General features: G+C 75.7%; 47 protein-coding genes, 3 tRNA genes and 1 pseudogene (2 of these 51 running past the window's edge). 29 read left to right on the top strand and 22 right to left on the bottom strand.

Features of this window, described 5'->3' with window-relative positions; all coding sequences use genetic code 11:
- The 6 genes from cobA to ACRYM0_RS01635 form a co-directional block, all read right to left on the bottom strand.
- Positions 1-249, bottom strand: partial view of a uroporphyrinogen-III C-methyltransferase gene (gene cobA, locus ACRYM0_RS01660; RefSeq protein WP_432501452.1) — the 5' portion only. The gene continues 1,071 nt to the left of window position 1, outside the view; only the first 249 of its 1,320 coding nucleotides appear in the window; the start codon lies at positions 247-249; its stop codon lies off the left edge, out of view.
- Positions 246-584: a Rieske (2Fe-2S) protein gene (locus tag ACRYM0_RS01655; protein ID WP_432501450.1), complete on the bottom strand. Its 339-nt coding sequence runs from the start codon at positions 582-584 to the stop codon at positions 246-248. Before ACRYM0_RS01655 ends, cobA begins: the two co-directional genes overlap by 4 nt.
- Positions 581-3,181, bottom strand: coding sequence for a nitrite reductase large subunit NirB (gene nirB, locus ACRYM0_RS01650; protein WP_432501448.1), 2,601 nt, complete (start codon positions 3,179-3,181; stop codon positions 581-583). Before nirB ends, ACRYM0_RS01655 begins: the two co-directional genes overlap by 4 nt.
- A gap of 5 nt (positions 3,182-3,186) precedes the next feature.
- Positions 3,187-3,534 carry a molybdopterin oxidoreductase gene (locus ACRYM0_RS01645; protein ID WP_432501445.1) on the bottom strand — a complete coding sequence of 116 codons (348 nt, stop codon included), beginning with the start codon at positions 3,532-3,534 and terminating at the stop codon, positions 3,187-3,189.
- 71 nt (positions 3,535-3,605) lie between these two features.
- Complete coding sequence (locus ACRYM0_RS01640) at positions 3,606-4,997, bottom strand: MFS transporter (RefSeq protein ID WP_432501443.1); 1,392 nt, start codon at positions 4,995-4,997, stop codon at positions 3,606-3,608.
- Between the two features lie 180 nt (positions 4,998-5,177).
- Positions 5,178-9,260: a molybdopterin-dependent oxidoreductase gene (locus ACRYM0_RS01635; RefSeq protein ID WP_432501441.1), complete on the bottom strand. Its 4,083-nt coding sequence runs from the start codon at positions 9,258-9,260 to the stop codon at positions 5,178-5,180.
- A gap of 266 nt (positions 9,261-9,526) precedes the next feature.
- On the opposite strand from ACRYM0_RS01635, the gene ACRYM0_RS01630 reads away from it, so the two are divergent.
- A complete protein-coding gene (locus ACRYM0_RS01630) occupies positions 9,527-9,703 on the top strand; it encodes a hypothetical protein (protein WP_432501440.1) in 177 nt (58 codons plus the stop codon).
- A 34-nt stretch (positions 9,704-9,737) separates the two neighbouring features.
- On the opposite strand, the gene ACRYM0_RS01625 is transcribed toward ACRYM0_RS01630, so the two are convergent.
- A complete protein-coding gene (locus ACRYM0_RS01625; RefSeq protein WP_432501438.1) occupies positions 9,738-11,765 on the bottom strand; it encodes an aldo/keto reductase in 2,028 nt (675 codons plus the stop codon).
- Between the two features lie 148 nt (positions 11,766-11,913).
- Between ACRYM0_RS01625 and ilvD the strand changes: the two genes are divergently transcribed.
- The 5 genes from ilvD to ACRYM0_RS01600 all read left to right on the top strand — a co-directional run bounded on the left by ilvD (position 11,914) and on the right by ACRYM0_RS01600 (position 20,500).
- Complete coding sequence (ilvD, locus tag ACRYM0_RS01620; RefSeq protein ID WP_432501435.1) at positions 11,914-13,665, top strand: dihydroxy-acid dehydratase; 1,752 nt, start codon at positions 11,914-11,916, stop codon at positions 13,663-13,665.
- Positions 13,666-13,958: 293 nt separating this feature from the next.
- The gene (locus ACRYM0_RS01615) at positions 13,959-15,863 is read left to right on the top strand and encodes an acetolactate synthase large subunit (RefSeq protein ID WP_432501433.1); all 1,905 of its coding nucleotides are present in this window, start codon (positions 13,959-13,961) and stop codon (positions 15,861-15,863) included.
- Positions 15,863-16,375, top strand: a complete 513-nt coding sequence (gene ilvN, locus ACRYM0_RS01610; protein ID WP_432501431.1) for an acetolactate synthase small subunit — start codon at positions 15,863-15,865, stop codon at positions 16,373-16,375. Before ACRYM0_RS01615 ends, ilvN begins: the two co-directional genes overlap by 1 nt.
- Before the next feature lie 44 nt (positions 16,376-16,419).
- Positions 16,420-17,448: a ketol-acid reductoisomerase gene (ilvC, locus tag ACRYM0_RS01605; protein WP_432501428.1), complete on the top strand. Its 1,029-nt coding sequence runs from the start codon at positions 16,420-16,422 to the stop codon at positions 17,446-17,448.
- Positions 17,449-17,662: 214 nt separating this feature from the next.
- A complete protein-coding gene (locus tag ACRYM0_RS01600) occupies positions 17,663-20,500 on the top strand; it encodes a bifunctional diguanylate cyclase/phosphodiesterase (protein ID WP_432501426.1) in 2,838 nt (945 codons plus the stop codon).
- Between the two features lie 13 nt (positions 20,501-20,513).
- Here ACRYM0_RS01600 and ACRYM0_RS01595 read toward each other — a convergent pair whose 3' ends face one another.
- Positions 20,514-21,473 carry a glycoside hydrolase family 43 protein gene (locus tag ACRYM0_RS01595; RefSeq protein ID WP_432501424.1) on the bottom strand — a complete coding sequence of 320 codons (960 nt, stop codon included), beginning with the start codon at positions 21,471-21,473 and terminating at the stop codon, positions 20,514-20,516.
- A gap of 30 nt (positions 21,474-21,503) precedes the next feature.
- The gene (locus ACRYM0_RS01590; protein ID WP_432501422.1) at positions 21,504-22,469 is read right to left on the bottom strand and encodes an asparaginase; all 966 of its coding nucleotides are present in this window, start codon (positions 22,467-22,469) and stop codon (positions 21,504-21,506) included.
- Between the two features lie 71 nt (positions 22,470-22,540).
- Here ACRYM0_RS01590 and ACRYM0_RS01585 point away from each other — a divergent pair, with 71 nt between their 5' ends.
- The 3 genes from ACRYM0_RS01585 to ACRYM0_RS01575 are packed head-to-tail and all read left to right on the top strand — an operon-like array spanning position 22,541 to position 24,964.
- Positions 22,541-22,774, top strand: coding sequence for a hypothetical protein (locus ACRYM0_RS01585; RefSeq protein WP_337061532.1), 234 nt, complete (start codon positions 22,541-22,543; stop codon positions 22,772-22,774).
- Between the two features lies 1 nt (position 22,775).
- Positions 22,776-24,050 (top strand): cupin domain-containing protein, encoded by a 1,275-nt coding sequence (locus tag ACRYM0_RS01580; RefSeq protein WP_432501420.1) that lies wholly within the window; start codon positions 22,776-22,778, stop codon positions 24,048-24,050.
- 38 nt (positions 24,051-24,088) lie between these two features.
- Positions 24,089-24,964: a sucrase ferredoxin gene (locus tag ACRYM0_RS01575; protein ID WP_432501419.1), complete on the top strand. Its 876-nt coding sequence runs from the start codon at positions 24,089-24,091 to the stop codon at positions 24,962-24,964.
- A gap of 33 nt (positions 24,965-24,997) precedes the next feature.
- Here ACRYM0_RS01575 and ACRYM0_RS01570 read toward each other — a convergent pair whose 3' ends face one another.
- The 6 genes from ACRYM0_RS01570 to ACRYM0_RS01545 form a co-directional block, all read right to left on the bottom strand.
- Entirely contained in the window at positions 24,998-25,546 is a 549-nt protein-coding gene (locus ACRYM0_RS01570; protein WP_432501489.1) for a flavodoxin family protein, read from the bottom strand.
- Between the two features lie 174 nt (positions 25,547-25,720).
- Positions 25,721-26,026, bottom strand: coding sequence for an antibiotic biosynthesis monooxygenase family protein (locus ACRYM0_RS01565; protein ID WP_337060838.1), 306 nt, complete (start codon positions 26,024-26,026; stop codon positions 25,721-25,723).
- 82 nt (positions 26,027-26,108) lie between these two features.
- Complete coding sequence (locus ACRYM0_RS01560; RefSeq protein WP_432501417.1) at positions 26,109-28,622, bottom strand: ABC transporter permease; 2,514 nt, start codon at positions 28,620-28,622, stop codon at positions 26,109-26,111.
- Between the two features lie 3 nt (positions 28,623-28,625).
- Positions 28,626-29,396 carry an ABC transporter ATP-binding protein gene (locus tag ACRYM0_RS01555; RefSeq protein WP_432501415.1) on the bottom strand — a complete coding sequence of 257 codons (771 nt, stop codon included), beginning with the start codon at positions 29,394-29,396 and terminating at the stop codon, positions 28,626-28,628.
- A 197-nt stretch (positions 29,397-29,593) separates the two neighbouring features.
- Positions 29,594-30,301: a response regulator transcription factor gene (locus tag ACRYM0_RS01550; protein ID WP_432501413.1), complete on the bottom strand. Its 708-nt coding sequence runs from the start codon at positions 30,299-30,301 to the stop codon at positions 29,594-29,596.
- 123 nt (positions 30,302-30,424) lie between these two features.
- Positions 30,425-31,594, bottom strand: a complete 1,170-nt coding sequence (locus tag ACRYM0_RS01545) for a sensor histidine kinase (RefSeq protein WP_432501412.1) — start codon at positions 31,592-31,594, stop codon at positions 30,425-30,427.
- Positions 31,595-31,746: 152 nt separating this feature from the next.
- Here ACRYM0_RS01545 and ACRYM0_RS01540 point away from each other — a divergent pair, with 152 nt between their 5' ends.
- From ACRYM0_RS01540 to ACRYM0_RS01505, 8 genes are all read left to right on the top strand, one after another.
- Complete coding sequence (locus tag ACRYM0_RS01540; RefSeq protein ID WP_432501410.1) at positions 31,747-32,802, top strand: 3-isopropylmalate dehydrogenase; 1,056 nt, start codon at positions 31,747-31,749, stop codon at positions 32,800-32,802.
- A 105-nt stretch (positions 32,803-32,907) separates the two neighbouring features.
- Positions 32,908-33,987, top strand: coding sequence for a branched-chain amino acid aminotransferase (locus tag ACRYM0_RS01535; protein ID WP_432501487.1), 1,080 nt, complete (start codon positions 32,908-32,910; stop codon positions 33,985-33,987).
- Positions 33,988-34,051: 64 nt separating this feature from the next.
- A complete protein-coding gene (locus ACRYM0_RS01530; protein ID WP_432501409.1) occupies positions 34,052-35,647 on the top strand; it encodes a methyl-accepting chemotaxis protein in 1,596 nt (531 codons plus the stop codon).
- 88 nt (positions 35,648-35,735) lie between these two features.
- On the top strand, positions 35,736-36,542 hold the full coding sequence (locus tag ACRYM0_RS01525) for a fumarylacetoacetate hydrolase family protein (protein WP_432501407.1): 807 nt from the start codon (positions 35,736-35,738) through the stop codon (positions 36,540-36,542).
- A 71-nt stretch (positions 36,543-36,613) separates the two neighbouring features.
- On the top strand, positions 36,614-38,131 hold the full coding sequence (gene gltX / locus ACRYM0_RS01520; RefSeq protein WP_432501405.1) for a glutamate--tRNA ligase: 1,518 nt from the start codon (positions 36,614-36,616) through the stop codon (positions 38,129-38,131).
- Positions 38,132-38,276: 145 nt separating this feature from the next.
- Positions 38,277-38,348, top strand: a tRNA-Gln gene (locus ACRYM0_RS01515).
- Positions 38,349-38,380: 32 nt separating this feature from the next.
- A tRNA-Glu gene (locus tag ACRYM0_RS01510) sits at positions 38,381-38,453 on the top strand.
- Between the two features lie 69 nt (positions 38,454-38,522).
- Positions 38,523-38,595: transfer RNA gene (locus tag ACRYM0_RS01505), tRNA-Glu, on the top strand.
- Between the two features lie 58 nt (positions 38,596-38,653).
- Here ACRYM0_RS01505 and ACRYM0_RS01500 read toward each other — a convergent pair.
- The gene (locus tag ACRYM0_RS01500; RefSeq protein ID WP_432501403.1) at positions 38,654-39,265 is read right to left on the bottom strand and encodes a MerR family transcriptional regulator; all 612 of its coding nucleotides are present in this window, start codon (positions 39,263-39,265) and stop codon (positions 38,654-38,656) included.
- A gap of 83 nt (positions 39,266-39,348) precedes the next feature.
- Between ACRYM0_RS01500 and ACRYM0_RS01495 the strand changes: the two genes are divergently transcribed.
- Positions 39,349-39,840, top strand: a complete 492-nt coding sequence (locus ACRYM0_RS01495; protein WP_432501400.1) for a DUF4188 domain-containing protein — start codon at positions 39,349-39,351, stop codon at positions 39,838-39,840.
- A 10-nt stretch (positions 39,841-39,850) separates the two neighbouring features.
- Positions 39,851-40,441 (top strand): CG0192-related protein, encoded by a 591-nt coding sequence (locus ACRYM0_RS01490; protein WP_432501397.1) that lies wholly within the window; start codon positions 39,851-39,853, stop codon positions 40,439-40,441.
- Positions 40,442-40,451: 10 nt separating this feature from the next.
- Here the strand turns inward: ACRYM0_RS01490 and ACRYM0_RS01485 are convergent, their stop codons facing one another.
- Positions 40,452-41,198, bottom strand: coding sequence for an IclR family transcriptional regulator (locus ACRYM0_RS01485; protein ID WP_432501395.1), 747 nt, complete (start codon positions 41,196-41,198; stop codon positions 40,452-40,454).
- A gap of 90 nt (positions 41,199-41,288) precedes the next feature.
- Between ACRYM0_RS01485 and leuC the strand changes: the two genes are divergently transcribed.
- The 3 genes from leuC to ACRYM0_RS01470 all read left to right on the top strand — a co-directional run bounded on the left by leuC (position 41,289) and on the right by ACRYM0_RS01470 (position 44,255).
- Positions 41,289-42,710: a 3-isopropylmalate dehydratase large subunit gene (gene leuC / locus ACRYM0_RS01480; RefSeq protein ID WP_432501393.1), complete on the top strand. Its 1,422-nt coding sequence runs from the start codon at positions 41,289-41,291 to the stop codon at positions 42,708-42,710.
- 30 nt (positions 42,711-42,740) lie between these two features.
- Positions 42,741-43,346, top strand: a complete 606-nt coding sequence (gene leuD / locus ACRYM0_RS01475; protein WP_432501391.1) for a 3-isopropylmalate dehydratase small subunit — start codon at positions 42,741-42,743, stop codon at positions 43,344-43,346.
- 348 nt (positions 43,347-43,694) lie between these two features.
- Positions 43,695-44,255, top strand: coding sequence for an HU family DNA-binding protein (locus tag ACRYM0_RS01470; protein WP_432501388.1), 561 nt, complete (start codon positions 43,695-43,697; stop codon positions 44,253-44,255).
- 126 nt (positions 44,256-44,381) lie between these two features.
- Here the strand turns inward: ACRYM0_RS01470 and ACRYM0_RS01465 are convergent, their stop codons facing one another.
- The gene (locus ACRYM0_RS01465; RefSeq protein ID WP_432501485.1) at positions 44,382-45,914 is read right to left on the bottom strand and encodes a helix-turn-helix domain-containing protein; all 1,533 of its coding nucleotides are present in this window, start codon (positions 45,912-45,914) and stop codon (positions 44,382-44,384) included.
- A gap of 146 nt (positions 45,915-46,060) precedes the next feature.
- Between ACRYM0_RS01465 and ACRYM0_RS01460 the strand changes: the two genes are divergently transcribed.
- Entirely contained in the window at positions 46,061-47,020 is a 960-nt protein-coding gene (locus ACRYM0_RS01460; RefSeq protein WP_432501484.1) for an NAD(P)H-dependent glycerol-3-phosphate dehydrogenase, read from the top strand.
- Positions 47,021-47,037: 17 nt separating this feature from the next.
- Here ACRYM0_RS01460 and ACRYM0_RS01455 read toward each other — a convergent pair whose 3' ends face one another.
- Complete coding sequence (locus tag ACRYM0_RS01455; RefSeq protein ID WP_432501386.1) at positions 47,038-47,532, bottom strand: SRPBCC family protein; 495 nt, start codon at positions 47,530-47,532, stop codon at positions 47,038-47,040.
- 88 nt (positions 47,533-47,620) lie between these two features.
- Complete coding sequence (locus ACRYM0_RS01450; RefSeq protein WP_432501383.1) at positions 47,621-48,790, bottom strand: trans-sulfuration enzyme family protein; 1,170 nt, start codon at positions 48,788-48,790, stop codon at positions 47,621-47,623.
- A gap of 38 nt (positions 48,791-48,828) precedes the next feature.
- Here ACRYM0_RS01450 and ACRYM0_RS01445 point away from each other — a divergent pair, with 38 nt between their 5' ends.
- On the top strand, positions 48,829-49,962 hold the full coding sequence (locus ACRYM0_RS01445; RefSeq protein ID WP_432501382.1) for a D-alanine--D-alanine ligase family protein: 1,134 nt from the start codon (positions 48,829-48,831) through the stop codon (positions 49,960-49,962).
- Positions 49,963-49,987: 25 nt separating this feature from the next.
- Here the strand turns inward: ACRYM0_RS01445 and ACRYM0_RS01440 are convergent, their stop codons facing one another.
- Positions 49,988-50,527, bottom strand: a complete 540-nt coding sequence (locus ACRYM0_RS01440; protein WP_432501379.1) for a DUF3515 family protein — start codon at positions 50,525-50,527, stop codon at positions 49,988-49,990.
- 81 nt (positions 50,528-50,608) lie between these two features.
- Between ACRYM0_RS01440 and ACRYM0_RS01435 the strand changes: the two genes are divergently transcribed.
- Positions 50,609-51,577, top strand: coding sequence for a thiamine-phosphate kinase (locus ACRYM0_RS01435; RefSeq protein WP_432501378.1), 969 nt, complete (start codon positions 50,609-50,611; stop codon positions 51,575-51,577).
- Positions 51,578-51,686: 109 nt separating this feature from the next.
- Here ACRYM0_RS01435 and rpmB read toward each other — a convergent pair whose 3' ends face one another.
- Positions 51,687-51,872 carry a 50S ribosomal protein L28 gene (rpmB, locus tag ACRYM0_RS01430; protein ID WP_380137333.1) on the bottom strand — a complete coding sequence of 62 codons (186 nt, stop codon included), beginning with the start codon at positions 51,870-51,872 and terminating at the stop codon, positions 51,687-51,689.
- A 220-nt stretch (positions 51,873-52,092) separates the two neighbouring features.
- Here rpmB and ACRYM0_RS01425 point away from each other — a divergent pair.
- The 4 genes and pseudogenes from ACRYM0_RS01425 to ACRYM0_RS01410 form a co-directional block, all read left to right on the top strand.
- Positions 52,093-53,166, top strand: a pseudogene (locus ACRYM0_RS01425) (GGDEF domain-containing protein); the annotation flags it as partial.
- Between the two features lie 87 nt (positions 53,167-53,253).
- Entirely contained in the window at positions 53,254-55,455 is a 2,202-nt protein-coding gene (locus tag ACRYM0_RS01420; protein ID WP_432501376.1) for an ATP-dependent DNA helicase RecG, read from the top strand.
- Positions 55,452-56,192 carry an ABC transporter ATP-binding protein gene (locus ACRYM0_RS01415; RefSeq protein ID WP_432501374.1) on the top strand — a complete coding sequence of 247 codons (741 nt, stop codon included), beginning with the start codon at positions 55,452-55,454 and terminating at the stop codon, positions 56,190-56,192. Before ACRYM0_RS01420 ends, ACRYM0_RS01415 begins: the two co-directional genes overlap by 4 nt.
- Positions 56,189-57,671: the 5' portion of a DUF6297 family protein gene (locus ACRYM0_RS01410; protein ID WP_432501372.1), read on the top strand. 167 nt of this gene lie beyond the right edge of the window; 1,483 of the gene's 1,650 nt are visible here — the first part of the coding sequence; it begins with the start codon at positions 56,189-56,191; its stop codon lies off the right edge, out of view. The genes ACRYM0_RS01415 and ACRYM0_RS01410 overlap by 4 nt, the downstream gene beginning before the upstream one ends.

Raw genomic sequence — 57,671 nt, 5'->3', positions numbered from 1 at the left:
GGTGTGCACGAGCCACGCGCCCTCGACGTCCCCGGCGACGGCCTCGCGCTCGTGCCACGTCAGCCGCGGCAGCAGGTCGCGCAGGTCCTCGCACACGGCCGGGGCGACGAGGTGGACGTCCGCACCGGCTCCCAGCAGGTCCGCGGTGCGCCTGGCGGCGACGGGGCCGCCGCCGGCGACCAGCACCCGGCGGCCGGTCAGGTCCAGGTGCAGCGGGTAGTGCACCGCCGGGTCGTGCCCGGTGCTCACAGCTCCACCGACACGCGGCCGTCGGGACCCACCGAGCAGGGGTGCACGGCGAGGGGGGGCTGGCCGGTCGTGGACTCGCCGGTGTCCAGGTCGAAGGTGTTCAGGTGCAGCGGGCACACGACGACGCGCTCGTCGATCTGCCCGTCGGCCAGCGGTCCGCCGGCGTGCGGGCAGGCGGCCTGCACGGCGGTGACCTTCCCGCTGCGCCGGCGGAACACCGCGATCTGCTCCCCGCCGACGGCGAAGGCGCGGCCCTCACCGGGCGGGATGTCCTCCAGCGGGCACAGGTCGTGACGGGTCCGGGTGGGTTCAGCGGGGCGGGTGGGAACGCTCACCGGGAGACCTCCGCGGTCGAGGGGACGGCGCCGGCGTTGGAGTGGACCTCGGGCAGGAGACCACCGGGGGCGCCGGCCGGCCGGTGCGGCACCAGCGGCAGCGCGACCAGCGGCAGGGACGGGCGGAACTGGCCGGGGGTGACGGGCTGCTCGCCCTCCTGCCAGGGGTCGCGGTAGTTGTCCACCGTGGCCTGCATGCGCTCGTCCAGCCCCTCCGCCATGCCGTCGCTGTCCTCGACGAGGACGGCGCGCACGCGCTCGATGCCCAACCGTGGCACGAACTCGTAGGTGCGCTCCAGCCAGTTGCCCCACTCGCGGTAGAACTGGATGAAGCGGCCCGTGAGGGTGAGCACCTCCTGGGGCGAGTCCACGGTGGCCAGCAGGTCCGCCTTGCGCACCGAGGCCCCCGCGGCGCCGCCGACGTACACCTCCCACTTGCCGGCCCCGATCGCCACCACGCCGATGTCCTTCACGTAGGCCTCGGCGCAGTTGCGCGGGCACCCCACCACGCCCAGCTTCAGCTTGGCCGGGGTCTCGATGCCCTGGAAGCGGGTCTCCATGTCGATGCCGAGCTGGGTGGAGTCGCCCAGCCCGAAGCGGCAGTAGTCGGTGCCCACGCACGTCTTCACGGTGCGCACGCTCTTGCCGTACGCGTACCCCGACGGCATGCCCAGGTCCTTCCAGACCTCGGGCAGGTCCTCCTTCTTCAGCCCCAGCAGGTCGATGCGCTGCCCACCGGTGACCTTCACCAGGCCGACGTCGTACTTGCGGGCCACCGCCGCGATCTTCTCCAGCTGCTCGGGGGTGGTGACCCCGCCCTTCATCTGCGGCACCACCGAGAACGTGCCGTCGCGCTGGATGTTGGCGTGCACGCGATCGTTGATGAACCGCCCGTCGCGCTCCTCCTCGATGCCCTCGGGCCACATCATGCGCAGCAGGGAGGTCAGGCCCATCTTGGACTTGGCGTCCTCGGCGCCGCCGGGGGCCAGTTCCCGGAAGACCGCCGAGACGGACTTCAGGCCCCGCTCGCGGATGGCGGCCATGAGTTCCGGCTTGGCCATGGGGATGCCGGGCACGTACCAGTTCGCCGACTCGTCGACGGTGAGGGCACCGCCGGCGGCCCACTGGGTGATCTGCTCCACCACGGACTTGCAGGAACCGCAGCCCTTGGCGGCCTTCGTGGCGCCCATGACGGCGTTCAGCGAGGTCGCCCCGCCCTCCACCGCCTGCACGATCGCGCCCTTGGTGACGCCGTTGCAGTTGCAGACCTGCGCGTGGTCGTCGAGCTCGGCGACGCCGACCTCCTCGGCGGGGGTGCCCAGGTCGAACAGCAGCGACATCCGCTCCTCCGGCAGCGGCAGGCCCTGGTCGAACGCCTGCTGCAGGAACGCGGTCTTGCGCACGTCGCCCAGCAGGGTGGCACCCACCAGCCGGTCCTCGCGGATCACGACGTTGAGGTACACGCCGCGGTGCGGCTCGGAGAACACCACGAACTCGTCGTCGTCGCACTCCGGGCCGGGCAGGCCCATCTGCACCACGTCGACCCCGGCGACCTTCAGCTTCGTGGCGGTGCGCGAGCCGTGGTACTCGGCGCCCGGGTCCGCACCGGTGAGGTGGTCGGCCAGGACACCGGCCTGCTCCCACAGCGGCGCCACCAGGCCGTAGGTCTCGCCGCGGTGCTGCACGCACTCGCCGACGGCGTACACCTCGCCGACCTCGCCCTCGCAGCGCATCCGGTCGTCCACCACCACGCCGCGCTCGACCTCCAGGCCCGAGCGCAGCGCGACCTCCGTGTTCGGGCGGATGCCGGCCGCGACGACGACCAGGTCGGCCTCGAGCACCTCGCCGTCGGGCAGCTCCACGCCGGTGACCCGGTCCGTGCCGTGGACCCCCTTCGTCCGGACCCCGGTGTGGACGCGGATGCCCAGCGCCTCGATGGAGCGGCGCAGCACCCGCCCCGCCTCCGGGCCCAGCTGCTGGTTCATCAGGTGCTTCGGGGAGTGCACCAGGTCGACCTGCACGCCCTGGGTCGCCAGGCCGTGGGCGGCCTCCAGCCCGAGCAGCCCGCCGCCGATGACGACGGCGCGGCGGTGCGTCCGGGCGGCTGCCAGCAGCGCCCGGGTGTCGTCCAGGGTGCGGAACGCGAAGACCCCGTCCAGCAGGGAACCGTCCTCGCGGTGCAACCCGTCCATGGACGGGAAGAACGGCGTCGCGCCGGTCGCCAGGACCAGCACGTCGTACGGCGTGGTGGCCCCGGTCGCGTCGTGGACCACCTTGGCGAAGGTGTCGACGCGCTCGACGGCGACACCGGCGCGCAGGTCGATGCCGTTCTCGGTGTACCACGGCAGGGAGTTCAGGAAGATCGAGTCCTCCTGCTCCTGCCCGGTCAGCACGTGGGAGAGCATGATGCGGTTGTAGTTGCCGTACGGCTCGGCCCCGAAGACCGTCACGTCGAACTGCTCGGCGCCGCCGCGCTCCAGGATCTCCTCCACGGCGCGGGCGCCGGCCATGCCGTTGCCGACGACGACGAGCCGGCGCTTGCGGTTGCGCTGGTGCGGCAGTTCGGCGGTGCGGGTGCTGGGAGTGGTCGTGGTCACGGTGCTCACACCTCCACCAGGCCGAGGTCGACGACGATCGTGCCGGTCAGCCCGTCCGGCGCGGCCACGTGCAGCTCGAGCGTCGAGGGCGCCTCCACGTCCTCCACGATCCGCAGCGGGACGTGGGTGGCACCGGCCGCCCCGATGGGGAACCAGCGCATGGGCACCCCGTCGCGCAGCAGGACGACGGACACCATCTCGGGGGCCGAGTTGCCGCCGCGGAAGTACACGGGCTGGGCGCGCGAACCGTCGGGGACGGTGTACGACTCCAAGCCCTCGACGGCGACGGGCTTCTCCAGCCCGGTGCCGGTGAACCGGTAGGCGCCTTGCAGGAAGCGGGGGGTCGAGCTCACGGGGTCCTCCTCGAGGTCCGGTACGTGGTGGTCGGGACGCTCGGTCAGGTGTCGATCGGGTGGGACGGGGGTCAGATGGCGGTGCCGGCGAAGCGGGTGGCGCGGCCGCGGACGTAGACGGCCGCGGTGACGGCGGCGCAGACGGCGTAGAACCCGATGAAGCCGATCAGGGCCGGCGCCAGGGAACCGGTGGCCGTGATGGAGGTGGCGAACACCCGCGGGATGATGAACCCGCCGTACGCGCCGATGCCGGCGGCGATCCCGATGCAGGCCGCGGCCTCGCGCTTGGCGAGCGTCAGCGCAGCGGTGTCACCGGGGGCGATCCCGGCGCGGAAGATCGCGGGGATCATGCGGTAGATCGAGCCGTTGCCCATGCCGCTGGCGACGAACAGGACGAGGAAGCAGCCGAAGAACAGCGGGAAGCTGCCCATCCCCAGGGCCGCGATGACCCCGAGCGCACCCAGGGCCATGACCGCGTAGGCCCAGAGGCTCACGCTCGCACCGGAGAGCCGGTCCGACAGGCGGCCGCCGTAGGGGCGGGCCAGCGATCCGACCAGTGCGCCGATGAAGGCCAGGGTGAGCGGGACCGTCGGCAGGCCGATGAAGCCCCAGTCGAAGGACACCTCGGGGAACTGGTTCTTGATGAGCGTGGGGAACACCCCGGCGTAGCCGATGAAGGAACCGAACGTGCCGATGTAGAGGAAGGAGATGACCCAGGTGTGCTTGTTGCGCACCGCCGCGGCGTAGCCGCTCAGGTCCGCCTTCGCGGTCGAGAGGTTGTCCATGTACCGCCACGCCAGCACCGCGGCGAGCACCGCGAGCGGGACGACCATCAGCCCGGCCCGCTCCAGCGCCAGCCCGCCACCGATGATGACGACCACCGGGACGATCAGCTGCACCACCGCCACGCCCAGGTTGCCGCCGGCCGCGTTCAGGCCCAGGGCGGCGCCCTTCTCCCGCTCGGGGAAGAAGAAGGAGATGTTCGCCATGCTGCTGGCGAAGTTGCCGCCGCCGACGCCGGCGGTCGCGGCCACGAGCACCATGAGCCAGAACGGGGTGTCCGGGTTCTGCACCACGACCGCCAGGCCCGCGCACGGCACGATCAGCAGCAGCGCCGACACGATGGTCCAGTTGCGCCCGCCGAAGCGGGGCACCGCGAACGTGTAGGGGAAGCGCAGCGTCGCTCCCACCAGGTTGGGGATCGCGATGAGCCAGAACTGCTGGTTCGCGCTGAGCGCGAAGCCGGCCGCGTTGAGGGAGGGGGTCACGATCGTCCACAGCTGCCACACGGAGAAGCCGAGGAACTCCGCGAAGATCGACAGCCACAGGTTGCGCCGCGCGGCCGGGCGGCCGGTGGACTCCCACTGGTCGCGGTCCTCGGGGTCGTAGTGGTCGACCCAGCGGCCGGGGCGGGGGCGCGGGATCGTGCCGAGCGCGTTGTCGTGCTCCTCGGTGACGGCCATCGTGCTGACTCCTCGGGGGGTGCGGGGTCGTGGCCCGGTGGGGGAGTGGTGCCGGCGGCGTCGCTGGTGCGCCGCCGTGCCCACGACGCTAGGGACGGAGTGTTACCGCTCGCGCTCGCCCGTGTTTCACCGACGACACGTTGTCCTCACCCCCCGGAGTCGCCGCTGTGAGGGCGGCGGTCAGTAGACGTCCCGCAGGTACCGCTTGTCGGTGGCCAGCTCCTTGACGTGGTTCGCGGCCTCCTGCTCGTCCATCCGGCCGTGGACCTCCACGACCCGCCGCAGGGCGGCGTCGACGTCCTTGGCCATCCGGCTCGCGTCGCCGCACACGTACAGCGAGGCCCCGTCGCGCAGCCACGCCCACAGCTGCTCGCCGTGCTGGAGCATGCGGTCCTGCACGTAGACCTTCTCGTCCTGGTCGCGCGAGAAGGCCAGGGTCAGCCGGGTGAGGAAGCCGTCGTCGCGCATGCCCTCCAGCTCCTCGCGGTAGTAGTAGTCCGTCGTGGAGCGGCGCTCGCCGAAGAAGAGCCAGTTGCGCCCGGTGTGCCCCAGGGCCCGCCGCTCGTGCAGGAACGCGCGGAACGGCGCCACCCCGGTGCCCGGGCCGATCATGATCATCGGGGCGTCCGGGTCGGTGGGCGGCAGGAAGGACGTCGTGGGCTGCACGAACACCGGCACCCGCTCACCCTCGGGGCAGCGCTCCGCCAGGAAGCCCGAGCACAACCCGCCGCGGGTGCGGCCGTCGACCTCGTAGCGCACGACCCCCACCGTGAGCTGGACCTCGCGCGGGTCCACCAGCGGCGAGGAGGAGATCGAGTACTGCCGCGGCTGCACCCGCTTCAGGGCGGCCACCCACTCCTCGTCGTCGGCGCGGGCGGGGAAGCGGGCCAGCACGTCGGCGACCGAGCGTCCGCGCAGCCAGTCGCGCAGCTCCCCGGAGCGCTCCGGGGCGAGCAGGCCGCCGAGCTCGCCGCCGCGGGTGCGTGCGGCGACCAGGCGCAGCAGGTCCGGGCCGACCCGCTGCAGGTCCAGGTGCCGGGTGGCGGCCTCGCGCCAGCTCGTCGCCCCGACGCCGTCCAGGACCACCGTGCCGTCCGCGGGCACGCCGGTGGCGCGCAGGAACCGCTGCACCTCCGCCTCGTCGTTGACGGGCCAGACCCCCAGCGCGTCACCGGCCCGGTAGGTCACGTCCTCGGGCAGCGCGAAGCCGAAGCGGCGCACCTCCTTGTCGGAGGACGGGGCGGTCAGGCGCTCGTTGCGCACCAGCGGGGCGGGCACCGGCGCGCTGCGGCTGCCGCCGCGCGCGCGCCGGGGCGCCGGCACCGGGTCGGAGCCGGCCGCGTCGTCCCCCTCCGTGCTCCCCCGCGGGGCGGGGACGGCGGTGCGCGCCGGCGCCGCGGGCGGCCCCAGGCGCTCCAGGACCGTGCGGAACCACCGCTCGGCCTTGTCCTCCTCACCCGGTTCGCAGTCGGCGCGCTCGGCCAGGCGGGCCCCGCCCAGCTCCTCCAGGCGCGCGTCCATCCGGCGCCCGTGGCCGCAGAAGTCGGCGTAGCTGGAGTCGCCCATCGCCAGCACGGCGAAGCGGGTCGACTCCAGGCGGGGGGCGTCCGGGGCGCTCAGCGCCGACCACAGGGCCGCGCCGTTGTCGGGGGAGTCCCCGTCGCCGAAGGTGCTCGTGACCACCAGGACGGTGCCCGCCCCGGCCACGGCCGCCGGGTCGGCGGTGTCCATCGCCCGCAGCTCCACCGCGTACCCGTCCGCGCGCAGCTGCTCGGCGAAGGCGGCGGCGCGCTCGGCGGCACCGCCGGTCTGCGAGGCCCACAGCACCGTCACGCGCTGCGCGGCGTCCTCCGCGGCCGCGGGCTCCGGTGCGCGCGAGAACATCCCCGCGAGCACCCCGTCGACCCAGGCGCGGGTGCGGGTGTCGAAGGGCGCCGACGGGGGCAGCACCGGCACGCCCGTGACCCCCTCCTGCCGGCGCCCCCACAGCAGGCCGTCGAGGTACGTGCGCTGCACCTCGTCCAGCGGCGGGGGTGCGCAGGCCGCGCCCACGGGGGCGGGCTCGCGCTCGCCCCCGCCGGCCGCGGCACCGCCGGGACCGCCGGGGCGCGGACCCACCCGGGTCAGGCGCACCGCGCTCACCTTGAACTCCGGCTGGAACGAGACCGGGTCCACCGCGTCGTTCGTGACGGCGTTGACCGCCAGGTACTCGCCGTGGGAGTCGTTCCAGTGGAACGGCGCGAAGCAGCCGCCCGGCTGGACGCGGTCGCTGACGCGCGCGGGAAGCACGGCCCGCCCGCGACGGGACGCGATCTCCACCTCCTCGCCCTCGGCGACCCCCAGGGCGCGCGCGTCGTCGGGGTGCAGCTCGACGAACGGCCCGGGGTTCAGCGCCGTGAGCTTGGCGACCTTGCCGGTCTTGGTCATGGTGTGCCACTGGTGCTGCAGGCGCCCCGTCGACAGCAGGAACGGGTAGTCGTCGTCGGGCAGCTCGGCGGGGTCCACGTGCGGGCGGGCGAGGAACTGCGCACGGCCGTTCGGCGTGGCGAAGCGGAACCCGTCGCCGTCCCGGTAGCGCACCGGGTTGCGGCGTCCCTCGTCGCCGGGGGGGCTGGGCCACTGCGCCGGCCCGCCGCGCAGCTTGGCGTAGTCGATGCCGCGCAGGTCGTACCCCGTGCGCGGGTTGGCGAACCGGCGGATCTCCTCGAACACCTCCTCCGAGGAGGAGAACGCGAACGCCTCGCCGTGCCCCAGCTCGGTGGCGACCATCGCGATGAGGCGCCAGTCCGGGACCGCGTCCCCCGGCGCGTCCACGGCCTGGGGCAGCAGGGTCAGGGTCCGCTCGGAGTTGACCGTCACGTAGGTGGACTCCGCCCACAGCGCCGCCGGCAGCAGCACGTCGGCGTAGGCGGTGGTCTCGGTGTCCGCGAAGGCGTCCTGGCAGATCACCAGTTCCGCCGCCTCCAGGCCCTCGATGACGGTGCGGCGGTTGGCCACCGAGGCGACGGGGTTCGTGCAGACGATCCAGCACGCCTTCACCTCGCCCGCGGCCATCCGCTCGAACACGTCGACGGTGCCCGTCCCGGTGTCCGGGCGGATCGTGCCGCGCGGCAGCTCCCACACGTCCTCGGTGAAGGCCCGGTCCTCCTCCACCAGCACCGAGCGCTGCCCGGGCAGGCCCGGGCCCATGTAGCCCATCTCCCGCCCACCCATCGCGTTGGGCTGGCCGGTCAGGGAGAACGGCCCGCTGCCGCGGCGCCCGATGGCGCCGGTGGCCAGGTGCAGGTTGCACAGGGCGTTGGTGTTCCACGTGCCGTGGGTGCTCTGGTTCAGCCCCATCGTCCAGCACGACATCCAGTCCCCGGCCTCGCCGATCCAGCGCGCGGCGGTGCGCAGGTCCTCCTCGGCCACCCCGGTGATCCCGCTGACGGTGGCGGGGGAGTAGTCCGCCAGCACCGCCTCCAGGGCGTCCCAGCCGTCGGTGTGCCGCCGGACGAACTCCTCGTCCACGTGGCCGGCCTCGACGACCAGGTGCAGCAGGCCGTTGAGCAGGGCCAGGTCGGTGCCGGGGCGGATCTGCAGGAACAGGTCGGCCCGCTCCGCCGTCGCCGTGCGGCGCGGGTCCACGACGATGAGCTTCGCGCCCGCCTTCAGCCGGTCCGCCATCCGCAGGAACAGGATCGGGTGGCAGTCGGCCATGTTGGCGCCGGTGACGAGGAACACGTCGGCGTGGTCGAAGTCGTCGTAGGAGCCGGGCGGCCCGTCGGCCCCCAGGGAGGACTTGTAGCCGGCGCCGGCGCTGGCCATGCACAGGCGCGAGTTGGACTCCAGGTGGCGCGTGCGCAGGTAGCCCTTGGCGAGCTTGGTCGCCAGGTACTGCGCCTCCAGCGACATCTGCCCCGACACGTACAGGGCGACGGCGTCGGGACCGTGCTCCTCGACGATCGCCCGCAACCGCTCGGCGGTGCGCGCGACCACCTCCGCCAGGCCGGCGTCGACCGGCTGCGCACCCCGCTCGGGGCGCACCCCGGCGCGTTCCAGCCGGCCGCCGGCCAGCATGAACTCCGCGCTCGTGGCGCCCTTGGTGCACAGGCGCCCCGCGTTGGCCGGGTGCTGCCGGTCGCCGGTGACCCCCTGGGCGGTGCGCCGGCCGGTGACCGGGTCGGTCCGGACCTGCAGGACGATCCCGCAGCCCACGCCGCAGTACGAGCAGGACGTGCGCACCGTCCGCGGAGAGGCGTCGGTGGAGGTCTCGGGCGCCATGGGCCCAGCACAGCCGATCCGTGTTTCCAGGGCGTTTCCCCGCCGTGACACCGGGGCTGCCTCGCCCTCACCGCCGGTGGCGGGGGGTGAGATCGCCCGTTCGCGGGGCGCCCGTCCGGGGGTCCGCACCGGCCCGGGGGACCGGCGCGGCGGTAGGCTGCGCCCCGCCTGAGCCCGTCGATCGCGCCAGGCCACCCACCCCGCCGGCCGCCCGGTCCGAGCGGACGCACGCCCGGCCGGCGACGCCGGGGCGAGGAGAGGCACCGATGGACGAGCTCACGCTGCTGCAGGTCAGCCACCGCTACGACGTGGACGTGGCCACCCTGCACCAGCTCGTCGGCCGCCGGCTGCTGCCGGCGCCGACGTGGACCGACGGCCGGCTCGGGTGGCGCGCCGAGGACGTCAGGCAGCCGCTGCGCGAGCTCGGCCTGAGCCGCCGCTGACCGCGCCGGGGCCCCGGCGCGGTCGGGCGGCGGCTCAGCCCTCGCGCAGGTCCAGCCGGGCCACCTGCGCCTCGTCCAGCTGCACGCCGAGCCCGGCCGTCGAGGAGCGCAGCTCGTCGACGCTGCGCGGGCCCACGACGGGGAACGTGGGGAACGGCTGGGCCAGCACGAACGCCAGCGCCACCGCGGTCGCCGGCACGCCCAGCTGCGCCGCCAGCTCCTCCGCGCGCCGCTTGCGCTCGAAGTTGGCGTCGCTGTAGTAGCAGCGCACCAGGTCGGCGTCGCGGCGCTCGGCGGGGTCGGCGCGGGCGAAGAACCCGCGGGCCTGCGAGGACCACGGCAGCAGCGGCACCTGCCGCTCGGTCAGCCAGCGCTTGGAGGCCGCGTCGGTGACGTGCCGGCACCCGGCCCAGGGGACGTCCAGCGCCTCGGCCAGGCCGAAGTGGTTGCTGAGCACCGACAGGCCCCGCTTGCCGTTCGCGGCGGCCCACGCGTTCGCCTCGTCGAAGCGCTCCGTCGTCCAGTTGGAGACGCCGAACACCCCGATGCGCCCGGCGTCGGCGTGCTCGTTGAGCACGTCGACGAACTCGCCCACCGGCACGTCGGGGTTGTCGCGGTGCAGCAGGTACAGCTCGGCGCGCTCGCGCTGCTGGTTCTCCAGCGACTCCAGCAGCTGCCACGTCATGCCCTGCGGGGTGCACTCGGGGGTGTGCCCGCCCTTGGCGACGACGACGGCCTCGGAGTGCAGCCCGCGGTTGGTCAGCCACTGCCCCAGCAGCTTCTCGTGGCGGCCCTGCCCGTACCACCAGGACGTGTCGAACGTCGTCCCGCCGGCCTCCCAGAACGCGTCGAACAGCGCGGAGGCGTGCGCCAGGTCGGGCTGGTTGTCCACGCCCATGACGATGCGGGACAGGGGTTTCTCGAGCCCGTCGATGCTCCCGTAGCGCATCGGGTTCGGGGAGGCGACGCGCAGCGGCAGGCCGGAGACGGGCGGGATCGCGGCGGTGTCGCGCTCGAACGGGTAGCGCACCCCGACCGCCGCGCGCCAGCGGTCCAGCACCGCGGCGCTGGCCAGGGAGTCGTCCAGGGAGTGCTCCGCCGCGCCGGCCGAGACGTCCTCGCCGCGCCCGGCCGCCTCGGCCAGGCGCGCCAGCGCCGCCGCCTCGGCGGCGTAGGGCAGGTGCCCCTCGGTCTCGGGGCCGAACGTCAGGACCTGCTCGGGCTCGCCCGCCCGGCGCAGCACGATGCCCGTGCCGGCGCCGATCGCCCACGGGTCGGCCAGGTGGATCGAGCCGGCCGTGCCGTGCACCGCCACCGCCGGCGGCTCGGCCAGCCGCACGCCGGTGCGCACCGTCGCGGTGACACCGCCGTCGGCGCCGCCGTCGAACTCCAGCGCGGCCACGGCCCACTCGTCCACGCCGGTGCTCCCGACGGTGCCCCCGCCGCGCAGCGAGGTCAGCACCGCCGCTCGCCCCAGCGCGGCGCCGGCCACGGCGCGGGCCATCGTCACGGGGTAGCCGCCCACGTCGAGGATCCCGCCGCCGGCCAGGTCGGCGTCGAACAGGCGCCCGGTGGGGGAGGCGGCGAAGGAGAAGCTCGCGTCGACGTGCAGCACCCGCCCGACGGCGCCGGAGCGCACCAGGTCCAGCAGGGCGCGCTGCTGGGGGTGGAAGGCGTACATGTACGCCTCCAGCAGCACCCGGCCGCTGGTGCGCGCGGCGTCCACCACGGCCATGGCGCTGCCGTGGTTCGGGGCCAGCGGCTTCTCGCACAGCACGTGCTTGCCGGCGCGCAGCGCGGCGATCGCCAGGGGCGCGTGGGCGGTGTGCACGGTCGCGACGTAGACGGCGTCGACGCCCGGGTCGGCCAGGACCTCGGCGTGGGTGCCGGTGCGCGCGCCGGGGGCGACCTCGTCGGCGAACGCGCGCGCCCGCTCGGCGGCGGAACTGCCCACGGCCACGATCTCCCCGGCCCCGGCGGAGGGCAGCTGGGAGGCGAAGCGGCGGGCGATGGAGCCGGGGCCGAGCACGGCCCAGCGCAGGGGAGCAGCAGGGGGCGTCACGGGACGCTCCTTCGCGGTCGTGGGGGAGCGCCGTGGTCGGCCACGGCGGCCCCGGGAGCCTAGGGACGCGGCGCTCGGGCGGTCAACGCCCCACCCGCCGACGCGCCGCGCCCGCGCCCGGGCCGGTCGCGGCACCTAGGATCCCCGTGTGAGCCCCGAGCGCCCCTCGAACGCCCCCGCAGCGCAGCCGGACGGTCCCGTCGCCGCCCCCGGCGTCGACGTCAAGCCCCGCAGCCGCCAGGTGACCGACGGGCTGCAGGCCACGGCCTCGCGCGGGATGCTCCGCGCGGTCGGCATGGGCGACGAGGACTGGGTCAAGCCGCAGATCGGCGTGGCCTCCAGCTGGAACGAGATCACCCCCTGCAACCTGCCGCTGGACCGCCTGGCCAAGGCCGTCAAGGACGGGGTGCACGCCGCGAAGGGGTACCCGCTGGAGTTCGGCACGATCTCCGTCTCCGACGGCATCTCCATGGGCCACGAGGGGATGCACTACTCCCTGGTCAGCCGCGAGGTCATCGCCGACTCGGTGGAGACGGTCATCAGCGCCGAGCGCCTGGACGGCTCGGTCCTGCTGGCCGGGTGCGACAAGTCCCTGCCCGGCATGCTCATGGCCGCCGCCCGCCTGGACCTGGCCAGCGTGTTCCTCTACGCCGGCACGATCCTGCCCGGCCGGGCGAGGCTGTCCGACGGCAGCGAGCACGAGGTCACCCTCATCGACGCCTTCGAGGCCGTGGGGGCCTGCGCGCGCGGGCTGATGTCCCGTGAGGACGTGGACACCATCGAGCGCGCCATCTGCCCGGGCGAGGGCGCCTGCGGCGGCATGTACACCGCGAACACCATGGCGGCCGCCGCGGAGGCGCTGGGCATGTCGCTGCCCGGCAGCGCGGCCCCGCCGGCCACGGACCGCCGCCGCGACGGGTTCGCCCGCCGCTCCGGGCAGGCCGTGGTGAACCTCCTCGCGAACGGGATCACCGCCCGGCAGGTCATGACCAAGGAGGCGTTCGAGAACGCCATCGCCGTGGTCATGGCGCTGGGCGGCTCCACCAACGCGGTGCTGCACCTGCTGGCCATCGCCTACGAGGCCGAGGTGGACCTGACGCTGGCGGACTTCGACCGCATCGCGGGCAGGGTGCCGCACCTGGGCGACCTCAAGCCCTTCGGCAGGCACGTCATGGTCGACGTGGACCGCATCGGCGGCATCCCGGTGGTCATGCGCGCGCTGCTGGACGCGGGCCTGCTGCACGGGGACACCCTGACGGTGACGGGCCGGACGATGGCGGAGAACCTCGCGGAGATCGCCCCGCCGGACGTCGACGGCGTGGTGCTGCGGGCGCTGGACGACCCGATCCACCGCACCGGCGGCATCACGGTCCTCTCGGGGAACCTGGCCCCGGGCGGTGCGGTCGTCAAGAGCGCCGGGTTCGACTCGGAGGTCTTCGAGGGCACCGCGCGGGTCTTCGAGCGCGAGCGCGCGGCGCTGGACGCGCTGGAGGACGGCACGATCGGCGCGGGCGACGTGGTCGTCATCCGCTACGAGGGCCCCAAGGGCGGCCCCGGCATGCGCGAGATGCTCGCCATCACCGGGGCGATCAAGGGCGCCGGGCTGGGCAAGGACGTGCTGCTGCTGACCGACGGGCGCTTCTCCGGCGGCACCACGGGCCTGTGCGTGGGGCACGTGGCGCCGGAGGCCGTGGACGGCGGGCCGATCGCCCTGGTGCGCGACGGCGACCCGATCCGCCTGGACGTGGCGGCCAAGACGCTCGAGGTGCTCGTCGACGACGCGGAGCTGGAGCGCCGGCGCGAGGGCTGGGAGCCGCTGCCGCCGGTGTTCACGCGCGGCGTGCTGGCGAAGTACGCCAAGCAGGTGCAGTCCGCCTCCGTGGGGGCCGTCTGCACCTGAGCGACCGCGAGCCGCCGGGGCGCGCTGTCCAGAACGTGGACCTTGTGTCCATGATGTGAGACGAGGCGCCCCGGCGGCTGACACCGCCCGGAGGGGCGACTACCGTGCTGGGCATGCGGTTCCTCGTAGCCATCGGACAGCGCGCCCGCTGAGGTCGACGACGATCGACCCGCCGAGCGCGCGACCCCTCACCCACCTGTCGGCGGAGGGGTCTTTTCGCGTCCGGCGCACCGAGCGGCCGGTCGCGTCCGACGACTGCAGGACCCGAGCCGCACCGCCGAGGAGGACTCCAGATGGCCCACGAGCCGATCAGCGCCACGCCGATCAGCACCCAGCCGGCCGGCGAGCAGGGCCCCAGCGGCCTGCCGCTGGACCCCACGCTCCCCGTCGCGTCGCTCACCGGCGCGCAGAGCCTGGTCCGCTCCCTGGAGGCGGTAGGGGTCGAGGTCGTCTTCGGCATCCCGGGCGGCGCGATCCTGCCGGCGTACGACCCGCTGATGGACTCCCCGCACGTGCGGCACATCCTCGTGCGCCACGAGCAGGGCGCCGGGCACGCGGCCGAGGGGTACGCCGTGGCCACCGGCAAGGTGGGCGTGTGCATGGCCACCTCCGGCCCGGGCGCCACGAACCTCGTCACGCCCATCGCCGACGCCAACATGGACTCCGTGCCCATGGTGGCCATCACCGGCCAGGTGGGCGCCGCGGCGATCGGCACCGACGCCTTCCAGGAAGCCGACATCGCCGGCATCACCACGCCGATCACCAAGCACAACTACCTGGTGACCGACCCCGCCGACATCCCGCGCGTGATCGCCGAGGCGTTCCACCTGGCCGCCACCGGCCGTCCCGGCCCGGTGCTCGTGGACGTCGCGAAGTCCGCGCTGCAGGCGCGCACCTCCTTCGAGTGGCCCACCTCGGTGGACCTGCCCGGGTACCGCCCGGTGGTCCGCCCGCACGGCAAGCAGGTCAAGGAGGCCGCGCGGCTCATCGCGGCCGCGCAGCGCCCGGTGCTCTACGTCGGCGGCGGCGTGGTCAAGGCCGACGCCGCCCCGGAGCTGCGCGCCCTGGCCGACCTGACGGGCATCCCCGCCGTCACCACGCTCATGGCCCGCGGGGCCCTGCCCGACTCGCACCCGTCCAACCTGGGCATGCCGGGCATGCACGGCACCGTCGCGGCGGTGGCGGCCTTGCAGAAGTCCGACCTGCTCATCACCCTGGGCGCGCGCTTCGACGACCGCGTCACCGGTGAGCTGTCCAGCTTCGCCCCCGGCGCCAAGGTCATCCACGCCGACATCGACCCCGCCGAGATCGGCAAGAACCGCGCGGTGGACGTGCCCATCGTCGGCGACGCCAAGCTCGTCCTGGCGGAGCTGACCACCGCGGTGGCCGCGGAGTTCGAGGCGAACGGCCGCGCCGACATCGGCTCCTGGACCGCGCAGACCGACGCGTGGCGCTCGACGTACCCCCTGGGCTACACCGCGCCGGACGACGGCACCCTCTCGCCGCAGCACGTCATCGAGCGCATCGGCGCCATCGCCGGGCCGGAGGCGGTCTACGTCTCCGGTGTGGGCCAGCACCAGATGTGGTCGGCCCAGTTCGTGAAGTACGAGAACCCGCGCACCTGGCTGAACTCCGGCGGCCTGGGGACCATGGGTTACGCCGTGCCGGCGGCCATGGGCGCCAAGGTGGGCCGGCCCGACACCGTCGTGTGGGCCATCGACGGCGACGGCTGCTTCCAGATGACCAACCAGGAGCTGGCCACCTGCACCCTGAACGGGATCCCCGTGAAGGTGGCGATCATCAACAACTCCAGCCTCGGCATGGTCCGCCAGTGGCAGACCCTGTTCTACTCCGAGCGCTACTCCAACACCGACCTGCACTCCGGCGACCACTCGACGCACTCCGCGCCGGTCCCGGACTTCGTCAAGCTGGCCGACGCCTACGGCTGCGTGGGGCTGCGCTGCGAGCGCCCCGAGGACGTCGACGCCACCATCGAGAAGGCGATGGCGATCAACGACGTGCCCGTCGTCGTGGACTTCCGCGTCCACCGCGACGCGATGGTCTGGCCGATGGTCGCCGCCGGCGTGAGCAACGACCAGATCCAGTACGCCCGCGGGCTGTCCCCGGAGTGGGACCGCGAGGCCGACAGCGACGGCGTGTCCAGCGACGACCCCGCCGCGCAGAAGGTGATCTCCTGATGAGCCGCCACACCCTCTCCGTCCTGGTCGAGAACCGGCCGGGTGTCCTGATGCGCATCACCTCGCTGTTCGCGCGCAGGAACTTCAACATCCACTCCCTCACGGTCGGACCGACCGAGCGCAGCGAGATCTCCCGGATGACCATCGTCGTCGACGTGGCCTCGCAGCCCCTGGAGCAGGTGACGAAGCAGCTCAACAAGCTGATCAACGTCTTGAAGATCGTCGAGCTCGAGGACGACGCCTCGGTTCAGCGCGAGCTGCTGCTCGTGAAGGTCCGCGCCGACGCCTCCGCGCGCGGCGAGGTCGTCGACACCGTGGCGCTGTTCCGCGCCCACGTCGTCGACGTCTCCCCGGACGCGGTCACCGTCGAGGCGACCGGCAGCCCCGAGAAGCTGGCCGCGCTGCTGCGCGTGCTGGAGCCGTTCGGCATCCGCGAGCTCGTCCAGTCCGGTGCCGTCGCGCTCGCGCGCGGCGGCCGGGCCATCTCCGACCGCGCCCTGCGCTCGGCCTGAACCACCCACCCGCAACGCACGAACCGACGAGGAGAGAACCCCACGTGGCCGAGATGTTCTACGACGACGACGCCGACCTGTCCAAGATCACCGGCAAGAAGGTGGCGGTCCTGGGCTTCGGCAGCCAGGGCCACGCCCACGCCCTGTCGCTGCGCGACTCCGGCGTCGACGTCGTCGTCGGCCTGAAGGAGGGCTCCAAGAGCCGCGCCAAGGCCGAGGAGCAGGGCCTGCAGGTCCTCACCCCGTTCGAGGCGTCCAAGGCCGCCGACGTCATCATGGTCCTGGTGCCGGACCACCTCCAGCGCGGCCTGTACGCCGAGTCGATCGAGCCGAACCTGACCGCCGGCAAGGCGCTGTTCTTCAGCCACGGCTTCAACATCCGCTTCGGCTACATCAAGCCCCCGGCCGACGTCGACGTCGTCATGGTCGCCCCCAAGGGCCCGGGCCACCTGGTGCGCCGCGAGTACGTCGACGGCCGCGGCGTGCCGGTCATCGTCGCGGTGGAGCAGGACGCCACCGGCGGCGCCTGGGACCTGGCGCTGGCCTACGCCAAGGCCATCGGCGGCCTGCGCGCCGGCGGCATCAAGACCACCTTCACCGAGGAGACCGAGACCGACCTGTTCGGCGAGCAGGCCGTGCTGTGCGGCGGCGCCTCGGCGCTGGTGCAGACCGGTTTCGAGGTCCTCACCGAGGCCGGTTACCAGCCGGAGGTCGCCTACTTCGAGTGCCTGCACGAGCTGAAGCTCATCGTCGACCTCATGTACGAGGGCGGCATCGCCAAGCAGCGCTGGAGCGTGTCGGACACCGCCGAGTGGGGCGACTACGTCTCCGGCCCGCGCGTCATCGACGCCTCGGTCAAGGAGCGCATGAAGGAGGTCCTGAAGGACATCCAGGACGGCACCTTCGCCCAGCGCTTCATCGAGGACCAGGACGCCGGCGCGCCGGAGTTCAAGCGCCTGCGCGCCGAGGCCGAGCAGCACCCCATCGAGGCCACCGGCCGCGAGCTGCGCAAGCTCATGGCGTGGGTGAAGTCGGACGACTCCGACTACGTCGAGGGTTCCGCCGCCCGCTGACCCGGCGCGTCCCGTGCCCCCGCGTCCCTCCCGGGACGCGGGGGCACGGTCGTCGACGGAGCTCGTCGCCCAGCGCCGGGTGCCGACGAGGTCGACAGCCCCGCCTCACCGAGGCACGGCTGCGCCACGTTCAGTAGTGTCGCTGGACGACGGTCGAGGACCGGGTGCGGACGGGGGTGGACGTGGTGGCGACGGGCCCCCTGGCGTGCACGACGTGACGGGCGCCGAGGACCTGCTGCCCGCGGACGAGCAGGCACGACTGTCCGAGTGCGCCCGCGAGCCGATCCACGTCCCCGGAGCGGTCCAACCGCACGGCGTCCTGCTGGCCGCCGACCCGGCCACCTTCGAGGTGGTCCAGGTCAGCGCCAACTGCAGGCAGCTGCTCGGTGCGGAGGTGCACGCGGTCCTGGGGCGCCCGCTCGAGGCCGCCGTCGGGCCGGGGTGCTCGCGGCGGTTGCGCACCGCCCACGCCGCCGCGGACGACGGCACGGTGCCGGCGCTGCGCGCCAGGACCGGTGGTTCCCCCGTCGACGTGAGCGCTCACGGTTCGGGGGGTTTCCTGGTCGTCGAGGTCGAGCCCGCGGGTACCGCTTCCCCGGCTCGGGTCCTGACCGGCCTGCACGCGGCCACGGAGCGCCTCTTCCGCAGCAGGACGGTCGAGGAGGTGCGCACGGCGACGGCGCAGGAGATCCGCCGCCTCACCGGGTTCGACCGGGTCATGGTGTACCACTTCCACCCCGACGGGCACGGCGAAGTGGTGGCCGAGGACCGCGTCGAGGACGTCGAGCCGTACCTGGGACTGCACTACCCGGCCTCCGACATCCCCGCCCAGGCGCGCCGCCTGTACCTGCTGCAGCAGTCCAGGCACATCGTCCTCGGCCCGGAGGAGCCGGCCCCCCTGCTGCGCACGGCCGGCACCGCCGACGCCACGCCCCTGGACCTGAGCCGCGCCCACCTGCGTGCCGTGTCGCCGCACCACGTGCAGTTCATGCGCAACATGGGGATCGGCGCCAGCATGTCGCTGCCCCTGGTCCACGACGGCGAGCTCGTCGGGATGGTCTCCTGCGGGGACCGGCGGGCCCGGCACCTGCCCCACGTGCTGCGCCAGGCCTGCGAGGTCCTCGCCCAGCAGCTCACCTCCCGGCTCACCGCGCTGCACGAGACCCGGCAGCTGAGCAGGCGGCTGGAGGTCCAGCAGGTCCGCACGCGCCTGGTGGAGCAGATGGCCGGGGCCGAGGACGTCCCCGACGGCCTGACCCGCGGGGAGGTCACCCTGCTCGACCTCGTCCCCGCTGACGGCGCCGTCGTCTCGCTGGACGAGGAACTCCTCCAGGTCGGCCGGACGCCGCCGGAGGCCGACGTGCTGGCGGCGGTGGAGCGGCTGCGGAGCACCGAGGAGGGGAACCTCCCCCTCGTCAGCGACGCGCTGGCCCTGGAGCGGCCCGACCTCGCGGAACTGCTGCCGTCGACGGCCGGGGTGGTGTTCGTGCCCTTCGGAGGCGATCGCGACTACCTCCTCTGGTTCCGCCGCGAAGTGGTGCAGACGCTGGACTGGCTGGGCGACCAGTCGACGCAGAACCGGGACACGCCGTTGTCGCCGCGCAACTCCTTCGCCTCGTGGCGCCAGAGCGTCTCCGGTCGCTGCCTGCCCTGGGACCCGGTGGAGGTCTCCGAGGCCCGCGAACTGCGGCGCGACATCGATGCGGTGCTGCTGCGCCGTGCCGAGAGCCGGCTGGCCCACCTCGGGATGCACGACGCCCTGACGGGCCTGCCCAACCGGCGTCTGCTCATGGACAGGCTCGGGCACGCCCTGGACCGCCACGACCGGGGATCGGCCGTGACGCTGCTGTTCATCGACCTGGACCGGTTCAAGCTCGTCAACGACTCCTTCGGCCACGACGTGGGGGACGCCCTGCTGCTGCACGCGGCGCACCGCATCAAGCACGCCGCCCGGGCCAGCGACACCGTCGCCAGGCTGGGTGGGGACGAGTTCACGGTCCTGTGCGAGGACACCGATGCCGCGGCCGCCGGTGTCCTCGCCCAGCGCATCGTCGACGCCTTCCAGGAGCCGGTCGAGCTGGAGGGGCGGGAACTGCGCATCACCGCTTCCATCGGGGTGACCACCGCCCGGGAGCACCACCGCCCGGCGGACCTGCTCCGGGAGGCGGACTCCGCGATGTACCTGGCGAAGGAGGAGGGCCGCAACCGGGCCTCGCGGTTCGAGGCGGGGCTGCGGTACCAGGCGCTGCGCCACCTGGACACCGAGCAGGCGCTGCGCCGGGGGCTGGCACGCGGAGAGCTGGAACTGCACTACCAGCCCATCGTCGACGTCCCCACCGGTGAGCTGCGCGGTGTCGAAGCGCTGCTGCGCTGGGACCGGCCCGGCGTCGGGCAGGTCCCGCCGGACCGGTTCATCCCCCTGGCCGAGGACACCGGGTTCATCGTGCCGCTGGGCGAGTGGGTCCTCGACGAGGCCCTGGGGCAGCTGCGCACCTGGAAGAGCCAGGGCCACCTGCCGCCCGGTTTCCGCATGGCGGTCAACCTCTCCCCGCAGCAGCTCGGCAGCCCCGCCTTCGTCGACGTGGTCCAGCGCGCCGTCGAGCGCAACGGCGTCGCCCCGTCGGAGGTGAGCCTGGAGATGACCGAGACGACGCTGATGTCGGAGGGCTCGACCATGAGCGAGGCCGTCGAGGCCCTGAGCTCCCTCGGCGTCGGCCTGTCCATCGACGACTTCGGAACCGGTTACTCCTCCCTCGCCTACCTCCGCTACCTCCCCGTCCAGCAGCTGAAGGTGGACCGCTCCTTCGTCAGCGGAGCGGTGCCGGGCTCGCGCGACGTCGCTCTCGTCGCTGCCGTGTGCGGTCTCGCGCAGGAGTTCGGGATGACCTGCGTCGCGGAAGGCGTGGAGCGGGCCGAGGAGCTGGCGATGCTCGCCGAGATCGGTTGCGATTCCGCGCAGGGGTTCCACATCGGCCGGCCCGAGCCGGCCGCGACCCTCGAGGTCCGCTGGCGGCCGCGCACCGCGGCCGGGGGGAACCCCCGGCCGCAGTAGCGCGCGGCTCCGGTCAGGGAGCCGGCACCTCGAACACCGGTGTGCCGTCCGCGTTCCAGCTCAGCCGCTGCACGCGCGCGTGCCGGTTCGGGTCGTACAACGGGTCCTCACCGTGGAAGCCCGGGTAGTCGCGCGCGTGGAAGACGAACAGGTCGCTCACGCCGTCCTCGGCCACCGTGAAGGAGCCGTGGCCCGGGCCGTACCGGTTCACCTCCGCCCGCGTGGCGAGCACCGGCTCGGGGTGCTTGCGCCAGGATGCGGCGTCGAGCAGGTCGGCGTCCTCGTCAGCCGTCAGCAGCCCCACGCAGTACCGGTCGTCGGTGGCGCTGGCGGAGAAGGTCACGAACACCCGGCCGTTGCGCACCAGCACCGCCGGGCCCTCGTTGACCGCGAAACCCCGCACCTCCCACGGCAGCGTCGGCGTGGCGATGCGCACCGGTTCGCCACCCAGGGAGGTGGGGGAGGCCATCGGGGCGATGTACAGGCTGGAGTTCACGTCGATCCCCGCTTCGCGCTGCGCCCACAGGTAGTAGCGCTGCCCGCGGTGCTCGAACGTCGTCGCGTCGAGCTTGAACGAGCCGAACGGGGTGGTGAGCTCCTGCGGCTCCCCCCAGCCGGCCGGATCGCGCGGATCGGCCAGCGAGGACTCGATGACGTACATCCGGATGGCGAAGACGTCGTCGGAGTCGCCGGCTGCGAAGTACACGTACCAGCGGCCGTCGATGCGGTGCAGTTCCGGTGCCCACACGTGCCCGCCCATCCGGCCGCTCGCGGGCCGGCGCCACACCACCGACTCCGGTGCGGTGCGCAGCCCGGCGATCGTGGGCGCCCCGCGCACCACGACGCGGTCGTACTCCGGCACCGAGCCGGTGAAGTAGTACGTCCCCTCCACCGGCGGGGTGGTGAACGGGTCGGCGCGCTGCTCCACCAGCAGCTCGGGGGTGGGCGCGCCGTGGGGCGGTGCGTCGGTCAACGGTCCTCCATCGCAGTCGGTACCGGGAGGTTAGTGGGGGAGCGGGCCGCCGCTGCGCCGGCCGAACCGCTCGCGCACCTCGCCGGCGTCCGCACCGGTGCGCAGCAACGAGGCCAGCAGCACCCGCGCCTGCCCGGTCCGCAGCCACCCCGACGGCACCGCGCCGGCGGCGGCGAGGTCGTGCCCGCCGCCCCCGCCGCCGTACCCCGCGCTCACCGGGCCGCCGGGCACGCGGGTCGTCACGACCACGGCGACGCCCGCGCGGGTGCAGCGCCGCACCGCCTCCACCACGTCCGCGCTGGCGTTGCCGGACCCCAGCGCCTGCAGCACGACGCCGCGCGCCCCCGCGGCGAGCGCGGCGTCCACCAGCACCCCGTCCCCGCCGGGGGAGACCGCCACCACGTCCACCCGCGGCCAGGGCGCGTCCGTCCACGGCAGCGGCTGTGCCCGCGGCAGCGGCACGGCGGGCGAGGAGAACGCGTCCAGGTCCGTGGTGTGCCGCTTGCTCAGCCCCGCCGCCGGGTGCACCCGGCCGCCGAACGCCACCAGCACGCCGCGCCCGCGGGCGGCGGGGTCCAGCGCGGTGCGGGCGGCGTGGGCCACGTTGGCCGGGCCGTCGGGCTCCGGGTCGTCGGCGGTGCGCTGCGCACCGGTCAGCACCACCGGCCGGACGTCGTCGTGGTGCAGGTCCAGCAGGAGGGCCGTCTCCTCCATCGAGTCCGTGCCGTGCAGCACCACCACCGCGGCGACGTCCGCGTCGGCCAGCGCCCCCGCGACGGCCACCCGCACCCGGCCGGCGTCGGCGAGCGTCAGGCTGGAGGAGTCCGCGCGCAGCGCCTCGACCACCCGCACCCGCGCGTCCGGGACGGCACCCGCGAGCAGCGCGGCCGCACCGAGGGAGGGCGTGCTCACCCCGTGCTCGTCGCGGGTGCTGGCGATCGTGCCGCCGGTGGTCACGACGGCCAGGACGGGGACGGGGGGAGGCGTCTCGGGCACCGGCCCAGGATGTCGTGGGAGCGTCGCGGACCGGCGTGCGGGGCGGTGCGCCCGGTGGCAGGCTCGCGCGCATGAGCAACCTCAGCGACGACGACATCACCACCACCCCGCTCGGCGCCGGTGGCGGCGGCGACGCCGACTCCGGCGACAGCGACGCCACGCAGGTCGACCCCTCGGGCTCGGACGCGGCGGGCGTGGACCCCGCCGGCGGTGAGGGCGGCGACGCCGACTCCGGCGACAGCGACTCCACCCAGGTCGACCCCTCCGGCTCCGACCCGGCCGGTTCCGACCCCGCCGGGAGCTGACGTGACGCTGGCTCCCACCCGTCCCGGGGGCGTCCCCACCCCGGGGGCGGCGCCGGGCGCGTCGGCGCTGACGCGCTGCTTCGGCGCGGCGGCCGGCTCGATCGCCACCGAGCACTGGAACTCCCGCCCGCTGCTGGTGCGGGCCGCCGAGCGCTCCGCGCAGGGCGGCCGCGCCGACTTCGACGACCTGCTGTCCACCGCGGACGTCGACGAGCTGCTGGGCCCGCGCGCGCTGCGCACCCCGTTCTTCACGATGGTCAAGGACGGTGTCGGCCTGCCCCGCAGCGCCTTCACCCGCAGCGCCGTCGCCGGCAACCAGCAGCTGGGCGACCTCGCCGACAGCGACGGCATCGCCCGCTCCTTCGCCGACGGCGCCACGATCGTGCTGCAGGCGCTGCACCGCACCTGGCCGCCGCTGGCGGCGTTCTGCGCGGACCTGGCCGCCGAGCTGGGGCACCAGTGCCAGGTGAACGTCTACGTCACCCCGCCCGGCGCGCAGGGCTTCAAGCCCCACCACGACACCCACGACGTCGTGGTGCTGCAGGTCGACGGGCGCAAGCACTGGACGATCCACCCGCCCGCGGTGGAGCTGCCGCTGAAGACGCAGCCGTCGAAGGCCCTGGGCCCGGACCCGGTCGGCGGCCGCGAACCCGTCATCGACACCGTGCTGGAACCCGGTGACGCCCTCTACCTGCCCCGCGGCTGGCTGCACTCCGCGCGCACCACCGAGGAGCGCTCCGTGCACCTGACGGTGGGGCTGCTGGCGACCACCTGGGCCGACGTCCTCGCCGACGCCGTCGCCGGGGCGGGCCGCGACGACGTGACGCTGCGCCGGGCGCTGCCGCTGCCCGGTGAGCACCTCGACGTCGAGGGGTTCCGGGCGGCCGCGGCGCGCTGGGTGGAGCAGCTGGACGAGGCCGCCGTGCGCCGGCTCGTGCAGCGCCGCCGCGACCGCGCCGTGCCCGCCGAGCCGGTGGGTGCGCTGGCGCAGGACGCCGCCGCCCGCTCGCTGGGCGCCGGCACGCGGCTGCGGCCGCGCCGCGGGCTGACCACGCGCCTGGCCGACGCCGGGGACCGCGTCGAGCTGGTCCTGCCCGATCGGCGCGTGGCTTTCCCCGGCTGGGTGCGCCCGGCCCTGGAGCACGTGCTGGCCTCGGCGACCACGTCGGCCGGTGAGCTGGCGGCCGCGGGGACCGGGGTGGACGAGGACGACGCGCTCGTGGTGCTGCGGCGCCTGCTGCACGAGAACGTCCTGCTGCCCGCGGGGCCGGCCTGAGCTCTGCCCCCGCCCTCGGTGAGCGGTTCTCCTGCGCCGTGCGGGCGCAGGAGGACCGCGACCAGCTGCTGGGCACCGCCACCCCGGTGCGCGGCTACCTGCTCGTGGAGGAGCCGGGCCCGTGGGGCCCGGGCGCGGTGCCGGCGTCCCGGCTGGGGGAGGCCACCACGGCGCGGTTGCGCGAGGCGGCCGCCGCCCTGGGCGTGAAGCTGCTGCTGGTGCGCCGCCCCGACGCCGCCGGACGGGACCCCGGCGGGCCGCGGCGGTTGTTCCTGGCCGACTGCCGCCGCGGCCGCACCCGGTTGCGCACCCGCCTCGCGCCGCTCGACGCCCTGGCCGCCGTCGTGGACGGCGGCGGGGAGGACGGCGGCTGGGAGGACGCGACCGGACCGCTGCTGCTGGTGTGCACCCACGGGCGCAAGGACTGGTGCTGCGCCGTGCGCGGGCGGCCCGTGGTCGCGGCGCTGGCCGCGCTGGACGCCGAGGCGGTGTGGGAGTGCTCGCACCTGGGCGGGGACCGCTTCGCCGCCACCGCGCTGTCCCTGCCCGGCGGCGCGGTGCACGGGCACCTCGGGCCCGGCGACGCCCCCGCGCTGCTGGCCGCGGTGCGCTCCGGCCGCGTGCTGCCGGACCGGCTGCGCGGCCGCTGCGGGGACGCGGTGGTGGTGCAGGCCGCCGAGGCGCACGCGCGCCTGGTCCTGGGCGAGGACCACCTCGACGCCTTCACGCCGCTGCACGCCGCCCGCCTGGCCGAGGGGCCGGACGGGCGGCTGCGCTGGCGGGTCCGCTTCGACGCGCACGGCCCGCTGGAGGTGGACCTGGCCGAGGGCCGTGCGCCGGCGCACCGGCTGACGTGCTCGGCGGGCGCCGCGCAGCAGGCGCGCACCTGGGACCTGCTCGAGCTGCGCCGCTGACGGCCGGCTGCGGCCGTCGGCGGCGCGGGCGGGTCACTCGCCCCGCAGGCGCCCGGCGATCGTCACCACGCGGGTGGCCAGGTGGTCCAGGGCGGCCAGCTCCGCCTCGCCCAGCGGGATGTCGTTGCCGCCGCCGGTGACGTGGCTGACGCCGTAGGGGTTGCCGTCGACGAACTTCAGCGGGTCGGTGTACCCGGGGGCCACGACGATGCCGCCGAAGTGGTGGATCGTGTTGTACAGCGCCAGCAGGGTGGACTCCTGCCCGCCGTGGGCGGTCTGGCTGGCCGTGAACCCGGCGTACACCTTGTCCGCCAGCAGGCCCTGGCCCCACTGCGGGCCGAGGGAGTCGATGAACGTCTTCAGCTGCCCGGCGATGTTGCCGTAGCGGGTGGGGGAGCCGAACAGGACGGCGTCGGCCCACACGACGTCGTCGGCCGTGGCGGCGGGCTCCGTGGCGTTCGCGCTGTGCTCGGCCTGCGCCTCGCTGGTGGCGCGCTCCCCGCCGGTGGTCTGGCGCGCGACCTGCCGCAGCCGCACCTCCGCACCGGCGCGCTCGCCGGCCTCGGCGGCGCGCTGGGCCATGGACCGCACGGTGCCGGTGGCCGAGTAGTACACGATGGCGAGCTTCACGCTCACGGCGTTCCCCCTCCAGGTCGTTGAACCGGCAATCAGCCGGTGGTCCCAACGTAGACCCGCGCGCGGGGGGCGTCGAGACGGGCGGGTCGCCCCGCGGGGCCACCCGCCCGCCACCGCGGCTCAGGCCGGCCCGGCGCCCAGGACGACCTCGAACTCCAGCAGGCTGGCCCCGGTGGCCACCGGCTTCGCCCGCTCGCCGGCGTGCGCCTCCTTCGCGCCCCCGCCCGCCCACGCCTGGAACGCCTCCTCGGTCTCCCACTTCGTGTAGACGAAGTAGCGGGACTCCCCGGCCACCGGGCGCAGCAGCTCGAACCCCAGGAAGCCCTCGGTGCCCTCCACCGCCCCCATCCGGTGCGCGAAGCGGCGCTCCAGCTCCGGTCCGCCGCCCTCGGGGACCTCGATCGCGTTGATCTTCACCACAGCCATGCCGTCAGCCTGCCACGCGGCTCGCGGTGGCCGGGCGGATCCCCTCCGCCCGCCCGGCCACCCGCGCACCCGGCGGCACCCCTCAGTCGGCGATCGCCGCCACGGGGGGCGTGCGCGCCGCGCGCCGCGCCGGCAGCACCGAGGCGAGCACCCCGGCCAGCGCGGCGACCACCACGATCCCGGTGATCGAGGTCCACGGCACGTCGAGGACCACCGGGCCCTCCGCCGCCAGCACCGACGCGGTGCCCGCCAGGCCGTACGCCGTGCCCAGCGCGACGCCCAGCACCCCGGCCACGCCGGCCACCAGCAGCGCCTCCCAGGCCAGCAGCGCCCGCAGCTGCCCGCGGGTCAGGCCCAGCGCGCGCAGCAGCCCGGACTCTTGGCGCCGCTCCACCACCGACAGCGCCAGGGTGTTGCCCACGCCGATGAGGGCGATGACGACGGCCACCCCCAGCAGGCCGGTGACGACCAGCAGCATCGTCGTCAGCACCTGGTCGAAGGACTCGCGCACCGCCACCACGCCGCTGACGTCGCTGCTGGGCAGGGCCGCGGTGACGACCTCGGTGATCGCGTCGACCGCCGCGCCCTGCTCGTCGGCGTCCAGCGCGTCGTCCAGCCGCACCCACGCGCCGCGCACCGCCGCGGCCGGGTCGGCGCGGCGCAGGTCGGCGGCGGTCATCAGCGAGCCCTGCTCGGAGTCGGGTGCCACGACGACCCGCAGGTCCACGGGGGCGCCGCCCTCGCCGGCCACCGTCACCGCGTCGCCGTCGGCCAGGCCGAGGGCCTGCGCGCCGTACCCGGAGACCACCAGCTCCCCGGGCGCCGGCACGGGCGCGCGCTGCTGCGAGCGCACCACCTGTGCCGCCTGCGCGGGCTCCACCCCCGCCACGCCCGTCGTGTCGCCGTCGCCGAGGGCGACCTCCCCCTCCAGCACCGGCACCGCGCGCGCGACCCCCGGCACCCGGCCCAGCTGGTCCAGCAGCGCGTCGTCCACCGGCTCGTCCCAGGAGGAGACGACCACGTCGGTGGGGTAGCCGGCCTCCAGCAGGTCCCCGGCCGTGGCCCGCGTGGACGAGGCGCCGACCACCATCGCCGTGGTGAGGGTGACGCCGATGAGCAGCGCGGTGGCGGTCGCGGCGGTGCGGCGCGGGTTGCGCACCGCGTTGCCCGCGGCCAGCCGCGCCGGCACGCCGCCGCGGCGCACCAGGCGGCCCGCCAGGCCGACGACCGCCGGGACCGCCCGCTGCGCGAGCAGGACGACGCCCACGAAGCTGAGCGCACCCGCCAGCACGGCCGGCTCCAGCTGCCCCGCCGAGGAGAACAGGACCAGGGCGGCCGCCGACGGGACCGCCAGGAGCAACCCGGCGACCAGGCGCAGCGCGCCGCCGCGCGAGCGCACCGGCACGGCGGCCAGGGGGCGCAGCGCCGCCAGGGGGGCCACGCGGGTCGCCGCGCGCGCCGGGGCCAGCGCCGAGAGCACCGTGACGACGGTGCCCAGCAGCACGCCGGCCACCAGCGGCAGCACCGGCACGACCAGGGTGCCCAGCGGGATCGGCGAGTCCGCGTCCGCGGCCACGGCCGAGACCACCGCGGCCAGCCCCACCCCGGCGCCCGCGCCGGCCAGCGAGGCGAGCAGGCCGACGGCCGCCGCCTCCAGCAGCACCCCGCGCGCCGCCTGGCCGCGGGTGGCGCCCACGCAGCGCAGCAGCGCCAGCTCCCCGGTCCGCTGCGCCAGCAGCACGGCGAAGGTGTTGGCGATGACCAGGCCGGCCACCAGGACGGCCACCGCGCCGAACACCAGCAGCACCGCGGTCAGCGCGGCCGCGTCACCGGTGAACGCCGACGCCACGTCCTGCGCGGCCTCCTCACCGGTGCGCACGACCAGCTCTCCCGACGCGGCACCCGTCACCGCGCCGGCGACCCGGCCGGTCAGCTCCCCGGCGTCCACGCCGGGCGCGGCCGCCACGCGCAGGCGCGCGGGGTCCTGCGCACCCCAGGCGCGCAGCTGCTCGCCGGTGGCGAACACGCGCCCGTACAGGCCCGCGGTCGGGTCGCCCGCCAGGTCCACCAGGCCGACGACCCGCACCTCGGAGGTGACCGCCCCGGTGCCGTCCCCACCCGTCCACCGGGTCACCTCCAGCACGTCCCCCACCGCGGCGTCGAGGCGGTCGCTGACGGCGACCTCGCCGGGCGCCTGCGGCAGCCGGCCTGCGCTGGTGCGCTCCCAGCGCAGCGGTCCGGGCTCCGTGACCGCCTGGGCCTGCGCGTAGGACGTGCCGGTGCGCCCGGGCAGCAGCACCTGCACGCCCGTCTCGCGGTCGGCCGACAGCTGCGCCAGGCCCGGCAGGGCCCGCACCCGCTCCACGGCGGCACCCAGCGCCGCACCGCCGGCCGCGGGGTCGGCGTCCTCCGGTGCGGTCACGACCGCGGCGCTCGCGACGAACGGGGCGCCGACGGCCTTGAGCAGGCTGGCGCTCGCGGAGGAGTTCAGCACCAGGGTCGCCACGACGAACGCGACCGCGATGACGACGGCCAGGCAGGAGGCGAGCACCCGCCCGCCGTGGGCGCGCAGCTGCGCCAGGGTCGTCCTCAGCACGGCTCAGGCCCCCAGGGTGCGCAGGGCGTCGAGGACGTCGTCGGGCGAGGGGGCGGTCAGCCCGCCCGCCAGGTGCCCGTCGGCCAGCAGCACGACGCGGTCGGCGTAGCCGGCCGCGACCGGGTCGTGGGTGACCATGACGACGGTCTGGCCGAACTCGCGCACGGCCGAGCGCAACAGTCCCAGGACCTCCGCGCCGGTGCGCGAGTCGAGGTTCCCGGTGGGTTCGTCGGCGAAGACGACGTCGGGGCGCGGCAGCAGCGCACGGCCCACGGCGACGCGCTGCTGCTGCCCGCCGGAGAGTTCGGACGGCTTGTGGCGCAGGCGGTTCGACAGCCCCAGCCGGTCGACGACCTCGTCGTGCCAGGCGCGGTCGGGGGAGCGCCCCGCCAGCTGCATCGGCAGCACGAGGTTCTCCCCGGCTGTCAGGACGGGCAGCAGGTTGAACGACTGGAACACGAAACCGATCCGGTCGCGGCGCAACCGGGTCAGCTCCGCGTCGCGCAGCGCGGTGAGTTCCGTCTCGCCGAGGAACACCTGACCGGCGGTGGCGGTGTCCAGGCCCGCCAGGCAGTGCATGAGCGTGGACTTGCCGGAACCGGACGGGCCCATGATGGCGGTGAACTCCCCGCGGGAGAACTCCACGTCCACACCCGCCAGGGCGTGCACGACGGCGTCGCCGCGTCCGTACGTCTTGCGCAGTCCGGCGGCGCGCACGGCCGGGGTCGCGGCGTGCACGACCTCCGGCGAACGGGTGGGACGGGGTGTGGGCACGGGGGTTCCTCCTCGCGGGGGCGGCGGCCGCCGGCACCGCCGGCGTCGAACCCCTCGACCGTAGGAACCGCGCACCGCCCACCGCGTCGGGCCGCGAGGCGATCTCCCGGCCGTCGCGCCCTCGCCCCGCCGGTGGAGGTCCCCGCCCGCGCGTCATCCCCGGGTCGTACGTGCGCGACCGGCCCGTCGGTGCGGCCTCAGCGGGCCTCGCGCAGGACGTCCCCCGGTTGCACCATCCCGGCGGTGTAGGCCAGGACGACGGCCTGCACCCGGTCGCGCGAACCGGTCTTGGCCAGCACCCGGCCCACGTGCGTCTTCACGGTGGCCTCCGAGACGACGAACCGCGCGGCGATCTCGGAGTTCGTCAGCCCGTGCGCCATGCACTCCAGGACCTCCCGCTCGCGCGGGGTGAGGTCGGCCGGCAACGCCCTGGGCGCTGCGGCGGTCGCCGCCCCCTGGCGCAGCAGCGGCCCCACGTGCTGCAGCAGCCGGCGCGTGGAGCTGGCGGCGATGACCGCGTCGCCGGCGTGCACGGTGCGCACCGCGGCGAGCATCTCCTCCGGCGGCGCGTCCTTGAGCAGGAACCCGCTCGCGCCGGCGCCGATGGCGGCCACCACGTACTCGTCCAGGTCGAACGTGGTCAGCACCACGACCCTCGGCGGCTCGGTGCCCTCCGGCCGGGGCGCCGACGTGATGCGGCGGGTGGCCTCGATGCCGTCGACGCCGGGCATGCGCACGTCCATGAGCACCACGTCGCACGGCGTGCTCTCCACCAGCCGCAGCGCGGCGAGCCCGTCGGAGGCCTCCCCGACCACCTCCAGGTCGGGCTGGGAGTCGATGACCATGCGGAAACCCGCGCGGACGAGCTGCTGGTCGTCGACGAGGGCGACGCGGACGGTGGGCACGGTTCCTCGGCCTCCGGGACGGGGGTGGGGCGGTTCTTCCGGGTTCACGACGCGTGGTCCACGGTGCCGGTCCACGGTGCCGGTCCACGGTGCTGGTTCAGGGTGCTGGTTCACAGGGGTGCCTCACGAGGCGTAGGGCAGCGTCGCACGCACGCTGAACCCGCCGCCGGGCCGAGGCCCGCTGACCACCGCGCCGCCGTGCAGGCGGGCTCGCTCGGCCATCCCGACCAGGCCCTGCCCGCCGCTGCTGGGCTCCACCAGCGCCGCCGCGCCGCGGCCGTCGTCGTCCACGCCCAGGCGCAGCGCGTCGGGGTCCCAGCGCACCTCCACCCGCGCCCGGGCGGCGGGGCCGGCGTGCTTGAGGACGTTCGTCAGCGACTCCTGCACGATGCGGTAGGCGGCCAGCCCGATCGCCGGCGGCAGCGGGCGCGGTTCGCCGGTGACCTCCAGCGCCACGTCCAGGCCGCTGGCACGCACCTGCTCCACCAGGTCGGCCACCCGCGCCGCGTCCGGCTGGGGCGCGCGCTCGTCGCCGGGACCCTGGCGCAGCACGCCCAGCAGGTTGCGCATGTCGGCCAGGGCCTGGCGGCCGGTCGCCGAGATCGTGCCCAGCACCTCCTGCGCGGCGGCGGGGTTCGCCGCCGCGGCGTAGCGCCCCCCGTCGGCCTGCGCGATGATCACCGACAGGGAGTGCGCGACGACGTCGTGCATCTCGCGGGCGATGCGCTGGCGCTCGGCGGTGGCCGCGAGCCGCGACTCGTTCTCCCGCTCGTTCTCCAGCAGCCGGGCCCGCTCCAGCAGGGCCAGTTCGTTCTGCCGCGAGGCGCGCCGCAACCGCCCCAGCAGCCAGGTCGCCACGACGAGCACGGCGATGAACAGCGCGGCGGCCAGGGCGTTGAGCAGGTCCACCGAGGTGAGCACGTAGCGGGCCGGCGCCACCAGCGCGCCGAACAGCCCCAGCAGCAGGCCGCCGCGCGAGGCCCACGGCGCGGCGTAGGCGGCCAGGGAGTACAGGGCGATCAGCACCGCGACGTTGGCGACCTGCGGATCGGCGGCGAGCACCGGCTGCAGCAGCCCGCCGGCGGCCACGAGGCCGCCGCTGAGCTCCGGGCGCACGCGCCGCAGCGCCAGCGGCAGGCACATCAGCAGGCTGACCAGGACGGCGCCGGGGCCGGTGGCGGTGGCCGTGGCGGCGCAGACGAAGGTCAGGGCCAGCGCACCCAGCACGTCGAGGAGCAGCACGTGGACGCGGGGCCAGGCCACGAGCCGGTCGAAGACGTTCTGCGTCTGCACCGCACGAGGGTAGGCGGGTCCCCGCCCGCGGGTCGTCAGCCCGTGGGCGCACCCGCCGCCTCCCCCCGCGGGTGGACGCCGCCGTCCGGCTGCTGAGACGACGGTCCCGGATGCTGGACACGCCGACCGGGTGCTCCGCTAGCCTCGCCGGCATGGCGGACACCCTGCGGCTCGCGGTCATCCCCGGCGACGGCATCGGCCAGGAGGTGACGGCCGAGGCGCTGAAGGTCCTCGGGGCCGTCCTCGACGGCTCCGGCGCGACGGTCGACACCACCGAGTACGACCTCGGCGCCCGCCGGTACCACCGCACCGGCGAGACGCTGCCGGACTCCGTCCTGGAGGAGGTCCGCGGTCACGACGCGATCCTGCTCGGCGCCGTGGGCGACCCCGCGGTCCCCAGCGGCGTGCTCGAGCGCGGGCTGCTGCTGAAGCTGCGCTTCGCCCTGGACCACTACGTCAACCTGCGCCCCTCCCGGCTCTACCCCGGTGTGCCCACGCCGCTGGCCGAGCCCGGCGAGGTCGACTTCGTCGTCGTGCGCGAGGGCACCGAGGGCCCCTACGTCGGCAACGGCGGCGCCCTGCGGGTCGGCACCCCCCACGAGATCGCCACCGAGGTCAGCGTCAACACCGCGTTCGGCGTCGAGCGCGTCGTGCGCGACGCCTTCGCCCGCGCCACCGCCCGGCCCCGCAAGAAGCTCACCCTGGTGCACAAGCACAACGTCCTCGTGCACGCCGGGCACCTGTGGCGCCGGACCGTCGAGGCCGTGGGCGCCGAGTTCGCCGACGTGTCGGTCGACTACCTGCACGTGGACGCCGCGACGATCTTCCTCGTCACCGACCCCGCCCGCTTCGACGTGATCGTCACCGACAACCTCTTCGGCGACATCCTCACCGACCTCGCCGCCGCCGTCACCGGTGGCATCGGGCTGGCCGCCTCCGGCAACGTCAACCCCGACCGCACCGCACCCAGCATGTTCGAGCCCGTGCACGGCTCGGCCCCCGACATCGCCGGCAAGCAGCTGGCCGACCCCACCGCCGCCGTGCTCAGCGTCGCCCTGCTGCTGGACCACCTGGGCCTCGGCGACGCGGCCGCCCGCGTCGAGGCCGCCGTCGCCGCCGACCTGGCCCGCCGCGCCTCCGGCGAGGTCACCGGCGCGCGCAGCACCGCCGCCGTCGGCGACGCCCTCGCGGCGCTCGCCGCCGGCTGAACCACCCGGCCCCGGTGCAGGCGCCGGGGGTACCGTCGTCCGCACCGAACCACCGCCCGCCTTCTGCGAGGAGCACCCGTGAGCACCACCGCGACCGAGACCCCGATGAGCTTCCCCGTTCAGGGCTCGGCCGCCGTGGTGAGCCCCGAGCGGCGCGCGCAGATCCTGGCGGCCCCCGGGTTCGGCAAGCACTTCACCGACCACATGGCGACCGCCACCTGGACGAAGGGCACCGGCTGGCACGACGCGGCGATCGTGCCCTACGGCCCCCTGCAGCTGGACCCGGCCGCGGCCGTCCTGCACTACGCGCAGGAGGTCTTCGAGGGGATGAAGGTCTACCGGCACGCGGACGGCTCCGTCTGGTCCTTCCGCCCGGAGGCCAACGCCGCCCGCCTGGCCCGCTCCGCGCGCCGGCTGGCGCTGCCGGAGGTGCCCGAGCAGATGTTCCTGGAGGCCGTGACCTCCCTGGTGCGCGCCGACGAGGCGTGGGTCCCCAGCGGCGGGGAGTCCTCGCTGTACCTGCGCCCGTTCATGGTGGCCACCGAGGCGTTCCTCGGCGTCCGCTCCGCGCACGAGGTGAAGTTCCTCGTCATCGCCTCCCCGGCCGGCAGCTACTTCACCGGCGGCGTGAAGCCGGTCTCCATCTGGCTGTCGCAGGACTACACCCGGGCCGCCTTCGGCGGCACCGGTTCGGCCAAGTGCGGCGGCAACTACGCCGCCAGCCTGGCCGCGCAGGACGAGGCGCACGAGCACGGCTGCGACCAGGTCTGCTTCCTGGACGCCACCGAGCGCCGCTACGTCGAGGAGCTCGGCGGGATGAACCTGTTCTTCGTCCACGACGACGGGACGATCGTCACGCCGGAACTGACCGGCACCATCCTGGAGGGCATCACGCGCGCCTCGATCCTGGAGCTCGCGAAGGACATGGGGCACGAGGTGAGCGAGCGGCGCGTCAGCATCGACGAGTGGCGCGAGGGCGTGGAGTCCGGGCGCATCACCGAGGTGTTCGCCTGCGGCACCGCCGCCGTGGTCACCCCCGTCGGCAAGCTGGTCTCCCGCGACGGGGAGCTCGTGCACGGCACCGGCGGCCCCGGGCAGGTCACCTCCACGATCCGCGAGAAGCTGCTGGACCTGCAGTACGGCCGCGCGCAGGACACCCACGGCTGGACGACCCGGCTGGTCTGAGCGCGCCGCGCTGAGGGGACCTTCGTCCCCTCAGCGCGGCCCGGGGACGGCCGATCCACCCTGTGTGATCTCCTCCCTCCGCGACCTGCGCGTCGCCACGAAGCTGTTCGCCGGTTTCGGCGTCGTCTGCCTGCTGCTCGCCGCGATCGTCGGCGTGGGCATCGTCAAGCTCGGCGCCTCCCAGTGCACGCTCGACACCATGGCGAACAGCGGCCTGACGTCCGTGAAGACGATCGAGCAGGTCCAGGGCGCTGCGCTGCAGCTCCGCCTGGACCTGGCGAACCTCGTGATGGTGAAGGGTCAGGACCGGGTCGCCGCCGTGCTGGAGCAGATCTCCGCCGACGACGAGGTCTTCGACGAGGCGTGGGCGGCGTACCGGGCCAGCGGTCCGGCTTCCTCCTCCGCCGACCTCGAGGCGTACGAGGCGCTCATCGCGCAGTACCGGCAGATGCGCGAGCCGCTGTTCGTCCTCGCCGAGGCCGGCGACAGCGAGGGCTTCATCGCGCTGCGCGCCGAAACCACGATGCCCCTGTTCAAGGAGATGGACGCCGCGCGCGCCGCGCTCGCCGAGACGGAGGCGCGGGCGGCGCAGGACATCGCCGAGCAGGGCTCCGCGGACTACCGCGCCGCTGTCGTGCTGTTCCTCGTCGTGGGTGCTGCGGCCGTGGCGTTCGCCGTGGCGGTCGCGGTGGCCATCGCGCGGTCCGTGGCGCGCCCCCTGGCCCGCACCCTGGCCGTGGTCCAGGGCCTGGCCGGTGGGCGGCTGGACCAGCGCGTCGAGTACCGCGCCGAGGACGAGGTCGGCCGGCTCGCCGGTGCGCTGGACACCACCATGGACACCCTGACCGCCACGGTGCGCCGCATCGGCGGGGCGTCGCAGAGCCTGGCGGCTTCCAGCGAGGAGCTGTCCGCGGTGGCCACCCAGCTCTCCAGCGGCGCCACCCAGTCCGGGTCGCAGTCGCAGGTGGTCTCGGCGGCCACCGAGGAGATCTCCGCCTCCATCGGGACCGTCGCCGCCGCCGGCGAGCAGATGACCGCGGCGATCCGCGAGATCTCCACCTCCACGGCGCAGGCGTCCGAGGTCGCCTCCGCCGCCGTGAGCAGCGCCGCCGACGCCTCCGCGATCCTGGAACGGCTGGGCGCCTCCAGCCGGGAGATCGGCGAGGTGGTCAAGCTGATCACCTCCATCGCGGAGCAGACCAACCTCCTCGCCCTGAACGCCACCATCGAGGCCGCCCGCGCCGGGGAGATGGGCAAGGGCTTCGCCGTCGTCGCCGGCGAGGTCAAGGAGCTGGCCCAGCAGACCGCCCGGGCCACCGAGTCCATCGTGCAGCGCGTCAACGCCACCCAGACCGACGCGTCGGCCGCGGCCGGGGCGATCGGGCAGATCACCGAGGTCATCGCCCGCATCGACGGGTTGCAGGCCACCATCGCCGCAGCGGTGGAGGAGCAGTCCGCCACCACCGCCGAGATGGTCCGCAACGTCTCGGAGGTCTCCACCGGCAGCCAGGAGATCGCGGTGAACATCTCCGGCATCGCCGCGGCCGCGGAGCAGACCACGGCGGGGGCGGGGCGGACCGCGACCACCGCCCAGCAGGTCTCCCGCGCAGCCGGTGAGCTGAACGAGCTGGTGGCCACCTTCACGCTGCCGCGCGCCTGACGCCCGCCGCACCTCCCCGCGCCCCGCCGCACCCCGCCGCGCCCGGCGGGTGCGGCGGGGCGCGCACCGGCTCACTAGGGTGCTCGGCATGCGCATCGCCAGGTTCTCCTCCGCCGGTTCCGACCCGCGCTACGGCGTGGTGGAGGGCGCGCCGGGGGAGGAGGAGATCCTCGTCGTCTCCGGCGACCCGCTGTTCACGCCGCTGAACCCCACCGGCGAGCGGGTGCCGGTGGCCGACGCGCGGCTGCTGGCCCCCGTCATCCCCCGCAGCAAGGTCCTGGGCATCGGGCGCAACTACGCCGCCCACGCCGCCGAGCTGGGCAACGAGGTGCCCGCCGAACCGCTGGTGTTCACCGTGCCGAACACCTCGGTGGCCGGTCCCGGCGACCCGCTGCCCATCCCGGCGTGGGCGGGGGAGGAGCTGCACTACGAGGGCGAGCTGGCCGTGGTGATCCGCCGCCTGTGCAAGGACGTCCCGCGCGAGCGGGTCGGCGAGGTGGTCTTCGGCTACACCGTCGCCAACGACGTCACCGCCCGCAGCCTGCAGGAGTCCGACAGGCAGTGGTGGCGCGCCAAGGGCGCCGACGGCTTCACACCCCTGGGCCCGTGGATCGAGACGGACCTGGACCCCTCCGACGTGCGGATCGTGACCCGCCTGGCCACCGGGCCCGGCGAGGAGGGCGAGGTCGTCCAGGACGGGCGGACCTCGCTCATGGTCCACGACGTCCCCTCGATCGTCGCCCACGTCTCCCGGGCGATGACCCTGCTGCCGGGCGACGTCATCCTGACCGGCACGCCCGCCGGCGTGGGCCCCGTGCGCGCCGGCCAGCGCGTCGAGGTCGAGGTCGAGGGGATCGGCACCCTGTCCACGCCGTTCACGGCACCCCGGGACTGAGCCGCGGGCCCCGGCCCGGTGGCGGGACGGGGCGGACCGGCGGGCCGGGCCCGCAATAGGCTGACGGGGCCATGACTGAGACCGCTCCCGCCCCCGCCGTCCCGGCGCCCGGCTCCTCCGCCGTCCGCGTCCGCTTCTGCCCCTCCCCGACGGGCACCCCGCACGTCGGGCTCATCCGCACGGCCCTGTTCAACTGGGCCCACGCCCGCCACACCGGCGGCACGTTCGTCTTCCGCATCGAGGACACCGACGCCGCCCGCGACAGCGAGGAGAGCTACGCGCAGATCCTCGACGCGCTGCGCTGGCTGGGCCTGGACTGGGACGAGGGCGTCGACGTCGGCGGGCCGCACGAGCCGTACCGGCAGAGCCTGCGCCGCGGGATCTACGACGACGTCGTGCAGCGCCTGCTGGCGGCCGGGCACCTGTACGAGTCGTACTCGAGCGCGGAGGAGATCGAGGCGCGCCACGAGGCCGCCGGGCGCTCCAAGGTGCTGGGCTACGACAACCACGACCGCGACCTGACCGCCGAGCAGGTCGCCGCGTTCCGGGCCGAGGGCCGGCAGCCCACGCTGCGGCTGCGGGTGCCGCAGGACCGCGACTACTCCTTCGACGACCTCGTGCGCGGGCGCATCGAGTTCAAGGCGGGCTCCTTCCCCGACCCGGTGCTGGTGCGTGCGAACGGCGAGCCGCTCTACACGCTGGTCAACCCCGTGGACGACGCCCTCATGGGCATCACGCACGTGCTGCGCGGGGAGGACCTGCTCAGCTCCACCGCCCGGCAGATCGCCCTGTACGAGGCGCTCATCGACATCGGTGTCGCGACCGCGGTCCCGCGCTTCGGGCACCTGCCGTACGTGATGGGCGAGGGCAACAAGAAGCTGTCCAAGCGCGACCCCGAGTCGAACCTGTTCCACCACCGCGAGCGGGGTTTCACCCGCGAGGGCCTGCTGAACTACCTGGCGCTGCTGGGCTGGGGCATCGCCGAGGACCGCGACGTCTTCACCCTGGAGGAGATGGTCGCCGCCTTCGACGTCGCCGACGTCAACGCCTCCCCGGCCCGCTTCGACGTGGCCAAGGCGGAGGCGATCAACGCGCAGCACCTGCGGATGCTGGCGCCGGAGGACTTCCGCGAGCGCCTGGTGCCCTACCTGCAGGCGGCCGGCGTCCTGCCCGCCGAGCCGAGCGCCGAGCAGCGCGCGCGACTGGCCGCGGCGGCGCCGCTGGTGCAGGAGCGCATGACCCTGCTCGGCCAGGCGCCGGGGATGCTGGGTTTCCTGTTCACCGCCGACGAGGACGTGGTGCTGGAGGAGGACGCCGTGGCGGCGCTGCGGCCGGAGGCGGCCGACGTGCTCGACGCGGCGCTGGCGGCGCTGGAGCCGCTGGGGGAGTGGTCCACGCCGGGGATCGAGGCGGCGCTGCGCGCGGCGGTCGTGGAGGGGCTGGGGATCAAGCCCAAGTTCGCCTTCGCGCCGGTGCGCACGGCCGTGACCGGCCGGCGGGTCTCCCCGCCCCTGTTCGAGTCGATGGAGATCCTCGGCCGCGACTCCTCGCTGGCGCGGCTGCGCCGGCTGCGCGCGGCGCGGGGCTGAGCCCGCCACCGGACCCGTCCCGCGGGGCGGGTCCGGTGCCCGCGCGGCTCAGGTCCGGCGCGCTGGAGCCGATTTGGGGGGCGGCGCCCGGACCCGGTAGAGTCTGCGACGCGCCCGGGCGGTTCGCCGGCCGGGAAGATCACCATGGGGTATGGTGTAATTGGCAGCACGACTGATTCTGGTTCAGTTAGTCTAGGTTCGAGTCCTGGTACCCCAGCGCAGCGCCTTCCGTCAGGAAGATTCAGCTAGGGCCCCGTTGTGTAGCGGCCTAGCACGCCGCCCTCTCAAGGCGGTAGCGCGGGTTCGAATCCCGTCGGGGCTACTCCAGGAGATCGCTGATCCGCGATCTGACGCTGGACGACACCTGTTCCTCGTGGGACGGGTGAGCTGGGGCCCCGTTGTGTAGCGGCCTAGCACGCCGCCCTCTCAAGGCGGTAGCGCGGGTTCGAATCCCGTCGGGGCTACTCCAGGAGACCCCCGGTCATCGACCGGGGGTCTTCGTCGTTCCCGGCGCCTGCCGGGTCAGTCCCCGAAGCGCGCGGCGCAGTGGTGCTGCTGCGCCAGGCGCCGCAGCGCCAGCAGCACCGGCTCGTGCAGCACGGTGCCGAGCACTGCGAACTCCACCGCGTCCGCGGCGTCCCCGTCCGGGACGCCGGCCACCTCGTCGCGAGCCACCTCGTCCGCGGCGCGCACGTACCGCTGCAGCGCCGCCGGTTCCACGGGCAGTCCCGCCCCTTCCAGGGCCGCCAGGGCGGCGCCCAGCTGGGAGAGGCTGGCGCAACCGGGGTCCACCCGCCAGCCGGCGTCGGCGACGAGGGCGGCGGCCGCCTGCGCGCCCGCGGCGGGCGCCGGGGGCGCGACGGGACCCGCCAGCGCGTCGTGGGCGGTGCCGAGCGCGGTGAGCAGGGGGGTGGTGCCCTCCAGGCAGGCCAGCACCTGCCGCACGCGGGTGATCGGCAGGCCGCCCACCTCGGTGAGCGCGCGCACCAGGCGCAACCGGCGCACGTGCTCCTCGCCGTACTCCGCCCGCGTGGCGCCGGTCGCGCGCCCCGGGGGCAGCAGCCCCTCGCGCAGGTAGTACTTGATCGTGGGCACGGGCACGCCGCTCGCGGCGGCCAGGGCGGAGACGAGCATCGGGACCCCTTGACTGGATAGTTCGACTACCCAATGCTGGGTAGTGCCACTATCCAATCATCGCCGCACCTCCGGAGGCACTCGTGCGCGTCCCCACCGGCCGGACCACCCACGAGCACGACGGCCAGGTCGTCGTGTTCCTCGTCGGCATGCGCCTGAACTCCCCGTGGCGGGTGCGCGCGTGGCTGCCCGTCCTGGCCGCGATGCCGGCCATGCTGCGCGAGCTGGCGCAGCACCCCGAGCACGGCATGCTCGCAGCCCGCACCTGCGTCGGCTCCGGCGGTCCGTTCGTCGTGCAGTACTGGCGGGACCTGGAGTCCCTGCACGCCTACGCCCGTCTCGACGGGGGGCTGCACCGCCGGGCCTGGCAGCGGTTCAACGCCCGCGCTCGCGCGGCCCGCGGAGCCGTCGGCATCTGGCACGAGACCTACGCCGTGCCCGCCGGGCACCACGAGTCCATCGGGGTGGACGTGCCGCCGGCCGGGCTCGCGGCCGCCACGCGCGCGGTGCCGGTCGGCCCGGGGCGCGAGCGCGCCGCGCAGCGGATGCGGCTGCGCGAGCCGTCGGGGGCCTAGGGTCCGGGGCGTGGCCGTCATCCACCAGGCGCAGCTGGTCCCCACGAAGCTCGAGCTCATCGCCCGCTGGCTGCCCGCGCAGCCGTGGTGCCCCGCGGGGGCGGGGGAGCCGGAGGCGCTGGGGGCGTACCGCTTCGACGACCCCGACGGCGAGGTGGGCCTGGAGGCGCACCTCGTGCGCCTCGCGGGCGTGCTGGTCCACGTCCCGCTGGCCTACCGGGGCGCCGAGGTCCCCGGGGCGGTCGAGCGGCTCGTGGGCACGATGGAGCACTCCGTGCTGGGGCGGCGCTGGGTGTACGACGCCGGCGGGGACCCCGTGCACGCGCGGGTGCTCGCCGACGTGGTGGCCGGCCGCGCGCAGCAGGCGGTGCTGGTGGACCCCGCCGGCGCCCCGCTGCCGGCCCCGCTCGTGCGGGTCGCCGCGGGCGGTGCCGAGACCGGTCCCGAGGGCGGGGTGGTCACGACGGCCGCGGTGGCCGGCGCGCGGGTGGGGGTGGTGCGCGTCCTCGACGGCACCGCCGCGGCCCCGGCGGGCGCGGGCACGCTCGTGGGCACCTGGCCCGGGCGGGAGGGCCCGGCGCTGCTCGCCTGGACCGCCTGACGCCCGTCCCTCAGGCGTCCGCCGCAGCCGCCTGCGCCGGCAGCTCCGCGGGCCGCAGCGCCGCGGTGAACGCCTCGGCGGTGGCGACCACGGCGTCGGCGTGCCGGCGGCCCGGGTGGCGCCCGAAGCGCTCGGCCGGGCCGGAGACGGACACCGCGGCCACCACGCGCCCGGACGGCCCGCGCACGGGAGCGCTCACCGAGGCCAGACCCGCCTCCCGCTCGCCGCTGGAGTGCGCCCAGCCGCGCCGGCGCACCCCCGACAGGGCGGCGGCGTCGAAGCGGGCGCCCAGCAGCTCCACGGACAGCCGCTCGGGGTCGTCCCAGGCCAGCAGCACCTGCGCCGCCGAGCCCGCGGCCATCGTCATCGAGGCGCCCACCGGGACGGTGTCGCGCAGGCCGTGCAGGCGGTCGGCGGCGGCGATGCACACGCGGTGCTCGCCGTGGCGGCGGTAGAGCTGGGCGCTCTCGCCGGTGGTGTCGCGCAGGGCGCTCAGCAGCGGGCCGGCCGCGGCCACCAGCCGGTCCTCGCCGGCGGCCGCGGCCAGCTCGGCGTGCCGGTCGCCCAGCACGAACCGCCCCTGCAGGTCGCGCGCGACGAGGCGGTGGTGCTCGAGCGCGACCGCGAGCCGGTGCGCGGTGGGCCGGGCCAGCCCGGTGGCCGTCACCAGCTGCGCCAGGCTGGCCGGGCCGGCCTCCAGGGCGCTGAGCACCTGCACGGCCTTGTCGAGCACGCCGACTCCGCTACTCTTGTCCACGGAGCGATACTGGCGTCTCAAGTCTTGAGACGCAAGGACCGATGGACGTCCCGGCGCCGCAGCAGCGGCGCGGACGAGGGGAGAGCGACCGTGGGACGCACGCTGGCGCAGAAGGTCTGGGACGAGCACGTCGTCCGGCGCGGGCAGGACGGCGAGCCGGACCTGCTCTACATCGACCTGCACCTCCTGCACGAGGTCACCAGCCCGCAGGCGTTCGACGGCCTGCGCCTGGCCGGGCGCCCGGTGCGCCGGCTGGACCTGACGATCGCCACCGAAGACCACAACACCCCCACCGCCGACATCGACCGCCCGCTCTCGCTGCTGCAGGACCGCACCTCCGCCAAGCAGCTGCAGACGCTGCGCGAGAACTGCGCCGAGTTCGGCGTGCGGTTGCACCCCCTGGGCGACGCCGAGCAGGGCATCGTGCACGTCGTCGGCCCGCAGCTGGGCCTGACCCAGCCGGGCATGACCGTGGTCTGCGGCGACTCGCACACCTCCACCCACGGCGCGTTCGGCTCGCTGGGCATGGGCATCGGCACCAGCGAGGTCGAGCACGTCCTGGCCACCCAGACGCTGCCGCTGAAGCCGTTCAAGACGATGGCCATCACCGTGAACGGCCGGCTCAAGCCCGGCACGACGGCCAAGGACGTCATCCTCGCCGTCATCGCGGAGATCGGCACCGGCGGCGGCCAGGGCTACGTCCTGGAGTACCGCGGCGAGGCGATCCGCGCCCTGTCGATGGAGGGGCGCATGACGATCTGCAACATGTCGATCGAGGCCGGGGCCCGCGCCGGCATGGTCGCCCCCGACGAGACGACGTTCGCGTACCTGAAGGGCCGCCCGCACGCGCCGCAGGGCGCGGACTGGGACGCGGCGGTCGAGCACTGGCGCACCCTGCGCACCGACGACGACGCCGAGTTCGACGCCGAGGTCGTCCTCGACGGCTCGACGCTGGAGCCCTTCGTCACCTGGGGCACCAACCCCGGCCAGGGCGTTCCGCTGTCCGGATCGGTCCCCGTGCCCGAGCGGATCGGCGACGACGGCGAGCGGCAGGGGGTCGAGCGGGCCCTGGAGTACATGGGCCTGACCGGCGGCACGCCCATGCGCGAGATCGCCGTGGACACCGTCTTCATCGGCTCGTGCACCAACAGCCGCATCGAGGACCTGCGCGCCGCCGCCGACGTCGTGCGCGGCCGCCGCAAGGCCGACGACGTGCGCGTCATGGTCGTCCCCGGTTCCGCCAAGGTGCGCCTGCAGGCCGAGGCCGAGGGGATCGACGTCGTCTTCAAGGAGTTCGGCGCCGACTGGCGCTTCGCCGGCTGCTCCATGTGCCTGGGCATGAACCCCGACCAGCTCGCGCCGGGGGAGCGCTGCGCCTCGACCTCCAACCGCAACTTCGAGGGCCGGCAGGGCAAGGGCGGGCGCACCCACCTGGTGAGCCCGCTGGTGGCCGCGGCGACCGCGGTGCGCGGCACGCTCAGCTCGCCGGCCGACCTCGAACCGATCGCCTGACCCGCCGCCCCAGACCCCGAGGAGCTGTCCGTGGAGAAGTTCACCGTCCACACCGGTGTGGGAGTCCCGCTGCGGCGCACGGACGTCGACACCGACCAGATCATCCCCGCCGTGTACCTCAAGCGGGTCACCAAGACCGGCTTCGAGGACGCCCTGTTCGCCGCCTGGCGCGGCGACCCGGGCTTCGTCCTCAACCAGGAGCCCTACCGCGCCGGGTCCGTCCTGGTGGCCGGCAAGGACTTCGGCACCGGCTCCAGCCGTGAGCACGCGGTCTGGGCGCTGCGCGACTACGGCTTCAGGGCCGTGCTCGCGCCCCGCTTCGGCGACATCTTCCGCGGCAACTCCGGCAAGCAGGGGCTGCTGGCGGCCGTCGTCGAGCAGAGCGACATCGAGCTCATCTGGAAGGCGCTGGAGGCCCACCCGGGCACCGAGGTGACCGTCGACCTCGTCGAGCGCGTCGTACGCGTGGACGACTTCACCGCCGCCTTCCAGGTCGACTCCTCCATCCGCTGGCGGCTCATGGAGGGGCTGGACGACATCAGCCTGACCCTGCGCCACGCCGACGAGATCACCGACTTCGAGGCCCGCCGGCCCTCCTTCAAGCCCACCACGCTGCCCGCCCGCGTGGACGCCTGACCGACCGCGCACGACGCCCCGGCTCCTGCTGCGCCGCAGCGGGAGCCGGGGCGTCGTCGTCCCGGAACCGTTGCGCCGCAGCGGATCGAGGGGTTCTGCCGCCGAGCCGGTGCCGCCGGGTGCCCCCGTCCGGGCCGGTGCGCGCAGGGGTCCCGAACCCGCTGCGCCCCAGCGCCCCCGCGCGCCGGCGCCGCTGAGTCGCTTGCGCCGCAACGCCTCGCCGCCGCGCGCCTGGTGGACGCGGGTGATCGCTGGTCGTACCGTTCCTCCCGTCGGGCTCCTGCTCGGCCGCGCGGGAGCGCTCGCGCGAGTGGTGTCCGCAGGACGTTCGCACCGAGGAGGATCCCCGTGAACAAGGCGGAACTGGTCGAGGCGCTCGAGGAGCGCCTCGGCGGCAGGAAGCAGGCGACGACGGCCGTGGAGGCTCTCGTCGAGACCATCACGGTGGCCGTCGCCAAGGGCGACAAGGTCGCCATCAGCGGCTTCGGCACGTTCGAGAAGCAGGCGCGCAACGCCCGCACCGGCCGCAACCCGCGCACGGGTGAAGCCGTGAAGATCAAGAAGACCTCGGTGCCGCGGTTCCGCCCCGGCACCGCGTTCAAGGAGGTCGTCGCCGACTCCAAGGCCCTGCGCGCCTACAGCGCCGCGCTGAAGGAGAAGAACGGCGGCACGGCGGCCGCGGCCAAGAAGACCGCACCCGCCAGGACCGCCGCGCCGGCCGCCCCGGCGACCCCGGCGCGCACGACGACCCGCAAGGCCGCCGCTCCCGCGGCCACCGCCCGGGCCACCACCGGCCGCGCGAGCACCGCCACGCGCCCGGCGGCGACCGCCACGGCCAAGAAGGCGGCGCCGGCCAAGACCGCGGCCCCGGCCCGCACCGCGGCGCGCCGCCCCGCCAAGAAGGCCTGAGGCGCCGCGGCCCCGGCGCACCCCGCACGCACGACGCCCCCGTCCCGGGTTCGGGACGGGGGCGTCGTGCGTGCGCGCTCGGGGAGGTCCGGCCCGGGTGGGTCCGGGTGGCCCGGTCCCGGCGTTTCAGTCGCGGAAGGTCTCGATGCGGGCCCCCAGCGGGGTGAGCCGCTCGGCCAGCTGCTCGTACCCGCGGGCGATGATGTCCACGTTGCGCAGCACCGAGGTGCCCTTCGCGGCCAGCATCGCCAGCAGCACGACCACCGCCGGGCGCAGCGCCGGCGGGCACAGCACCTCCGCGCCCGACCAGCGGGTCGGGCCCTCCACCAGCACCCGGTGCGGGTCCAGCAGCTTCACCCGCGCCCCCAGCCGGTTCAGCTCGGTCAGGTAGATGGCGCGGTTGTCGTAGACCCAGTCGTGCACGGTGGTCGAACCCTCCGCGCTCGCGGCGATGACCGCGAAGAACGGCAGGTTGTCGATGTTCAGCCCCGGGAACGGCATCGGGTGGACCTTGTCGATCGGCGCCCGCAGCGAGGAGGGGTGCACCGTGATGTCGACCAGCCGGGTGCGCCCGTTGGCCGCCGGGTACTCCTCGGACAGGTCGTAGCGCAGGCCCATCTCCTCCAGGATCGCCAGCTCGATCTCGAGGAACTCGATGGGCGCGCGGGTGACCGTCAGCTCGGAGTGGGTGACGATGGCCGCGGTGAGCAGGCTCATCGCCTCCACCGGGTCCTCGGAGGGGGAGTAGTCCACGTCCACGGAGATGTCCGGCACGCCGTGGACGACCAGGGTCGTGGTGCCGATGCCGTCGATGCGCACCCCCAGCAGTTCCAGGAAGAAGCACAGGTCCTGGACCATGTAGTTCGGGCTGGCGTTGCGGATCGTCGTGACGCCGTCGACCCGGGCCGCCGCCATCAGCGCGTTCTCGGTGACGGTGTCGCCGCGCTCGGTCAGCACGATGGGGCGCTGCGGGCGCACCGAGCCGTCGACGGTGGCGTGGTAGTGGCCGGTGGTCGCCGTCACCTGCAGGCCGAAGGGGCGCAGCGCCACCATGTGCGGCTCGACGGTGCGGGTGCCGAGGTCGCAGCCGCCGGCGTAGGGCAGCTGGAACTCCTCGAAGCGGTGCAGCAGCGGGCCGAGCAGCATGATGATGCTGCGGGTGCGCCGCGCGGTCTCGGAGTCCATCGCGTCCAGGTCCAGCGCCTCGGGGACGTCCAGGACGAGGTCGGCCTCGTTGATCCACTCGTAGCGCACCCCGATGCTGCCCAGCACGTCCAGGATGCGGTGGATCTCCAGGATGCGCGCCACGCCGCGCAGCGTGGTGCGGCCGCGGTTCAGCAGCGCCGCGCACAGCAGGGCGACCCCGGCGTTCTTGCTGGACTTCACCGCGATGCTGCCGGACAGCTGGGTGCCGCCGTGCACGCGCAGGTGCGTGGGGGCGGGGCGGCCGATGGAGACGAAGTCGTCCTGCAGCGCGTGGCCGACGCGCTGGAGCATGTCGATGGTGACGTTCTGCTGCCCCTGTTCCATGCGGTGCACCGCGCTCTGCGAGGTGCCCAGCCGTTCGGCGAGCTGGACCTGGGTGAGACCGCGGTGCTTGCGGGCGTCACGGATGAGCGCGCCGATCTGGGTGAGGTGGTCACCCGTGGGCGGGGTCATCGGCTCGGTGGAGACTGCCATGCCGGCCACCGTATCTCACATGTGAGATAAACCCCGGGAGGCCCTGGTCGGCGGCGTGTCCGGGCTGTCCTAGCGTGACACGCGTGTCCTCCGTCGCCCCCAGTCCCTCCCCGCGTGTCGCCGTCATGGGTGCCGGCGCCTGGGGCACTGCCTTCGCCCTCGTCCTCGCCGACGCCGGCTGCCGCGTCACCCTGTGGGCCCGCCGGCCCGAGCTCGCCGCCGAGGTCCGCGATCGGCGCACCAACCGCGCCTACCTCGGCGAGGTCGTGCTGCCGGACGGCGTGGACGCCACCGCCGACGCGGCCGCCGCCCTGAGCGGTGCCGACCTCGTCGTCCTGGCCGTCCCGCTGCAGCGGCTGCGCGAGCAGCTCACCGCCTGGCGCGCCCGGCTGCCGGACGTGCCCCTGGTGTGCCTGGCCAAGGGCGTGGAGGCCGGCACCGGGCTGTTCGGCACGGAGGTCGTCGCCGACGTCACCGGGGCCGGCCCGGAGCGCCTCGTGGCCGTCTCCGGGCCCAACCTCGCCGCCGAGATCGCCCGGCGCGAACCCGCCGCCACCGTCGTCGCCTGCGCCGACGCCGCGGTCGCCGCCCGCCTCGCCGCCACCTGCACCTCCCCGGCCCTCCGCGCCGAGCCCACCACCGACGTCCTCGGCGTCGACGTCGCCGGCGCCGTCAAGAACGTCGTCGCCCTCGCCGTCGGCGTGGTCGAGGGCGCCGGGCACGGCGCCAACGCGCGCGCCGCCGTCCTGACCCGCGGCCTGGCCGAGACCACCCGGCTCGGGCTGGCCCTGGGGGCCGACGCCGCCACCTTCGCCGGCCTGGCGGGCATCGGCGACCTCGTCGCCACCTGCGGCTCGCCGCTCTCGCGCAACCACCGCGCCGGCGTCGCCCTCGGCCGCGGCGCACCCCTGGTCGAGGCCCTCGCCGCCGCCGGCGGCACCGTCGAGGGCGTCACCTCCGCCCCCGCGGTGTTGCGCCGCGCCGCCGGCGCCGGGGTCGCGGCGCCCCTGGTCGAGCAGGTCGCCGCCGCGGTGGCCGCCGGGCGCGCGCCGGACGGGCTGGTCGCGCGCCTGGTGGGCGCCTAGGGCCCGGCCCGCGCGCCTCAGCGGCCCTCGGCGGTGCGGGCGATGGCCGCCAGGGTCGCGGGGATGCCCTCGTGCGCCGCGCGCGTGCGGTCGGCGATCTGCCGCGGGGCGTCCTGCCCGTACAGCTCGGCGAACGCCGCCAGACCCGCTGGCAGGAACTCCCACGACTCCGTCAGGAGCGTGCCCCCGTCGACGGGGGCGAAGGTGAACCCCCAGCGCACCCGGTCCCCGCCGACGACGAAGGCGAACTCCCGGCCGCGCTCGGCGGCCACCACCCGGCTGCGGGTCTCCCAGACCCGCCCGGGGACCTCGTTGCGGCCGGTGAACCAGGCGCCCACCTGCGCCGACCGCCCCTCGTCCCACCAGCACCCGGTGCACACCGGGCTCCACCGCCCCATCCGGGTCACGTCGGAGACCAGGTCGTAGAGCTCCTCGGGCGAGCGGGCCACCACGATCGAGTCGGAGAAGGCGAGGTCGGGAGGGGACGGGTCGGGGGAGGTCCGGTCGTTCACCGGCGGATCGTGGCACGGCTCCGGGGGCTCGCCGTCGCCGGGGCGCCGGGCGGTCCGCACCTGGGCCGCCCAGCGCCACCCCCGGGGTTCAGCGGGACCCGCCGGCCCGCTCCCGCGACGCGTCCAGGGCCTGCTCCAGGTCCGCCCACAGGTCCTCGACGTCCTCCACGCCCACGGACAGCCGCAGCAGCTCCTCCGGGACCACCGTCGGCTCGCCGGCGTGCCGGCGGCGCCGCTCGACCAGCGACTCCACGCCGCCCAGGCTCGTGGCCGGCACCCACAGGCGCACCGCGTCCACGACCGCGTCGGCGGCCGCGGCGCCGCCGGCGACCTCGATCGAGACCAGCGCGCCGAAGCCGCTCATCTGCCGGCGCGCCAGCTCGTGCCCGGGGTCGTCCGGCAGGGAGGGGTGGCGCACCCGCGCCACCGCCGGGTGCCCGCGCAGCCGGACCGCCAGCTCCGCGGCGCTGCGCTGCGAGCGCTCCAGGCGCAGCGGCAGCGTCCGCAGCCCGCGCAGCGCCAGGAACGCCTCCAGCGGGCCGGGGATCGCCCCGTGCAGCGTGCGGTGCCGCACCAGGCGCGCCAGCAGGTCCTCCGAGCGCGTCACCACCGCGCCCAGCACCACGTCCGAGTGCCCCGAGAGGAACTTGGTCACCGAGTGCACGACCACGTCGGCGCCCAGGTCCAGGGGCCGCTGCAGCAGCGGGGTCGCGAAGGTGTTGTCCACCACCACCAGCGCCCCGCGCTCGTGCCCGGCGGCCGCCAGCGCCACCAGGTCCGCGACCTCCAGCAGCGGGTTCGTGGGCGACTCCAGCCACAGCAGCGCCGGTCCCGCCACGGCCGCCAGGGCCGCGCGCACCCCCGCCACGTCCGTGACGTCCACCCGCTGCACGCGGGCGCGCCCCTGCTCCACCAGCAGGTCCAGCACCGAGTGGGTGCCGTTGTAGGCGCCGTGCGGCACCAGCACCGTCGCGTCGGCCGGCACCAGGTGCAGCGCGGCGGTCACCGCCGCCATGCCGGAGGCGAACGCGCGGGCCGAACCGCCCTCCAGCGCCCCCAGCGCGGTCTCCAGGGCCTCCCACGTCGGGTTGCCGAAACGGCCGTAGCCCAGCCCGCCGCCGTCCATCGAGCCGCCGCCCACGTACGTGGAGGTCAGCGAGACCGGCGTGTTCAGCTCGCTGCCCGGCCCGCGGGCGGGGCGTCCGGCGACCACGGCCAGCGTGTCGGGGGAGATCTCGGGGAGGGTGTTCTCGGGCACGCACGCACCCAACCACACCGCCGGTAGGGTGCCCGCCGATGAGCACCCAGGTCAGCGCCAAGCCGCGCGTCGCCGTCCTCTTCGGCGGCCGTTCCTCCGAGCACGCCATCAGCTGCGTGACCGCGGCGGGCGTGCTCGCCGCGATCGACCGCGAGCGCTACGACGTGGTGCCCGTGGGCATCACCCGCGCCGGGCGCTGGGTGCTCGTGCCCGACGACCCCTCGCTGTTCGCGCTCACCGACGGCAAGCTGCCCGAGGTGCCCGCCGCCGGGACGCGCGTCGCGCTCGCCCAGGAGGTCTCCCAGGGCGCGTTGCAGACCCTCGACGAGCCGCCCACCGGCGTGGCCGCCCTGCAGCGCGTCGACGTGGTCCTGCCGCTGCTGCACGGCCCCTTCGGCGAGGACGGCACCCTGCAGGGGCTGCTGGAGCTGTCCGACACCCGCTACGTCGGCTCCGGGGTGCTCGCCTCCGCCGTCAGCATGGACAAGCAGGCCATGAAGGTGCTGCTGGAGGGCGCCGGGCTGCGGGTGGGTCCCTGGACCTCCTTCCACGCCCGCCGCTGGGCCGCCGACGAGGCCGGCTGCCGCGCCGAGGTGGAGGCGCTGGGGTACCCGGTGTTCGTCAAGCCGGCCCGCGCCGGCTCCAGCATCGGCATCTCCCGGGTCCAGGGCCCCGCCGAGCTGGCCGCAGCCGTGGCCGAGGCCGTCGCCCACGACCCCAAGGTCGTCGTGGAGGCGGCCGTGAACGGCCGCGAGATCGAGTGCGGCGTCTTGGAGGACCTGGCCGGCGGCGAGCCGCGCACCAGCGTGCCCGGGGAGGTCGAGGTCGTCGGCGGCCACGACTTCTACGACTTCGAGGCCAAGTACCTCGACTCCGCCGGGGTGCGCCTGACGTGCCCGGCGGACCTGCCCGCCGAGGTGGTCGCCGTCGTGCGGCGCACCGCCGTGCGCGTCTTCGAGGCCATGGGGGCCGAGGGCCTGGCCCGCGTCGACCTGTTCGTCGACCCCGAGCGCGGCGAGGACGGCGTCGTCGTCAACGAGATCAACACGATGCCCGGCTTCACGCCGCACTCGATGTTCCCGCGCATGTGGGCGGCCACGGGTGTGGACTACCCGGAGCTGGTGGACCACCTGCTGCAGCTGGCGCTGCGGCGCCCCACCGGCCTGCGCTGAGGCGCGCGGCGCCCCCCGCGCGCCCTCACACGCAGGTGCGCGCCTGCGGGATCGCCGACACCGCCGCCGCCAGGTCCACCAGCGGGGCCGTGGCGCTCGCCTCGGCCAGCCGGCCGCCGTAGCGGACGGTGACCTCCACGGCCGGCTCGCGCCCGTACGTGAGGAAGCGCACGGCCCGGTCGCTGCGCGCGTCCTGCACCCAGTCCACGGTGCTCGCCTCGTCCGGGCCCACTGGCAGGCACGGCTTCGTCGTGGGACCGATCACCGCCGCCCCGCAGCGCAGCACCACCTGCTCCTCGCCCCACACGGCCACCCCCGCGGCGCCCTGCGGGCTGCGTGCCAAGCCCTCCAGGACGTCCGGCAGCGCCTGCAGCAGCCGCTCGCACGCCGGGTCCGTGCCGGCCGGAGCCGCCTCCACGCCCGTGCTGCCGCTCCGGTACGCCCACGCCGAGGCGCCCACCAGCACGCTCACCGCGACCGCGACCGCGACGCGCTGCCGGGTGCGCGAGGCGCCCCGCCGAGGCGCGGGGGCCCGGGGCGGGGGCGGCGGTCCGGGAGCGGGCATCGCCGTTAGTGTGGCCGGGCCGCGCGACCGGGCGCGGGGCGGGTCCGCCGGGCCCGCCGGCGCGGGCGGGCGGGAGCATCGGTGCGGGTCGGGGACCTCGACGAGTCGGAGCTGCTGACCCGGGTGCTGCCCCTGCTGCCGTCCCGGGCGCTGCTGGGCCCCGGTGACGACGCCGCGGTCGTGGCCGCCCCGGACGCCCGGGTCGTGGCGACCACCGACGTCCTGGTCGAGGGCCGCGACTTCCGCCGCGACTGGTCCACCGGCGCCGACGTCGGCTGGAAGGCCGTGGCGCAGAACGTCGCCGACGTCGCCGCCATGGGGGCCGGTTGCACGGGGCTGCTCGTGGCGCTCGGCCTGCCCGGGGACCTGGACGTGGCCTGGGTGGAGGACTTCGCCACCGGCGTCGCGCAGGCCTGCCGCGCCCTCGGGGCGGTCGTCGTGGGCGGCGACCTGTCCGGCGCCTCGGAGGTCGTCGTGGCCGTCACCGCCCTGGGCGACCTCGCCGGGCGCGCACCGGTGCTGCGCTCGGGAGCCCGGCCGGGCGACGTGGTGGCGCTCGCCGGCCCGCCGCCGGGCCGCTCGGCGGCGGGCCTGGACCTGCTGCGCGCCGGGCGGCTGCGCGGCCCCGGTTCCGTGCCCGACCTGCTCGCCGCGCACCGCCGGCCCGTCCCGCCGGTCGAACTGGGGCCGGCGGCCGCCGACGCCGGCGCCAGCGCCCTCATGGACGTCAGCGACGGGCTGCTGCGCGACGCCGGCCGCATCGCCGCCGCCAGCGGGGCCGTCCTCGACCTGCACCTGGAGGGCACCGTGCTCGCCGGGTCCGCCGGCGCCCTGGCCGCGGCCACCGGTGCCGACCCCGCCACGGCGCGGTCGTGGGTGCTCACCGGCGGCGAGGACCACGGGCTGCTGGCCTGCTTCCCGGCCGGGGCGCGGGCGCCGGAGGGCTTCCGCGCCGTCGGGCGGGTGCTCGCGGGGGCGCCCAGCGTCCTGGTGGACGGTGAGCCGTGGTCGGGTGCGGGTTCGGGCTGGGACCACTTCCGGGGGCGTTAGCGGCCCGGGGCGCGGCCGGCCCGGGGGAGCGGGGCGGACCCCGCCCCGGACGCGCCGCGGGGCCGGTCCGAGCGGACCGGCCCCGCGGGCTCGTGCTGTGCGCGAAGGGTCAGCGCGTGACCTTGCCCGCCTTCAGGCAGGAGGTGCACACGTTGAGCCGCTTCGGCGAACCGTTCACGGTGGCCCGCACCCGCTGGATGTTCGGGAGCCACATGCGGTTGGTGCGCCGGTGCGAGTGCGAGACGCTCTTGCCGAAGCCAGGGCCCTTGGCGCAGACGTCGCAGTTGGCAGCCACGGGGTACTCCTGGGGTCGTGAGGGGTGGAGGGGCGACGACCCCGGTGGGGGCGCCGACCGGTGTCGGAGAGGCCCGGACACCGCCGTCCACCATAGCCGAGCCGTGCGGGTGCGGGCGAACCGGCGCCTCAACCCCTCCGGAACCCCTCCGGCAGACCCCCGTGCGGCGGATCCGCCCCGCGACCCTCCAGCCGGACGCCCCGGCACCCGATGGTGACTCGTGCCCGCGCGGACCCGTCCCGACCGGAGCGGGGAGCCCTGGTGGGCGCCCCGCGACGGAGCCGCGGGCACCCGCGCGGCCGGTGCGCTGGCGCTGTTCGGGGCGCTGTACATGGTCCTGGGCGCGCTGCTGGTCCCCAGCAGCACGAACGGGAGCCGCTGGGGGCTGCCGGCCTCCGTCGCCGCCGCCGCGCTCCTGGCGGCCCTCAGCGCCGTGCCCGCGCTGGCCCCGCGGCGGGTGCCCGGCTGGAGCGCCGTCGCCCTGGTGCTGGTGGGTGTCGCCGAGATCCTCGCGCTGGACCTCGTGACCGTCGACACCAGTGCCAGCGCGCAGGTCTTCCTGTGGTGGCCGGCCATCTACGCCGCCTACCACCTGCGGCGGGCGGCGGCGTGGGCGGTGGCCGCCACCTGCCTGGCCGCGCAGGTCACCCTGCTGCTCGTCCTGGCCGGACCCGGGCTCGTGGGCCGCGACACGCCGGCGTGGGCGGTCACCGCAGCGGTCGTCACGGCCATGGTCTCCGGCGCGCGGGACCGGCAGGCGGCCCTGCTGGAGGACCTGCGCACCGAGGCGGGGCAGGACGGGCTGACCGGCCTGGCCACCCGCAGGGCGTTCGACGACGCCCTGGCCCGGCACCTGCGCGAGGGGTCGGTGGGCGCGCTCGTGCTCGTCGACGTCGACCGCTTCAAGGAGGTCAACGACGAGCACGGGCACGCCGCCGGCGACGCGGTGCTGCGCACGGTCGCCGGGGAGCTGCGCGCGGTCTGCCGCCCCGGCGACGTCGTGGCCCGGCTGGGCGGCGACGAGCTGGCGGCGCTGCTCGTGCACGCCGACCCCCCGCCCCCGGCGGAGCTCGGTGCCACGTGCCCGCTGGCGCTCGCCGCGGCGGAGCGATTCCGCGCCGCCGTCGCCGGCCTGCGGGTCCCCACCCCCGACGGCTCACCGGGTCCGCGGCTCAGCGTGAGCGTCGGCGTCGCCGGTGGCGGACTGCCGGGGGAGACGCCCGAGCGCCTCCTCGCGCGCGCCGACGCGGCCCTGTACGCCGCCAAGCGCGGTGGGCGCGACCGCGTCGTCGCGGGGTCCGCACCACCCGGTACGCCGCCCGGAGCACCGCCGCCCGCGTCGCTGCCGGGGCGTGTCGGCGGCGCGCAGTAGCCTCCTGGCGTGGACGAGCTGGACGCACCGCTGTCCGGTCGGCTGCCGGCGCCCGCCGCGGCGCTGCTGGCCAAGGAGCTGGGCCTGGAGACCGTCCGCGACCTGCTGTGGCACCTGCCGCGCCGCTACGCCGAGCGCGGGCAGCTCACGCCGATCCGGCAGCTGACCGCGGGCGACGACGTGACGATCGTGGCGCAGGTGGTCCGCACCTCGCCCCCGCGGCGGATGCGCAACCGCGACGGCGCGCTGATGCAGGTCACGCTGGGCGACGGCCGCGACACCGTCAGCCTGACGTTCTTCGCGCGCAGCGTGCGCCAGTTCGCCCACCACGAGCGCCAGCTGCGCGAGGGCCGGCAGGTGCTCGCCTCCGGGCGCGTGGAGGTCTTCAACGGCTCCTGGCAGCTGGCCCGGCCCGACTACCAGCCCCTGGACGACGACTCCGAGGACGCCCGCGCGCTCGCCGACCGCCCCATCCCGCTGTACCCGGCCACCGGCAAGGCCCCCAGCTGGAAGATCGCCAAGGCCGTGCAGACGGTGCTCGGCGCCACCGCGCAGGTGGCCGACGTCCTGCCGCCAGAGGTCGTCGCGCAGGCGGAGCTGCTGAGCCCGCTGGAGGCGCTGCGGGCCGTGCACACCCCCCGCGACCGCGCCGACGTCGCCCGCGGGCAGCGCCGCCTGCGCTACGAGGAGGCCTTCGTCCTGCAGACCGCGCTGGCGCAGCGGCGGGCCAGCACCGCGCGCGAGCGCGCCGTGGCGCGGGTGCGCCGCCCCGACGGCCTCGCCGCCGCCTTCGACGCGCGCCTGCCGTTCCCGCTGACCGGCGCCCAGGCCCGCGTGGGCGAGGAGATCACCGCCGACCTCGCCCGCGAGAAGCCCATGCAGCGGCTGCTGCAGGGCGACGTCGGCTCCGGCAAGACCCTCGTGGCGCTGCGGGCGATGCTCACCGTCGTCGACGGCGGCGGGCAGGCCGCGCTGCTGGCACCCACCGAGGTGCTCGCCTCCCAGCACCTGCGCTCCACCACCGCCGCGCTGGGCGACCTCGCCGCCGGCGGCCTGCTGGGCGGGCACGAGCTCGCCACCCGCGTGGTGCTGCTGACCGGCTCGATGGGCGCCGCCGCCCGCCGCGAGGCGCTGCTGGCCGCCGCGAGCGGCGAGGCGGGCATCGTCATCGGCACCCACGCGCTGCTGCAGGAGCACGTCGCCTTCGCCGACCTCGGCCTCGTCGTCGTCGACGAGCAGCACCGCTTCGGCGTGGAGCAGCGCGACGCGCTGCGCGCCAAGGCCTCCAGCGTGCCGCACCTGCTGGTGATGACCGCCACGCCCATCCCGCGCACCGTCGCCATGACCGTCTTCGGCGACCTGGAGACCTCCGTGCTCGACGAGCTGCCCCCCGGGCGGGCGGAGGTGACCACCGTGGCGGTCCCCCTGCAGAACGAGACGTGGGTGGACCGCGTCTGGCAGCGGGTGGCCGAGGAGGCGGCCCTGGGCCGGCAGGCGTACGTGGTGTGCGCGCGCATCGACGGCGACGACCGCGGCGGGCAGCCCGACGACGGCGGCGGGGACGAACCCCCGCCCGACGACCGGGAGAAGCGCCGCCCGCCCCTGGCCGTGGCCGACGTCGTGGAGATCGTGCGGCGCCACCCCGCCACGGCGCACCTGCGCACCGAGGTCCTGCACGGGCGCCTGGCCCCGGCCGACAAGGACGACGTCATGCGCCGCTTCGCCGCCGGCGAGGTGGACGTGGTCGTGTCCACCACCGTCGTCGAGGTCGGCGTGGACGTGCCCAACGCCAGCGTCATGGTCGTCGTGGACGCCGACCGCTTCGGCGTCTCCCAGCTGCACCAGCTGCGCGGGCGCATCGGCCGCGGCGGGCTGCCCGGCACCTGCCTGCTGATGACGGAGGTCGCCGCGAGTTCACCGGCCGGGCAACGGCTGTCGGCGCTGGTCGCCACCCGCGACGGCTTCGAGCTGGCCCGCCTGGACCTGGAGCAGCGCCGGGAGGGCGACGTGCTGGGCGCCGCGCAGTCCGGCCGCCGCTCCTCGCTGCGCCTGCTGGGCGTGCTCAAGGACGCCGACGTCATCGCCGACGCCCGCGCCGCGGCGAGCGCGCTGGTCGCCGAGGACCCCGACCTGCAGCGCCACCCCGCGCTGGCCGCCGCCGTCGCCGACCGCGTCAGCGGCGAGACCGAGCGCTTCCTGGAGCGGGCGTGAGCGCTGCCCCCGGCGGCCCGGCGCTGCTGGAGCTGGACCGGCTCGTCGTCGGCTACGGGCGCCCGGTCTGCGCACCGGTGAGCGTGCGCGTCGCCGCGGGCGAGGCCGTGTGCCTCGTGGGGGCCAACGGCGCCGGCAAGTCCACGGTGCTGCGCGCCGTCGCCGGGCTGCTGGAGCCCATCGCCGGCCGGGTGAGGCTGCGCGGCGAGCCCGTGGACGAGCGCCGTGCCGCGTTCCGCCGCGAGGTCGCCTCCGTGTTCGACGAGGACGCCTGGTTCGGCGAGCTGTCGGTGGCCGAGCACCTGGAGCTGGTGGCGCGCGGGCACGGGGTGCGCGACGCGGAGGCCGTCGTGGACGCCGAGCTGGAGCGCCAGCGGCTGACCGGCGCGGCCGACCAGCTGCCGGTGTCGCTGTCCAGCGGGCAGAAGCGCCGCCTGCTGCTGGCCGCCGCGCTGGTGCGCCCGCGCGCGCTGCTGCTGCTCGACGAGCCCGAGCAGCGGCTCGACCCGCCGGGCCGCCGGGAGCTGGCCGAGCGGCTGGCCGCCGAGCGCGACGCGGGCACCGCCCTGCTGGTCGCCACCCACGACGTCGTGCTGCTGCGCCGCCTCGCCGACCGCGCGGTGGTCGTGGACGACGCGCCCGCGGGCGGGGCCGCGCGGGCTGCGGACACCGCGGTCGAGTGCCGGGTGGTCGACGCGCAGGAGGCGGCGCGCGTCGTGAGTGCCCCGGTCCGGTGAGCACCGCGCCGGTGTCCGCCCTGCCCGGACCCGCCGCCGGGGCGCCGCTGCCGGGCCGGCGCGACCTGGTGCGCGAGGCGTCGCCGGCCCGTTCCGCGCGCGGGCTGCGCGCCACGCTCGCCGACGCCTACACCACCGTGCTGCAGGCCGGCATCGCCGCGCTGCTGCTGCTGGGGGGCAGTTCCTCGCTGCGCGGCGCCCTGCAGCGGGGCTTGGCCGCGCCCGGTGGCGGGCCGGGACCGGCGCCGACCCTCCCGGCCGTCCTGACCTGCGCGGGCCTGGCCGGCTGCGTGCTCCTGCTGGCCCTGGCGGCGCTGTGCCGGCTGGGGCCGGTGAGCCTGAGCGCGCCGCGCACCGCCTGGTGGGCGTCCCTGCCGGTGCCCCGCGAGCAGCTGCTGCGCCCGGTGCTGCGGGACCGGGCCCTGCTGGCCGCCGCGGCGGGCGCCCTCGTCGTGGCGTGGGCGGTGTCGCTGGCGCTGGGCGCCGCCGGGGACCTCACCGCCGCGGCGCTGCCGGCGCTGCTGGGCGGTGCCCTGCTGGGGGCGGCGGGTGCCGCCGCGGGGTACGTGCTGGTGGCCGGGCTCGCCGTGCGCGGGGAGGTGGAGGCCCTGCTGCGCACCGCCACCGCCCTGGACGCGGCCGCCGCCGGGGTCGTGCTGGCCCTGGCCGCCGGGGCGGTGGCCGGGGCGCCGGTGGACGCCGTGCCCCCCGCCGCGCTGCCGGTGCCGGCCGCCTGCGCCGCAGGTGCGGCCGTCCTCGTCCTGGCCGGCGCGGGCCGGCGCCACCTGCGCGACGTCGGTCGCACCCCCTCCGCCTCCCTGCGGCGCGGGGCGGCGCGGTTGGAGCGGCTGACGGCGTCCGTGCTGCAGGTCGACGTGCGCGAGCTGGGCCGGGCGCTGGCCGCCGACGGCCCCGGGCGGGTGCGTCCCGGACGCCGCCCGGCGGGGGCCCGTGCGCCGTGGGTGCGCGGCCCGGTCGGTGCGGTGCTGACCGCGGACGCGCTGCTGCTGCGCCGCCAGCCGCGCCGCCTCGCGACGGCCGCGGTGCTGGCGCTGGTGCCGTTCGTCGTGGCCGCCGGCACCTCGGCGCACCGCGGCGCCGCGGCGGTGCTGCTGTGGGCGGCCGGGTACGCGGCGGCCACCGCGCTGGCCGAGGCGGTGCGCGGCGGCGCGCTGGCTCCCGCGGCGGCGCGCGCCCTGCCGCTCTCCGTCGGGCTGCTGGTGGCGGTGCGGTGGCTGCCCGTCGCCGCGGCGAGCGCGCTGTGGGGGGCGGTGGCGGTGCCGCTGGTGGCCGGCACGTCCGGCCTGGTGCACGCCGGGGCGGGCACCGGGTGGGCGTCCTGGGCCCTGCTGGGCGCGCTGGCCGGCCCCGGCTGGGCGGCGGCGGCCGTGCGCGGGGCCCTGCGGCCCGACCCGGACTTCGCCCGCCCGGCGATCGCCACCCCGGCCGGCCCGGTCTCCCCTGGCGCGGCCGCGGCGG

Source organism: Kineococcus arenarius subsp. arenarius (assembly GCF_050871845.1).
In the GTDB taxonomy this organism is placed as follows: Bacteria; Actinomycetota; Actinomycetes; order Actinomycetales; family Kineococcaceae; genus Kineococcus.
The sequence above is the reverse complement of the archived record's forward strand: the minus strand, read 5'-3'. Positions and strand labels throughout refer to the sequence as shown.

What these genes read in the sequence shown, in the direction of transcription:
- ACRYM0_RS01525 (WP_432501407.1), top strand. Translation starts at nt 35,736, where the DNA reads ATGCGCATCGCCAGGTTCTCCTCCGCCGGTTCCGACCCGCGCTACGGC.
- ACRYM0_RS01640 (WP_432501443.1), bottom strand. Translation starts at nt 4,997, where the DNA reads ATGGCCGTCACCGAGGAGCACGACAACGCGCTCGGCACGATCCCGCGC.
- ACRYM0_RS01585 (WP_337061532.1), top strand. Translation starts at nt 22,541, where the DNA reads ATGAGCAACCTCAGCGACGACGACATCACCACCACCCCGCTCGGCGCC.
- ilvN (WP_432501431.1), top strand. Translation starts at nt 15,863, where the DNA reads ATGAGCCGCCACACCCTCTCCGTCCTGGTCGAGAACCGGCCGGGTGTC.
- ACRYM0_RS01445 (WP_432501382.1), top strand. Translation starts at nt 48,829, where the DNA reads ATGAGCACCCAGGTCAGCGCCAAGCCGCGCGTCGCCGTCCTCTTCGGC.
- ACRYM0_RS01630 (WP_432501440.1), top strand. Translation starts at nt 9,527, where the DNA reads ATGGACGAGCTCACGCTGCTGCAGGTCAGCCACCGCTACGACGTGGAC.
- ACRYM0_RS01635 (WP_432501441.1), bottom strand. Translation starts at nt 9,260, where the DNA reads ATGGCGCCCGAGACCTCCACCGACGCCTCTCCGCGGACGGTGCGCACG.
- ACRYM0_RS01535 (WP_432501487.1), top strand. Translation starts at nt 32,908, where the DNA reads ATGAGCTTCCCCGTTCAGGGCTCGGCCGCCGTGGTGAGCCCCGAGCGG.
- ACRYM0_RS01500 (WP_432501403.1), bottom strand. Translation starts at nt 39,265, where the DNA reads ATGCTCGTCTCCGCCCTGGCCGCCGCGAGCGGCGTGCCCGTGCCCACG.
- ACRYM0_RS01440 (WP_432501379.1), bottom strand. Translation starts at nt 50,527, where the DNA reads ATGCCCGCTCCCGGACCGCCGCCCCCGCCCCGGGCCCCCGCGCCTCGG.
- ACRYM0_RS01540 (WP_432501410.1), top strand. Translation starts at nt 31,747, where the DNA reads ATGGCGGACACCCTGCGGCTCGCGGTCATCCCCGGCGACGGCATCGGC.
- ACRYM0_RS01615 (WP_432501433.1), top strand. Translation starts at nt 13,959, where the DNA reads ATGGCCCACGAGCCGATCAGCGCCACGCCGATCAGCACCCAGCCGGCC.
- ACRYM0_RS01460 (WP_432501484.1), top strand. Translation starts at nt 46,061, where the DNA reads ATGGGTGCCGGCGCCTGGGGCACTGCCTTCGCCCTCGTCCTCGCCGAC.
- ACRYM0_RS01465 (WP_432501485.1), bottom strand. Translation starts at nt 45,914, where the DNA reads ATGACCCCGCCCACGGGTGACCACCTCACCCAGATCGGCGCGCTCATC.
- ACRYM0_RS01565 (WP_337060838.1), bottom strand. Translation starts at nt 26,026, where the DNA reads ATGGCTGTGGTGAAGATCAACGCGATCGAGGTCCCCGAGGGCGGCGGA.
- gltX (WP_432501405.1), top strand. Translation starts at nt 36,614, where the DNA reads ATGACTGAGACCGCTCCCGCCCCCGCCGTCCCGGCGCCCGGCTCCTCC.
- ACRYM0_RS01570 (WP_432501489.1), bottom strand. Translation starts at nt 25,546, where the DNA reads ATGGCCCAGCGCGCCGCCGAGGCCGGCGAGCGCGCCGGTGCGGAGGTG.